This is a genomic window from Brevundimonas sp. NIBR11 (genome assembly GCF_027912535.1).
GTDB lineage: Bacteria > Pseudomonadota > Alphaproteobacteria > Caulobacterales > Caulobacteraceae > Brevundimonas.
In genome coordinates, this window is record NZ_CP115465.1 from 2,380,386 (window position 1) to 2,435,032 (window position 54,647).

Sequence of the window (54,647 nt, forward strand, 5' to 3'; positions counted from 1 at the left end):
GCCGGGGGCGTCGACGGTGATCTCGTAGCGACCGTCCCAGACGACGGGCGCGCCGGGCCGGAGCGGGACATCGGCCGGAGGGCGACGGCGCATCTCTCCGGGCTCGCGGCCGATGATGACGGTGTCGCCGGAGGCCTCGATCCGGGCGCCGGAGAGGGTGGCTGTGAACTCGCCGCCGGAGGCCAGGCGCGCGGCGACGGCGTCGAGCTTGTCGCGGCGCGGTGGCGTGTCGCCGCCGGACGCGCAGAGAAGGACGGCGGCCAGTTCGGTCGTCGAGATCGAACGATCACTCCGAAAACCCTCTCCCAGTGGGAGCGGGCTCGAGGCTCGCGGAGCCCAGCGATGCGCCAAGCCGTGAGGGTTAGGGCCGTGTGTTTGCGGTAAGGATTGTACCCGCACCCTTTCGCGCAAGACCGATCGCGGACGCTCTCGGGCGCTCAAGCCCTCTCCCATCAGGAGAGGGGCCAGTGCCGCTCTGGCCCTGCCCCGGCCAAACCGTGCATTCCCCGGATCCTCGATCCAGTCCCGCCCCATCCCCCGCAACCAGATCCGCAGATCATCCCGCCCCTCGCCGAGCAGGGGCCGCAGCAGCATGAGCCCCCGCCCCTTGGGCCACACCGGGCTCGGCGCCCACTCGCGCAGCCGCCCCAGGGTCGAACCCCGCTCCCGCATCCAGTCGCTCTCGGCGATATCGTCGGCCGTATGGGCGAACAGGATCACCCGCGCCCCCGCCTCTCGCGCAGCCTCCGCAATCAGGAAGTGCCTCGCCCGGCGGGCCGCGGCGGGCAGGCCGGTCTTCGGTTTCTCGCCCTCCCAGCCGCGCTCGATCCAGTCCGCCCCGACCGCCCGCGCGGCGGCCTCGCAGCGACGGCTCCAGTCGGCGCTGTCGGGGTTCAGCCGGTGATCAACGGTGATGGCCAGCAGGCGTCGCCCGGCGCGCTCGGCCCACGCGGCCGCGATCCCCAGCAAAGCCATGGAGTCCCCGCCGCCGGACAGGGCGAGCGCCACGGGACGGTCGATGTCCTTCTGAAGCCGCGCCTCAAGCCGTGCGGCGACCCGGCCTTCCAGCCCGGCCGCGCCGCTCGGGCTCAGCGGCAGGCCGCCCGCGTCCGCGTCTCGGCGGCTATGGCGCGCAGCGCCGGGGTCGAGGTGCGCTCGTAGCGGCGGACGTATTCGGCGAGGGCCGCGCAGGCCTGGGCGTCGCGGTTGGTGGCCTCAAGCCCGCGCGCGAGCTTCAGCGTCACCTCCCCGGCCCAGGGCAGGGTCGGCCAGCCCGACAGGGCGGTGGCGTACTGCTGCACGGCGCCGGCCTGATCGCCGCCGGCGCGGATGATGTCGCCGATGCGCCAGGTCGCTTCCTTGGCCGACGGCGTGTCCGGCCAGTTGTCGATCAGGGCCTCGAGGGCGGCGCGCTGGGCGGCCGGGTCAGTCAGGGCGCGGGCGGCGGCCAGATCGGCCACGGCGTCGCCGGTCGGCGAGCGCGGACCGCGCGCGGCCTCCTCTGCGGCGGCTTCGGCAGCGCGACGGTTTTCCTCGGCGGCGCGTTCGATGCGCTGGATGCGGCCGTCGGCGTCGCCCAAGCGCTGGCGCAGGGCGGCGTTGTCGCGGTCGCTCTCGTCCAGCTGGAAGGTCAGCCGCTCCAGATCGCCGTTCACACGCTGAACGGTGGCCTCCATATCCTGCAGGCGGCGATCCATCTGCTGCACCCGGCCCTGCAGGGCGATCAGCTCGGGATCGGATTCGACCAGCATCGGCTCGCCGACCTGATTGTTCCGCTGCAGGATGGCGCGTTCCAGGCGGCGCACGTTGCGGTCCAGGTTGTCGAGACGACGCACGTCCCACTGGATCGCCGGAAGCGGCTGGGTCTGAGCCACGACGGCCCCGCCGATCAGGGCGAGGCCGACTGCGCTCAGGGTGATGTTGCGAACGGACAGAAGGCTCTTCATGAGGCTACAGCTTTCATCGTTTTGAGGCCGCCGCAAGGCATGCCGTCAACCCGTCAGGCCAAGGACGATGATCGCCAGGATGAACAGACTGAGCACCAGGCTGCAAAGCACCATCAGCACCAGCGTCCGCCAGGCCGCCGAGAAGATCGACAGGTTGTAGGCGCCCTTGAGCTGGGCGAACATATGCGCCGGCACGGCCAGACACAGCAGCGACGTCAGGGCGTTGACGAACCCGTTCTCCAGCCGCGCCAGTCCGGCGATCAGCATCGTCAGCATGGCCATGAACGTCAGGGAGTAAAGGACGAACACCCCGTGGTCGTACCAGGTGAAACCACGCTTCCAGGCGAACAGCAGCCAGACGAAGGGGATCGACAGCGGCACCAGCAGGAAGGCGAATTTGTAGGCGGTCTGCTGGACCTTGTAGAGGGCGAAGTCGGGGTTCGCGAGCTTGTGCAGGATCTTCTCCTGCATCTTCTTGTCGCCGATGCCGATGGTGACGTTCCCGTCGTGGACCGCATCGGCCATGTACGATTGCCAGCTCCCCGGCGTCAGGCCGTCGGTCCTGGGCCCTCGCGTCTTGGCCTCCTGGAGCGCGCGCAGTTGAGCCTCGGCGCCGACCAGGCCGCCCCGCAGCCCGCCCAGCGCGGCGGCCTCGCCCGTGTCTCCCCGTTCGGCCGCGGCCTCGGCGGCCGTGACCGAAGCCCGCAGTTCGTTCACCGCCTGCTGTGACGCGGCGATGCGCTGGTCGATCGTCTCGGCCGCCTCGTCGCCCTGACCGCCGAGGAAGGCCGTCAGGGCGAAGAACATCAGAAAAACGATGAACAGGAAGATCGCCAGCGGCGAGACGTAACGCGTCCGCTTGCCCTGGACCCACTCGCGGGTCAGTCGACCGGGATTGGCGATGAGCAGTGGCAAGGTGCGCCAGATGCGCCCGTCGAAATGCATAACCCCGTGCAACAACTCTTCGCCGAGGTGCAGCAGGCTGCGGTGCACATGGGTCGGCTGGCCGCAGTTGGCGCAGAAGTTTCCGGTCGTGGGTTCTCCACAGTCGCTGCAGGTCCCGGCATGGTCGGCGCCGGCATGCCCCGTCGGCTTTTCGATCGCCCCCGCGATCAGGCCGCCGGTCGCCAGACTGCCCGCCGCATCCACATCCACCATCGGATCCCCCACGCATCCCCTCCCCCTTGTGCAGCGCCGGGCGGGGACCGTCAAAAGGAAAGGGCGTCCGCGAGTACGGACGCCCTGCCAAAATCGCACATCGCGCTCAAGCAGCCAGTCGCCGCGCGGCGAGCGGTAGCGCCCTTGCTTAGTTTGCGCCCGAGACGATGGCCGTGTGGCCGTTGCGGTTGCGGGCCCAGCTGTCCTCATTTGAGCCCTGAGCGATCGGGCGCTCCTTGCCGAAGGAGATGGTGTCGATCCGGCCGGCCGAGACGCCGCGACCGATCAGGTAGTTGCGGATCGATTCGGCGCGGCGAGCGCCGAGGGCGAGGTTGTACTCGCGGGTGCCGCGCTCATCGGCATTGCCCTCGATCCGGACGGTGATGCCGGGATAGCGGGCCAGCCACTGGGCCTGGGCGTCCAGGCGCGGATAGGCTTCCGGGCTGACCTGATAGGAATCGAGGTCGAAATAGATGCGGTCGCCCACGTTGACGACGAAGTCTTGCTCCGAGCCGGGTGCGCCCGCACCCATATTGCCGCCATCGATGCCGCCGGCGCTCGGGCCCGGGTAGGCGGGATTGTCGACGGCGGGACCGCCGATGTTCCCGTCGGCGACGCCCGTCACCGGACGGCGCGGCGCGCAAGCGGCCATCGACAGGGCGACCAGCCCGACCAATGCGAACCGGGTCATGTTGGAGTGGGTCATCATCGGGTCGTCTCCTTCAGTCTTTTGTCGTTGCCGCGAAGCGTCAGCATACGTGGCGAACCGTGGCTTTTGTCTGCGCCGTCACCGGCGATAACGCATAGTTGTTCCCGAGGGTCCCCGGCGTGAGTTTCTAGGACGCGCAGCTGTCAGCGCCCTGGCCGGCGCCGAGGTTCGAGGCTCCGCCGTCCAGCAACGGCGACCAGGCGGGGTCGGAGCCCCGGCCCTGATAGCCCGACTGGGCGATCACCCGGCCAGACAGATCGACCATCCACAGGTTGGTGTTCCCTCCGCGCGTCTGGCGCGAGAACATCAGATAGCGGCCGTTGGGCGCCCAGGACGGCCCTTCCTCGAAATAGGACCGCGACAGCATCCGCTCGCCGGACCCGTCGATGTTCATCACCCCGATGCCGAACTGGCCGCCGCCGGACTTGGTGAAGGCGATCAGGTCGCCGCGCGGGCTCCAGGCCGGGGCCGTATAGCTGCCGCCGCCTCTTGAGATCGGCCGCTGGTTCGAACCGTCGGCGTTCATCACATAGAGGCGCGGCGTGCCCGACCGGTCGGAGTTGAACACGATGCGCGAGGCGTCGGGGCTGAACGACGGCGAGGTGTCGATGCCGGGATCCGAGGTCAGGCGCGACAGCTGGCGCGTCCTGAGGTTCATCACATAGACGTCGGTATTGCCGCCCCGGATGATGGAGAAGGCGACCTTGGTCCCGTCCGGCGAATATCGAGGCGCCAGCGCCTGACCGTCGAACTCGCCCAGGCTTTCGCGACGGCCCGTGGTCAAGTTGTAGAGGTAGATGCGGGAATAGTCCTTGCCCAGCGCCATATAGGTGATCTCGTCCGGGTTGGACGAGAAGCGCGGCGTCAGGATGATCTCGGAGCCGTCGGTCAGGAAGACGGGGTTGTAGCCGTCCTGGTCCACGATCGCGAGGCGGCTGAGGCGATTCAGCTCGGTCCCGCTCTCGGCGACATAGATGATCCGCGTGTCGAAGATTCCCGTCTCGCCGGTCATCCGGGCATAGACGACGTCGGCGATCTTGTGGGCGATCCGGCGCCACTGCTCGCGCGTGGCGGTGAAGTTGTAGCTGACCAGCTGGCACTGGCGGTACGGATCGTACAGCCGGAAGCCGAAGTCGTTGCGGCCGTCAGGGCGCGGGGTGACGGACCCGTACAGCACCGCCTGGGCCCCGATCTGGGTCCACTGGGCGAAATTCGGCGCATTGGCCAGCGACAGGTTGGTCTCGATGAAGCTGGCCGGATTGATCGGCTCGAAGAAGCCCGAGCGACGCAGATCGCCCGACAGCACCTCGGCGATGGAGGTCCCGTTCTCGCCGCTGAAGGGCGCGACGGCGATCTGGAAGGGGCGCAGCACGCCCTGGTCGATCTCGACCTCGATCGGTTCGCCCGTCTGGGCCGGCTGGGCCTGGCTCTGCTGGCGCGAGGGACCGTTCAAGTCGCGTGTGCTTTGAGCCTGCGCAAACGACGTCGCGGCGATGCCGATGGCGGCCACGGTGCTCAGCAACAGGTTCAGACGCATCGATGTCTCCAGTGGCGTAAGGCGAGTGTCCCGGCCTTTATCGCCAGACCGCGCGACAATAACCAGTACAGACGCCAGCTTGCGGCCGAATAGGGCGACTTTCGGGACGGCAACCTTTGCCGGGTCGGGCTTCAGCGGTTCCGACAGGCCCGTTCGGTATTGAAGGTCGGGCGGAATGCGCCGCCGGGGAAGCCCGCGGGCACGTCGAAGGGGGCGCTCTGGCGGATGGCGCGCAGGGCGCCGTCCGCGGCGGCGCGATAGACCGCGTCCGAGCTTGGATTGCGCAGCGTCGGTCCTGCCGTGATCCGGCCGTCCGGCGACAGCGTCACGTCCATTTCGATCCGCAGCTGGTTCGCGCCGGGGATGTCGCAGGGCAGGGTCCAGTTCGGATAGACCTGGTTGAAGATGGCGGTCAGCTGAGGGCCCGTGGCCTGTGCGGCCTGTCCCCGCCCCTGCTGCCCCGTCGCCGGGCGTGGGCCAGGCGTCGGCGCGGGACGGCGCGGACCGGCCAGGGCGTCCAGATCCAGCGAGGGCTGCGGTTGGGCCGGCGCGGGCCTGGGCGGGGTCGGACGCGGCGGCGTGGGCCGGGGCGGCGTGGGCCGCGGCGGTGTCGGGCGTGGCGTGGGGGTCGGCGTGGGGGCCGCCCGCGGAGGCGTGGGTCGCGGCGGACTTGGACGCGGCGTCGGCGTGGGGGTCGGTGCAGGTGGCGTGGGGGTGGGCGGGACCGGCTCCGGCGGCGTTTCCACGGGCGCGGTCGACGCATCCTCGGTTGCGGGTTCCTCGGACGGATTGTCCGCCGGGGCGGCCTCGACCACGGCGTCGGAGACGATCGACACCGGCACCGACTGGACGGTCGGCATGATCTCGACCTCGCTCTCGGGCCATTTGATCAGGAAGGCGGCCGCGACCAGCCCATGCACCAGCAGAGCGCCGAGGATCGCCGGGGAAGGCAACGACCGCGTCACGGAATCAGGCCTCGGGATCTGACGAAGAGGCCGCGTCCGACGCGGTCGCCGGAGCCGCAGCGGCGGGCGCCGCCTCGGCCGTGTCGGTGATCAGGTTCAGCTTGGTGAAGCCGCCCGCCGACAGTCGCGCCATGACCCGCGCCACGGCCTGATAGGGGGCGCGGCCGTCGGCCCGGACGAAGACCGACAGGTCCTCGCGCTTCGTCTCGCCGGCCGCGTCCGAGACCCGTTCGGTCAGGGCGTCATAGGCCGTCTCGTCGCGCTGGACGAAGATGGCGCCGTCCTTGTCGATCGACACGGTCACCGGCGGCTTCTCGGTCTCGACCGCGCTGGCCTCGGTTTTGGGCAACTCCACCGGCACGCCCACGGTCAGCAGCGGCGCCGAGATCATGAAGATGATCAGCAGCACCAGCATCACGTCCACCAGCGGTGTGACGTTGATCTCGCTCAGCGGCCGTTTGCGGGCTCGACGTCGGCCGCGAACGTGGCCTCCGCCTCCGCCTCCACCCATCGCCATGGCTCAGACGCTCCGGCGGAAGTTCAGGTCCGCGGACGGCGGCGGCGGGGGCGGCGGGGTCGCGGCCCCTCCGCCCAGACGGCGGGCCACGGCGGCCTGCAGGTCGTCGGCGAAGCTTTCCAGACGGCCGGTGAACTTGCCCGCGTCGATCGAGAACTTGTTGTAAGCGATATAGGCCGGGATGGCCGCCGCCAGACCCACGGCCGTGGCGAACAGGGCCTCGGCGATGGCCGGCGCCACGGTGGTCAGGTTGGTGTTCCCGGCCGCCGCGATGCGTCCGAAGGCGTTCATGATGCCCCAGACCGTGCCGAACAGACCGATGAAGGGCGAGGCCGTGGCCACCACCGACAGCACGCCCAGACCCTCCTCGATCCGCTGACCCTCCCGGGCGATCAGGGAATCCAGCGCCCTGTCGATGCGAGTGATCAGCAGATTGCCCTCGGTGTCCGACAGCGTCCCCTTGCGTCGCGTCTCGCGCCAGTCGGACAGGGCGATGATCAGCATGCGCGGCAGGGCGTGCGACGGCTCGGGCCCCGCCTGCGCGGCGACCTCCTCCAGCGACCGACCCGAGGCGATGGCCTTTTCGAACGCATCCGCCTGATGGTTCAGGGCGGTGAAGCGGAAGGCCTTGTCGATGATGACGGTCCAGGACCAGATCGAGGCGATCGCCAGACCGACCATCACGCTCTTCACCACCCAGTCGGCGGTCATGAACAGCGTCACCGGGTTCAGCATCGAGACTTCGGCGGCGGTTTCAGCGACGGTCATAGGCGGGTCCTTGGGCAGTCTTGAGGGCTTATCCAGCCACGCGGCATGGCGGTTGTATGGCGCGGAGGCCGGCGGAGCGGCCGTCTAGTCCTGACGGCCGCCGGTGTGCGGCTGAACGGCCACAGACACAGGCGAGCCGACGGAGACGATCACGCCCTCATGGCCTTCCTTGGCGATGGAGTAGGTGGCGGCGTCGCGCAACAGCTGGTCGATACAGGCCCGGTCGCCGGCCAGACCCACGTCGGCGCAGCCCTGTTTCGCCGCATCGGCCCAGCCGCGCACCCGCCGGGTCGCGGCCTCGGCGCGCTTGATCGAAGCCTCGTCCTCGGCCGCCGCCTGGGCGATCAGGGCCTGACGCGCGCCCTGCTGGTACTGCAGCTCGGCCTGACCGGCCATCTTGCGCTCCCAGACCTTGTAGTAGGGACAGCCGACGAGCCCGCCGCCGATCAGAATCAGGAACAGCAAGAGGGTCACGAGCAAGAAGCTCGTCGTCGCCTTCACTTCAGCCGCAGTCGCCATCGATCGATCCCCCCGGAAGCAGGGCGCGAGTCTAGCGGCCCCGGGGGTACCAACAAGTTACGAAAACGTCAGACGCCCGCCAGCCACGGCGTCACTGCCTCGACCAGGGCCTTCGTCGGCCTGCGCGGTCGCCCGTCGAGATGGATGCAGACGGCGGTCACGTCGGCCCGGCACAGCGCCTCCCCGTCCCGCTCGATCATTTGCGAGATCAAGAGCCGCACCCCCTTCACCGCGTCATAGGTGGTCCGCACCACCAGGGCGTCGTCGATCCGCGCCGGCTTGATGAAGTTCAGCTTCATCTCCGCCACCACGAAGGCCAGCGGCGGATCGATCTCCAGCAGCTGCGCATGGCCGATGCCCGCCAGCCGCAGGAAGTCCGACCGCCCGCGCTCGAAATAGCGGACGTAGTTGGCATGATAGACGACCCCGGTGAAGTCGGTGTCCTCGTAATAGACGCGAACCGGCAACAGATGGGCCCGGCCCTCAAAACGGCCGGCGGTGGGGTGATCGGGTTCGCTCATGAGGTCGGCGCCGAGTTCACATAGTTCGGCGCGGAAGGAGCCCGGGCGAAGCCGGGGCAGTAGCGGTCTCTCAGATCACGGAACTCGGTCGGCAGCGGATCGTCGGCGAACATCACCCGACCGATGCGGGAGATGAAGGCGACGGGTTCATGGGTCATTCCGGCGCGGTTGCGCGGCGCCGCGTAGCCGCAGACGACGGGACCGGCGTCGGACTCGATATAGCGCACCTCCCAGTCGGCGCCGCGCTCGGCCCGGATCTGGCGCTGGGCCATGTGATGGGGCGTCTCCGCCGGGGGGCGTGGCGTCCGCGTCGCGGCCAGCCATACGCACAGCCCGCCCAGCACCAAGACGGCGACGCCCAGGATCGGCAACAGGGATCGGACGGTGAAACGGTCGCGCGCCATCGCCGCCACCAAAGTGCGTCGCCCTCGACTTGGCAAGCCGTTCTTCAGGTCGTCGCCGGATCAAGGGTGAAGTCCAGCGGCGTGTCGGCGGCGGGCAGGCAGCTGCGATCCACCGGCGCGGACGGATCGCGCAGGAAGTCCCGCACCATCGCACGGGTGCAGGGGCTGGACCCGGTCTCTCCGTGGGTGGCGTTGGTGACGATCACGACCTGATGGTTGGCATAGCCCCGCGCCGCCGCCTCGGTCAGGGGCGGCGGACAGCCGGGATCGATCTCGGCGGCGACGAACAGGGTCGGGATATTGGTCACGACGGGGGCGTTCTCGATAGCGGCGGCCGGGGTCTCGCCCACCGCATCGCAGACGTCGAACAACCGCGACAGCGACGGAACCAGCACCTCCGCCACCGGATCGCCGGCCGCTCCGCCCGCCAGCCGCGCCCGTGATTCGAACGGCAGCTCCTCCTTGCACAGGTGGGCCATATGCTGGCCTTCGGTGTAGTAGGTCCGGTTCTCGGCGATCTCGGCCACAGCACTCAGATCGCCGGCGATGATCTTGTCCAGATCGGCCGGCAGCCGCCGCACCCCGACCCGGTCATAGGTCGTCTCCATCAGGAAGGCGGACAGGTCGTCGACGTTGAACGTCCCCCCGTCGTTCCCCGTCACGGGCCCCGCCAGCCAGCGCCGCGCCTCGGTTTCGAACCGCGCCTGCATGTCCGGATAGCGGGCGGCGCATTCCGCCTGCGCCTCGCATTTGGCCAGGATGATCTTCACCGCGTCGGAGACCTGTTCCGGCGTGCCGACGGCCCAGTTGCCTTCCGGCGGCCAGGGGCTCTGCATGACCGCCGCACGCACGATCTCCGGATGATGGGTGATGACCGCCGCCTCAATCCGGGGACCGTAGGAGCCGCCACGCAGGTCGATCTTCTCCAGCCCCAGCACCTCGACCATATCGGCCACGTCGTCGGCGATGACGGCGGCGTTGTACTGGTTCAGATCGACGCCTTGCGCCTTCCAGCCCTGCAGACAGGCGATGAGCCCGTCGCGATCCTCGTCCGACGGCGGCCCTGCATCGGTCAGTTCCACGCCCGGACAGTCCAGCGACGGCGACCCGCGCCCGCCGCCCCTCTGGTCGAAGAAGATCACGTCCTGATCCACGGCCAGGGCGTCCGGGTTTTGCTGCGCATACCGCAAAGCCCCGCCGACGCCGGGCGTCGAAGCCCCGCCCGGCCCGCCGTGGAAATTCACCATCGGCGGCAGCAGATGGCCCGACGCATCGCGATAGGGCGTCGACGCCTTGACGATGACCACGGCGATATCGATCCGCCGATCGCTCGCCCCGCCTCGCGCTTCATCGACGGTCAGCATCCCGCACCGGACCTCGCGCACGCCCGTGGGCCAGTCGGCGGGGCAGGCGGTGTCGGTGAATACGGGGTCGGCAGCCGCCGCGGGCGCGGCGGACAGGCCTGCTCCGAACAGCAGGGACAGGGCGGCGAGGACGCGAAGGATCATGGCGGGCTCCGGTTCGTCGCCACCAAAGGCCCCTGCCTGGTTCTTGGCAAGCCCGCTACTCGAACAGACCGCCCTGCGCCGTCGGCGGCTTCGGCGGCTCGGTCAGGCCCAGATGCGCATAGGCCTTGGCGCATGCCATCCGCCCGCGCGGCGTCCGCTGGATGAACCCCTGTTGCAGCAGATAGGGTTCGATCACGTCCTCGACCGCATCACGCGCCTCGGCGATGGCGGCCGCCAGGGTGTCCATCCCGACCGGCCCGCCGCCATAGTTCTCGATCAGGGCCTTCAGGAAGCGCCTGTCGTTCGAATCCAGCCCGACCTCGTCGATCTCCAGCCGCGACAGGGCGCGGGCCGCGACCAGCCGATCGATGACGGCGGCCCCTTCGGCCTCGGCGAAGTCCCGCACCCGGCGCAGCAGCCTCCCGGCCACGCGCGGCGTGCCTCGCGCCCGCGATGCGATCTCCCTCGCGCCCTCGTCGTTGATCGGCGCCCCCATCTTTCGCGCCGCCCCGGTGATGACCCGCACCAGTTCGTCGGGCGTGTAGAACTCCAGCCGCAGCGGGATGCCGAACCGGTCCCTCAACGGCGTCGCCAGCAGCCCCGCGCGCGTCGTCGCCCCGACCAGGGTGAAGGGCGCCAGGTCGATCCGCACCGACCGCGCCGACGGCCCCTCGCCGATGATCAGGTCCAGCACATGGTCCTCCATCGCCGGATAGAGGATCTCCTCCACCTGTGGGGCCAGCCGGTGAATCTCGTCGATGAACAGGACGTCGCGCGGTTCCAGATTGGTCAGGATGGCCGCCAGATCCCCCGCCTTGGCCAGGATCGGCCCCGAGGTCGCGCGAAAGCCGACGCCGAGCTCCTTCGACACGATCTGCGCCAGGGTCGTCTTGCCCAGCCCCGGTGGTCCGAACAGCAGGACGTGATCGAGCGCCTCCTGCCGGTTGCGGGCGGCGTCGATGAAGACCTTGAGGTTCCCCTTGGCCTGCTCCTGTCCCACGAAATCGGCCAGCGACTGGGGCCGTAGGGCGCGGTCGTAAGCCTCGCCCGGCGCGGCCATGGGCGAGATGATGCGGTCGTCGGTCAACGCCCCAACTCCTGCAGCGCCGCCCGGATCACGGCCGACAGATCGGCCTCGTCACCCAGTTTGATCAGGGCCTGATCCACGGCCCGGCGCGCGTTCACCTCGGCGATCCCCAAACCCAGCAAGGCCGACACCGCCTCCCCCGTCACACTCGGAACCGGCGCGGGAGCCTCCGCATGCACCCCCGGCGCCGACGGCGTGAACGAGACCTCGCCCAGCGACTTACCCTTCAGTTCGGTCACGATGCGCAGCGCCAGCTTCGGCCCCACCCCGTTGGCCCGGCCGATCGCGGCCTTATCCTCGCGCGCGACCGCCCCCGCCAGCTCGCCCGGCGGCAGCACGTCCAGCACCGACAGCGCCGCCTTCGGCCCCACGCCCTGAATGCTCAGCAGGGTCGTGAACGCCCGCCGTTCATCCCGCGCCAGAAAGCCGTACAGCCTCGGCCCCGCATCCTCGCTCCATTGCGAATGCACATGCAGGGTCGCCTCGTCCCCCGGCGCCGGCAGTCGCCCCAGGGTCCGCGCCCCGCACGCCACCACATAGCCCACCCCGGCGCAGTCGATCAGGCAGTGCCCCTCCTCGACCTCGGCCAGCACGCCCCGCAACCGTCCGATCATGCCAAGGCCTCCAGCAGCGTCCGCTTCCTCAGCTGCGCATGGGTGATTGCGACGGCCAGGGCATCCGCCGCATCCGCCTTCACGTCGCCGGAGGCCGGCAGCAGCCGCTTCACCATGAAGGCGATCTGGCCCTTGTCGGCATGACCGGCCCCGACCACCGCCTTCTTGATCAGGTTCGGCGAATATTCCGCGACCCTCAGGCCCGCCTGCGCTGGAGCCAGCATGACCGCCGCCCGCGCATGACCCAGCTTCAGAGTGGAGGACGGGTTCACATTGACGAAGACTTCCTCGATCGCCGCCTCGTCGCAGTCATGGGAAGCGCAGACCTCGCCCACCTTCTCCAGCAGCCACAGCAGGCGTTCCGACAGGGGCGCGGTCTCGGGCGGCGTCACCACCCCGTGCGCAACCCAGCGCAGCCGCGACCCCTCGGCCACGACCACGCCCCACCCGGTGCGGCGCAGGCCGGGATCGAGGCCCAAGATACGGGTCGGCCCCATCTGAGTCGTGCTGTTCGTCATTCGTTCCTGTCATGCCGCAATCGAGGTTGACGAGCAATGAAGACCGGCGCGCTTCCTTCGTTGCATATGCAACCTAGCCGATCTATGTATATGCAATGGACATCCCCGATCCCGCCGTGGCCGCCGGCCTCGACCCTTGCGTCTGCGGCCGCCTGCGCCGCACCTCCCGCGCCCTGACCCGTCGCTATGACGAGGCCCTGGCGCCCGTGGGCCTGACCGTGACCCAGTTCTCGATCATGCGGACCCTCTCGCGCATGGACCGGCCCAGCCTGGCCGAGCTCGCCGAGACCACCGCCCACGAGAAGAGCGCCCTGTGGCGCACGGTCCAGCCCCTGATCCGCGCCGGTTGGATCGCCGCCGACACCGAGCAGCGCGCCCAGCGCTTGTCCGTCACCCCGGCCGGGCGGGAGAAACTGTCCGACGCCCTCCCCCTTTGGCGCACCGCCCAAGCCAAGGTGTCGGAAACTCTCGGCGTCAACGAAGCCGCCCTGATCGCCCTTCTGAAAGAGATCGAAATCCATGCCTGACGCCGCCGCCCCGGGCATTTCCCGCCGCGCCTGGATCATGATCGTCACCGGCGCCCTGATCGTAACCCTGTCGATGGGGGTGCGTCAGGCGTTCGGCCTCTTCCTGCGTCCCATCGGCTTCCATCTGGAAATCGACCGCCAGACCTTCGGCCTCGTCATCGCGGCCCAGAACCTGATCTTCGGGCTGGCCATGCCCTTCGTCGGCGCCTGGGCCGACAAGATGGGCGCCGGACGGATCGCCGTCGGCGGCGCCCTCATCTACATCGCCGGGCTCGCCATCGCGGCCTCGGCGGCGGGCGCGCTCGGTCTGATGATCGGTTTCGGAGCCCTGACCGGGATCGCCATGGCGGGCGTCACTTTCGTGGTCGTGCTGGGCGCCGTCGGCCGCGCGGTCCAGCCGCATGAGCGCACCGTCGCCTTCGGCATCGTCACGGCGGGCGGTTCGCTGGGCCAGTTCCTCGTCGTCCCGGCGGCGCAAGGCCTTCTCGACGCCTACGACTGGCGCGCGACCCTGTTCATCCTCGCGGCCCTCGTCGCCCTCATCATCCCGCTGGCCCTCGGCGTCGCCGGCAAGCCGCCCGTGGCCGAAAAAGGCGAAGGTCTTCCCCTCAAAGCCGCCCTGGCCGAGGCCTCCGCCGACCGATCGTTCTGGCTGCTGAACGCCGGCTTCTTCGTCTGTGGTTTCCACATCGCCTTCGTCGGCACCCACCTGCCCGCCTACATTCGCGATCAGGGTCTGAGCGCCGGCGTCGGCGCCGCGTCCCTCGCCCTGATCGGCCTGTTCAACATCGCCGGATCCTGGCTCTGGGGCGTCTGGGGGTCGAAGGGGTCCAAGAAGCACCTGCTGGCCCTGCTCTACGCCCTGCGCGGCGTGGCCATGGTCGTCTTCCTGCTCGTTCCCCTGTCGCCGATCAGCGTCCTGATCTTCGCTGCGACCTTCGGCTTCCTGTGGCTCGGCACCGTGCCCCTGACCAATGGGCTGGTGGCGCAGATCTACGGCGTGCGGCACCTGTCCGCGCTGGGCGGCATCGTCTTCCTCAGCCATCAGGTCGGCGCCTTCCTCGGCGCCTGGTCGGCCGGCTGGGCCTTTGACGTCACCGGCTCCTATCAGATCATCTGGCTGGTCTCGATCGGCCTCGCCGTGACGGCGGCCTTCGCCAACCTGCCCATCCGCGAGGCGGCGCTGGTGCGTCCCCAGGCGGTTCCCGCCGAATGAGGCGCAACCTGATCATCGGCGGGGTGCTCGCCGCCGTCGTCGCGCTCGGCGTCTGGCTGTGGGCGCGCAACGGTCTGGCCGTCTGGGTCGACGCCGCCATCGCCTTCTGCAACTGACCGCTTCCCCTCCCGCCGCCCAGCGCATAGCGTCGCTCTCGCAAGAGGGAGCAGACCATGTCCAACACCACCGGCGCCGTCGTGGCGGCCATGCGGATGAAGGCCGAGCGTCAGATGATCGAGGCCCTGCGCGCCGCCGAGGCCTTTGGGCCGGACAGGGCCATCCCTCTGATGCCGGACCGGAACATGGGCAAGATCGCCCTGCGCGGCCTGGTGCGCCAGAACGCCGTCCGTCAGGCCCAGGCCGGCTTCTACTACCTCGATGAACCCATCTACGCCGAGGTGAGGAAGAACCGCCGGCGCATGGCGATCGGTGTGGCCCTCATCACGATCGTTCTCGGGGTAGCCGTCGCCATCGCGACATCGTCGAGGGCCCAGGCCCAGACGGCGCCGGCCCCGCGTCCCGACCAGCTCGCCTTCCGCGCGCTCTACGAGGAGCTGGTCGAGACCAACACGACCCTGTCCGAAGGCTCCTGCACCCTGGCCGCCGAGCGGATGGGCGCCCGCCTGACCGCCGCCGGCTATCCCGCCGCCGACGTCCGGGTGCTGGCGCCGGAGGATCGACCGAAGGACGGCAACCTCGTCGCCACCCTGCACGGCTCGGACCCGTCCGCGCCCGCCCTTCTGCTGCTCGCCCACATCGACGTGGTCGAGGCCAAGGCCGCCGACTGGACCCGCGATCCCTTCACCCTCGTCGAGGAGGGCGGCTACTTCTACGCCCGTGGCGCCTCCGACGACAAAGCCCAGGCTTCGGTCTGGGTCGATACGCTGGTCCGGCTGAAACAGGAGGGCTTCCAGCCGGTCCGCGACATCAAGATCGCCCTGACCTGCGGCGAAGAGACCGCCGACATCCACAACGGCGTCGAATGGCTTCTGGCTGAGCACCCGGACGCGCTCCAGGCCGGCTTCGCCCTGAACGAAGGCGCCGGCGGCCTTCTGGACGCGGACGGTGATCGTGTCGCCCTGGCCGTCCAGGCGGGCGAGAAGCTGTATCAGGACTTCGCGCTTTCGATCTCCAATCCCGGCGGACACTCGGCCCGCCCGAGGAAGGACAACGCCATCGTCGCCATGGCCAACGGTCTGGCCCGCGTCGGCGCGTACGACTTCCCGCTGCAGCTCAATCCCGTGACCCGGTCCTATTTCACCGCGCTCGCCGACACCCAGCCCCAGCACGCCGCCGACATGCGCGCCCTGACCGCCGGACCGACGCCGGACGCCGAGGCCGCCGCGCGCATCTCGGCCGCCAACCCCAGCTGGAACGCGACGCTCCGCACCACCTGCATACCGACCCTGATCGAGGGCGGTCACGCCCCGAACGCCCAGCCCCAGCACGTCACGGCCAACATCAACTGCCGCATCTTTCCGGGCAATACGATCGCCGAGACTCAAGCACAGCTGGCCCGTCTGATGGACAACCCGGCCGTGACCATCACTACGGTCGGCGCGCCCGATCCCTCGACCCCGCCGCCGCCCCTATCGGACGCCGTCATGGGCCCGATCCGCGAGGTCGCCGGCGCCCTGTGGCCGGGCGTCCCGGTCCTGCCGACCATGTCGACGGGCGCGACCGACGGCCGCTTCACCAATGCAGCAGGCATCCCGACCTATGGCGTCACCGGCATGTTCGGCGACCCCGACGGCGGCGGCGCCCACGGCCTGAACGAGCGAATCCGCGTCCGTTCCCTCTACGAGGGCCGCGACTTCCTGTTCGAGATCGTCAAACGCTACGCCATGCAGGGCGGCTGAGGTGAAGGGCCTCGCCCTTGCCGCCCTGATCGCCACCCCGGCGTTAGCCGGGTCGCAGCGCCTGACCGATACTGTGCGATTGCCGGATTTCGAAGGGGGACGCGCGGTCGTCAGGGTGCATGTTGTGGAGCAGCCACCCTACGAAGGCTCTGACATCACGATATACGCGGCGCCGCCCGGGGCGGTCGGCGCCGATCCGGTCGATCAGCCTCTGTCGGCCATCGCCGTCAATACGCGTACCGGTTCCCATGTCGCACGCTCGGCCACCTGTCCCGGATTGCGAACCGCCTTGCAGACCCTTCGCCTCATTCCGCCCATTGACGTCACGCCGCGCGACTTGCGTCCGCCCCCCGCGATCTTGCTTCCCATCGAACCGACCAAAAAGGACGGCTCGCGCTTCGAAATCAGCATCGACGTCGAGACGCCCAATGGCAGCGGCGCGCTTCTGACGATCGACGACTACAGCGGCGACCACGCGGTCTGGGCGGAAACCTTGATGCGCAGTCTGGCTTCGTGCTGGACGGAGTTGCGCTGAAAGTCAGCCGGTGACCTCGAAGACGGCTTAGGGTCTTTGTTTACGGGCGTGAGGCCCGGGAGGCGGTCCGAATCTCTGCCGAAGGCGACGAGCGGAGCGGCGCGTGCATGGCCAGCGTCAGTCGTCTCGCGGGTCTAGGCGCATCCGCTTCACCCCATCCAACTCCGAGAGGTTCGCCGCCAGGGCCTTCAGATCGGACGCCCCGCGCAGTTGCACCCGCCAACTGCGCACCGCCATCGCACCGTGCTCGGCCACCTCGATCCGGTCCGCGCGCGCGGCCGGATCGACGATCGCCAGCGCGGCCTCGACCGCGTCCTCGGTCGCCGTGTCCCCCCGCGCCCAAGCCGCCTCCACGTCCACCACGGTGCGCGCCGGGAGCCTCAGACTGATCAGCCTTAGCGCCACCAGGATTAGCGCCGTCACAACGGTCGCCAGAGCGCCGAGCCCGTACAGCCCCACCCCGAAGAGAATGCCGATCGCCGAAGTGATCCATAGGGATGCCGCCGTCGTCAGGCCGTGGATCGAAAAACCGGTGCGAAAGATCACGCCGGCGCACAGGAAACCGATCCCGGTCAGGACACCGTGGGCCATCCGCGTCGGGTCGGTGACGATGTTCTCGTCGGGCAGGGCCAGGAACGCCCACCGCTGCTGCGTCATCGCCGCCTGCATCAGAAGCGATGACGCCAGACAGACCAGAATATGAGTTCGCAGACCGGCCGCCCGGCCGCGCCATTCGCGCTCCAGTCCGATAACCCCGCCCGCCAGGACCGCGCCCAGCAGCGGCGCCCAATGGCCCGCCAGCTCGGCCATCATGGTCAGCCGTGTTCTTCGATGTAGGCCTCGGGGTCCTTGTTGACCGGCTTCACGCCCGTGATGTGATCAGCCTCGAAGGCAGCGAACTGGACCGCCAGCTCGTGGCGGGTCTCCAGCGAGGCGTGACGGCGGAAATCAGTCAGGCCCTGACGTTCCTCCTCACCCATATGCTTGGAGTTGACGACGTTGGCCTTCCCCACCGCCTCGATCCAGGCGCCGGTGCCGACGGGATATTTCTCGACCGCCTTCACCGCATCGCGCAGCTTGTTGTGGTCCTCGATGGCGTCCTCGGTCTCGCCCTCGACCGTGCCGTCCTCCGCGTCGTTGGCGCCCTCGCCCAGCTTCAAAAGCTCCGGATAGAAGAACCGCTCCTCGGCCTCGGCATGCACGTCCAGGAACGCCTTCAGCCGCGACCACACCGCCGTCAGCGCCTCGACGTCGGTCGGATCGATCTGCTCGATGATCGAGAACAGCCGCCGCTGCTCGGCGTGGTCGTCGAGGATCAGCTGGGTGATGTCCATGGGGCGGCTCCGGCGTGAATGGTGAAGCCTCGATACGCCCTGCGCTGCATGCGGGTTCCGTGCGAACGACTCGCGCGCGCTCGCGGGCTGGACAACACGGTTCGCCGTGCCATCGTATCGTGCTGCTCCCGGGGGATGAGATCATGCCGTATCGCCGCGCCTGGTGGGCGCTTCTGCTGCTCGCGCCCGTCATCGGTTTGGCGTTCTGGCCGGCCTATTTCGGGGCCCTGCCCAAGGCCAGTTTCGCCTTCCATGCGCATGGCCTGACCGCGACAGCCTGGCTGGCCCTCGTGGGCTTTCAGAGCTGGAGCGCCCACCGGTCCGATCGCGCCGTCCATCGTCTGGCCGGGCGGGCGATGTTCGTCGCCGTGCCCCTGTTCGCCGGCGCGGCGGTTCTCGTTCTCCACAGCATGGCGACCAAGTTCGCGGAGGGTAGCGATCCCTTCTACGCGGCCCTGGGGGCGCGGCTCGGCGCGCACGACATCATCTCAACGATAGCCCTCGTCGCCCTGGTCTGCATGGCCGTGGCCAAGAGGCGAAACATCGCCGTCCATGCCGCCTGCATGCTCTCGACGGCCATCCTCGTTCTGCCACCGGTGATCGCGCGACTGCCGATCCCGCGCTTCTTCCACTCGGGCGAGATCATCGCCATCGTGCTGGCCTTGCTGGCGGCTGCGATCGACCGCCGGGGGCGTTGGCCCTTCCTCGCTGTGGCAGGGGTGCAGGTCGTCCACGTCCTGGTGTTCGAGACGGTCGCCGCCTCGACGCCGTGGGCGGACGCCTTCGCTGCCTTCAGCGCCTGGCCGGTCGCTCCGTTCGCCGTCGCCGCGGCCGTCGTCGCACTGGCGGCCCTGACCCTGGCCTGGAAGCGCGTCCCGCCCCGGGCCGCCGGCCGTTAGAAGGGCGACCCCTCAGGCCGCCTTCAGCGCCTAGCCCGTTCAGCCCGCGAACTTGGCCATGTCCTCGTCGGAGATGGCTTCGTTCGAATAGACCATCGACACGTCGTCCTCGGCGTCCAGGGCGTCCAGCAGCTTCATCAGCGTGCCGACGTGATCGCCGGTGACGGCCACCTCGGTCTGGGGCTTCCAGACGATGGCCGTCGACTTCGGGTCGCCCAGCACCTTGGACATGGCCTCGGCCACCTCGTTCAAGTCCTCGAAGGCGGTCCAGATCGTGTGGCCCGGCGCATCCTCGTAGATGTCCGGCTTGACCAGATCACTCTCGACATCCTGGGCGCCGGCCTCGATGGCGGCTTCCATCACGGCGTCCTCGGTCCCGGCCTCGGCGGCGTAGACGATCTTGCCGACCTTGTCCCACATGAAGGCGACCGAGTTCATCTCGCTCAGCGCCCCGCCGTTCTTCTTGAACGCCGCGCCGATGTTGGAGGCGGCGCGGTTGCGGTTGTCGGTCAGGGCCTCGACGATGATGCCTACGCCGCCGGGACCCCGGCCCTCGTAGCGGACCTCTTCCATCGTATCGACGTCGCCGCCGGCGGCCTTGTTGATGGCGCGCTGGATCACGTCCTTGGGCAGGCTCTCGGCCTTGGCGTTGTTGACCGCCAGACGCAGGCGGGGGTTCAGGGCCGGGTCGGGCATGCCCGACTTAGCCGCCACCGTGATGTCGCGCGACAGCTTGGAGAACAGCTTGGAGCGCTGGGCGTCGGCGCGCCCTTTGCGGTGCATGATGTTCTTGAACTTGGAATGGCCGGCCATTGTTATCTCTTAAGTGCGCTATCGCTCGACGCGCGGCGTCTCGCTGCTTGAGCGCGACGTGCGTGCGGCGCCGTCTAGCCCATGGTCGCGCGCCTGTCACGGAGGCGCGCCATTCGGTCGCCGGAACCCCGCGACGCGCCGGGGATTATGCCAGCCAGCGACCCGGAGCTTGACCATGTCAGACAACCCCCTGCACGACGCCGACGCCTATCTCGAGGACGACCTCGACGAGGCCGACATCGTCGAATGGTACGAAGCCCGCCCTGTCACGGTTTCGACCGCCGTCGCCACGGGCTCCATCGTCGCCGCCTTCGCCCTCGGCGTCCTCACCGCCGTCGGGGCGCTCGCCCTGCTCGGCTATATGGACGAGGACTGACCGGTCAGCCCGCCTTCAGGTTCTCGACCACGCCCCTCAGGATCGCCGGCAGGGGCTTGGGCCGACGCGTCTCGGCGTCGACATAGACGTGCACGAAATGGCCGATGGCCGCAGGTTCGCTCACGCCCCGTCGGAAGACGGCGAAGCCGTATTTCACGCTCGACGTGCCGATGTGATCGACCTTGATCCCGACCTCGATGACGTCCGGAAACGCCAGGGACGAGGTGTAGCGACACCCCGAATCGACGACGAGGCCGATCGATTCCTTCAGCGCCCCGCCGATGATCAGGTGGGCGTTCACCGCCGAGTCGACGAACTCGTAGAATTTGGCGTTGTTGATATGGCCGTATTGGTCGTTGTCCGCCCAGCGCGTCGAGACCGTATGGTAGGCCTTGTAGGTGTTCCGGTCGGCCAGCGGCCCCTCGTCGCGTTTCGGCATCCGTCTTTCGTCCCTCGCTCGCCGGCTTGATCGCCGATCCTGGAAGACGTGACGCTCGGGCTTGGCCTCCCTTGCGTCAAGCGCCTATCGAAGGCGGATCGCGTTTCCGACGAGGCTGTCGATGACCCAGACCACCACCCGCGCCGCCGTCCTGTCCGCCATGGGCGCCGCCCGTCCCTATGCCGACAGCCGCCCCCTCTCCATCGAAAACGTGACGCTGGATGCGCCCGGCCCCGGCGAGGTCCGCGTCGCCATCAAGGCCGCCGGCCTCTGCCACTCGGACCTGAGCGTCATCAACGGCGACCGCCCCCGCCCCCTGCCCATGGCGCTCGGCCACGAAGCCGCCGGCGTCGTTGAGGACCTGGGTCAGGGCGTCACCGACCTCGCCGTCGGCGACCACGTCGTCATGGTCTTCATGCCGTCCTGCGGCCACTGCAATCCGTGTGCGGAAGGTCGCCCGGCCCTGTGCGAGCCCGGCGCCGCCGCCAACGGCAGGGGCGAGCTGCTGAGCGGCGCGAAGCGCCTGCACAGCCATGGCCATCCCCTCAATCATCACCTCGGCTGTTCCGCTTTCGCCGAGCGGGCCGTCGTCTCCCGACGCTCCCTGGTGAAGATCGACCCGGCCTTGTCGTTCGAGGAGGCGGCCCTGTTCGGCTGCGCCGTCCTGACCGGCGTCGGCGCGGTCGTGAACACCGCCCAGATCAAGGCGGGCCAGAGCGCGGTCGTCGTGGGTCTCGGCGGCGTGGGTCTGGCCAGCGTGCTGGGCGCCCTCGCCTCCGGCGCCTCGCCCGTCGTCGCCGTGGACCTTTCCGAGGACAAGCTGGCGCTGGCCCGCACCCTGGGCGCCGTCCAGACCGTCAACGCCTCGGATCCCGACGCCGTCGATCAGGTCCGCGCCCTGACGAACGGCGGGGCCGACTTCGTGTTCGAGATGGCCGGGGCCGTCCGCGCGCTCGAGGCCGCCTGGAAGATGACCCGGCGCGGCGGCACGACCATCACCGCCGGCCTGCCTCCGCCCGAAGCCGCCCTGCCGGTCAACGTCGTGTCGCTGGTCGGGGAGGAGCGAACCCTCAAGGGCTCCTACATCGGGACCTGCGTCCCCAGCCGCGACATCCCCCGCTACGTCGCCCTCTACCGTCAGGGCCGCCTGCCGGTGGATAGGCTGATGAGCGGGACCATCGCGCTGGACGACATCAATGCGGGCTTCGACCGGCTCCACGCTGGCGAGGTCGTCCGGCTGGTGGTGACCTTCTAGGTCGCAGGCGAACCGGTCGCGTCGGCCGCCGGAGCCTCGACCGGCGCCGTCTGGGTTGGAGCCGCCGCCGCGGCCTGGGCCGCGATCTCCGCGGCGTTCGCCTCGTCCTCGGCCGCCGCCGCTTCGGCGGAATAGATGGGGTTCTTGCCCGTGTCGCAATAGTCGAAGAAGGCGGCGATCTCGGACTTGCCCGCGTCCTTGGCGACCAGTCGCATATCGGCCTGGCTCAGCCCTACGTCGATCGCGCCGTTCCCCTTCAGGGCCGTCAGCACCGGGTGGTCGGTGGGCGTGTCGGCCCCGGGACGGAAGGTGCCGGTGGCCATGCCGGAGGTCAGGACGGCCTCTTCGTCGAAGCCCCAGCTCATCTGCACGGTCTTGGATTCCGGCAGGCAGGACAGGGTGAAGACGCTCACGCCCTCGGCCCAGTCGCCATCGCCGAAGTCCAGTTCGCCCGTCCCGCCGTGCGGCGTGAAATGCCAGTCGTAGGTCGTCGGCATCGCGTCGCCCGACGGCAGGCTCGCCTCCCCGGCCGTCTTCGTCGCCTCACCCGAGGGCTGACACGCGACCAGCGACAGGGCGGCCAGCGAGACGACGGCCGACACGGCGAGCGAACGGATCATGAAGCACTTCCTGAACAGCAATCGTCCCCCGACGGCTCATTTACCCTAGGCCGTTCAGGGGTGTTTCGCCAAGGCGTGACAATCGGCTAAGCCGGAGCTAGAGAGACACAAAGTCTTCAAAGGAAACGCACTGCCATGGCGACCGAACTCTACGACCTGACCGTCCCGCCCTTCACCCGTGGCCTGCGCGCGCTAGACGGCCTGCTCGACAAGGCCGTGGCCCATGCCGAGGCCAAGGGCGTCGATCCGAACACCTATCTGTCGCTGCGCATCATCGAAGACATGAACCCCTTGTCGAAACAGGTGCAGACCGCCTGCGACAGCCCCAAGCTCTGCCTTGCCCGGCTGTCCGGCGTCGCCGCCCCGGTCAACGACGATACCGAGACGACCATTGCCGAACTCAAGCAACGCATCGCCTCGACCCTGGCCTATCTGGCCTCAGTCCCGCGCGACAAGGTCGATGGCCAGGAGGCCAAGGACGTCGTTCTGACCTTCCCGGGCGGCCAGATGAAATTCCAGGGCCAGCCGTACGTCACCGGCTTCGCCATGCCGAACTTCTACTTCCACCTGACGACGGCTTACGATCTGCTGCGCGGCGCCGGCGTGCCGATCGGCAAGCGCGACTACATGGGCGGGGTCTGACCTTCCCAGGTACGACAACCGACACAGGAACATTCCCCGCGCTCGGTTCTTTCCGCAGCGTCAGTTGCGTAGAGAGTAGGGGCCCGTGGTCGTCAAACAGTTCAGGGGGCGCGGTCGTCGGGCCGTGACCGCCACACAGTCCAAGCCCGGCGGCTGGCTGTTCCGGCTCTTCATGGCCTGGTTCTCGAACGGCATCGCCAAGCGCTAGTCGGTCCCTCGACTCATTGCTTTACTGCCCCGGTGTCCAGGGTGTTGGATGGGGCCATGAAAGCTCAATGCCAGTGCGGTCAGCTCAGTGTCTCGGTGCCCGGCGAGACCCCCGCCGTCGTGGCTTGCCACTGCATCGCCTGCCAACGTCGAACCGGCTCGCCGTTTGGCGTAGCGGCCTATTATGCCGATGATCAGGTCGTCGCGACCGGCGTTTCGAAGCGGTTCGAGCGGCCGACCGACCTAGGGGCGACGCTGGAGAATTACTTCTGCCCGCAGTGCGGATCGACCGTCTTCTTCCGGGGATCGAAAAACGCGGGCGTCACCGGCGTGCCCATCGGCGCCTACGTCGAGCCCCACACGATGGCGCCGATCCGATCGGTCTGGGAGCAGAGCCGCCATCGCTGGGTCACGATCCCGACGGCCCAACAGACCTTCGAGAAGGGCCGCCCCTAGCTCTGCAGCAACACCTCCACCTCGTCCCGCGTCGGCAGAGACGGCTGAGCCCCCGCCCGCGTCGCCGCCAGGGCCCCTGCCGCACAGGCGAAGTCTAGCGCGTCCTTCGGCTCCATCCCGTCCAGCAAGGCGACGACGATCGCCCCAACGAAGGCGTCCCCCGCCCCGGTCGCATCAATGGCCGTCACCCCGGGGGGCGTGGCCCAGGCCATCTTGACGCCCCGGTGATACATCTCGGCCCCGCGCGCGCCTTGTGTGATCACCACCCGGCCCCCGCCCCGATGCAGGGCGTCGCCGTAGAACTCCGCCTCGATCTCGTTGACGATGATCAGGTCGCAGCGACGCAGGAGCTGCTCCGACACCGGCTGGGCCGGCGCCAGGTTGGCGCAGACGAACCCCACCGCCCGGCCCACGGCCGCCTCCACTGTCTCGATGGGCAGCTCCAGCTGCACGATCAGCGGGCATTCGATCCGCGCCGGCAGCTGTTCGGGCGTCACCAGATGGTTGGCCCCCGCCGCCACCACGATCTGGTTCTCGCCCGAGGGATCCACCGCGATCAGGGCCACCCCCGTCGGCGCGGCGATATCCTCCTCGACGCCGGACAGGTCGACCCCGAAGTCCTCCATCAAGGCCAGGGCCTCGCCGGCCATGGCGTCGTTCCCGACCCGGCCGATGAGATTGACCTCGGCCCCCAGCTTCTCGGCCGCCAGCGCCTGGTTGGCGCCCTTGCCGCCCGGATGCCGCGCCAGGGTCGCCCCCGTCACCGTCTCGCCGGCCGCCGGCAGGCTGGGCGCCGTCGCCACCAGATCCAGATTGATCGACCCGATCACGGTGATGTTCATGCCGCCGCTCCCAGACGGGCGGTGATGAGGTCGAAGATCTCCTGCGAGGCCGCGCCCACCGCCCACCGGTGCCGCGCCGTCTTCGGATCGACGCGGAACTCCACCGCCGTATGCCCGCGCGTCAGCTCGCTCTCGGTCTCGACCTCGATCCGGCAGGGGGTCAGCTCGAACAGGTCGGGCCGCAGCAGCCAGGCCACCGTGCACGGATCATGCAGGGGGGCGCCCCAATCCGGAGTGGGCCAGCCGACGATCTCCCGCTCGACCCGCTGCGAGAACCGCAGCATGGCGGCCGCCATGCCCGCCCGGGGCGTGCCGACCGCCTCGATGTCCTGAATGCGCTGCTCGGTCGCCCGCACCGTGTGCGTCACGTCCAGACCCATGGCCACCATCTCGACGCCGGAAGCGAAGACCTCCGCCGCCGCGTCCGGATCGGCCCAGATGTTGAACTCTGCCGAAGGCGTGATGTTGCCGCCTTCCGACCGCGCCCCGCCCATGACCACGACCGTGCCCAGCCGCTCCACCAGCCGGGGCTCGGCCCTCAGCGCCAGGGCGACATTGGTCATCGGCCCCATGACCGCCAGCGCCACCGACCCCGCCGGCTCGGCCATCACGATCCGCACGATGGCGTCCACCGCCAAACCGTCCGCCGCCGGAGCATCAGGCTCCACCGCCTCCAGGTCGCCCAGACCCTCGGCCCCGTGGAACTCGCCGGCCCCCGCCGGGTCGCGCCGCAGCGGCCGCGCCGCGCCCGCGTAGACAGGGACGTCGTCTCGCCCCGCCACATGTCGGATGATCCGGGCGTTTCGCGTGGTCTTCTCGACCGGAACGTTGCCGCCCACGGTCGTGATCGCTTTCAGTTCCAGCTCGGGAGAGGCGAAGGCCAGCAGCAACCCCACGGCGTCGTCCACGCCGGGGTCGCAGTCGATGATCAAACTCTGTCTCTTCACCCGCCCTGAATGCGACCGCGCGCGTCTCGTCGCAAACGAAAAAGGGGCGCGCCGTCACCGGCGCGCCCCGCGTTCCGTGCGGACGTTGGGTATTACAGACCGACCACGCCGCCATCGTCCTTGGTGATGACGATCGTCGCCGAGCGCGGGCGCGCGCCCGTGCCGCCGCTCTGGCTGGCCGGCCAGAACGACGACGGCGAGGTCGCCGAGCCGTTTTCGCCCGGGTGCTGGATGTTGACGAAGATGGTCTTGCCGTCGGGCGTGGAATCGATGCCGGTCAGTTCGCATTCCTTCGGACCGACCAGGAAGCGACGCAGCTGCATGCCCGGGGCCTTGCCGACGAAGGTCGACTGGGTGCGGGTCGCGCCGGTCGCGTCCGTGTTGGTGATCGTCCGCGCCGCGCCGTCGCCGACGTTGCCCGGCTGGGCCACCAGCATCATGCAGTTGGTCACGTCGGTGTAGGCGCCGTCGTCGGTCTGGATCCACAGCAGCGGATTGACCAGGCCCGAAGCGTTCTGCGGGCGGCCGAACCACAGGCCGTCCGGCGACGAGAAGTCGTTCGTCGCGTCCAGGCCCGAGACGTTGATGTTCGTCGCGTTCAGGTCCGCCCCTGCGCCGAAGGCGTAGATGTCCCAGCGGAACGTCGTGGCTTCCGGGTTATCGCCCGTCTCGCGCAGACGGATGATGTGGCCGTTCGGGTTGCCGAACTGGTTCGTCGAGCCGCGCGGGTCGTTGTAGTGACGCGGGTTGGCGGCGTCCGTGGCGGCCAGCGGGCGGCTGGCGGCGTTGGTGTTGGTCAGGGTCAGATAGACCTCGCCGGTCGCCGGGTTGACGGCGGCCCATTCCGGGCGGTCCATCTTGGTCGCGCCGACTGCGTCGGCGGCCAGACGAGCGTTGATGAGGACATCGGCCTGGTTGGCGAAGGCATAGGCCGGGTTGGCCGAAGTGACCGCGCCCTGACCGAAGACCAGCGGAATCCACACCCCGTTCCCCGTCGCGTCGAAGCGGGCGACGTAAAGCGCGCCGTTGTCGAGGTACTTGTCGCCCATGGCCAGGCGGTCGGCGTTCTGGGCGTCGTTGGCGACCCAGGGCGTGGCCGAGACGAACTTGTAGAAATACTCGCCGCGCGAATCGTCGCCCATGTAGAAGACGGGCTTGCGACCGGCGACGAAGTTGGCCGGCCAGGCGCCCTCGTGCCCCATACGGCCCAGCGCCGTGCGCTTACGCGGGGTGGAGGCGGCGTTGTAGGGATCGATCTCCACGACCCAGCCGTACTGGTTCGGCTCGTTGCGGAAATCGGCCGTGGCGGCCGAGCCAGTCGCCGAGGCGTTCCACTTGGCGAACACGGTCGAACCCGGGACCGACGGAACCACTGTGGCCCAGTTGTTGGCGCCGCCCGCGCCCTGCGACACGCCGTAGCGGCTCAGGGCGACGACCTCCCTGGCCGACCGGGCGGCGTTGTCCGTGCCCGAGCGGCGGAAATAGCCGGCCCAGTTCTCCTCGCAGGTCAGATAGGTGCCCCAGGGCGTATAGCCGTTGGCGCAGTTGTTGATCGTGCCGCGACCGGCCACGCCCGTGGGCGAGTAGACGGTCTGCACCTGCACGTCGCCGCGCACCGGACCGTAGAGGTCCATCGGGGTGTTCGGCGTGATGCGTCGGTTGAAGGTCGAGTTCTGGACGTAGTTCCAGCCGGCCGTGCCCGCGCCCTTCAGGACCTCGATCACGGCAACACCGTGCGCCTCGATCTCCTTTATGGCCTCGGCTTCCGGACGGATGCCGCCGACCGAGGTCGGGCCGTTCGGATGCAGATAGGCGGCGGTGATGTTCTCGTGGTTCATGACCAGCAGTCCGCGCGTCGAGCTGTCGTCATCGCGCTGGCCGCTCGTGGCGCCCAGGCCGAAATAGTGCATGCCGTCGTGGTGATCGCCTCCGCGCGAGACGAAGTTGGCGTCCGTGCCGTTGTTGGCATAGGCCGGGGTGGCGGCGTTGATCGGATCGCCAAGGCGGTAGAGGACGCTGACCGAATAGCCGGCCGGCACGGTCACCACGTCCGCCAGGCTCTTGGCGACGGCGTTGAAGCCGAGCACGGCCGGGCTCACCGTCACGGTCGTCTGGGCCGTGGCCACGATCGTGTTCGAACCCGGAGCGTTGAAGGCGAAGACCAGCGGCGTGGCGGCCGTGACGCTGGGGGCGGTAAAGGTGGCGGTGTTGGTGTTGGCGCCCGTCAGGGCCACCGTCGGGCCCGACATCTGGGTCCACAGCACGCCCGTCGCGCCCGTGGCCGTCCCCGTCAGGGTGACCGTCTTGCCCGAGGTAGTCGCGCCCGAGGCGCCGGCCGAGACCGTGGCGTCCGCGGTCGGCTGGCCGTCGTCGTCACAGCCGGCCAGGCCGAACAGGGCGGCGACCGAGGCCATCCCGCCCATCACCGCGCGCCGCGACTGGCGCTCCTGCAGGAGGTCGCCGAAATGCGGATTCGACGAGGTGTTCAGCTCGATATCGCCATCGTCGTGACGACCGGTCAGGTGAATCTCGGACATTGGATGCTCCCCATGAATGACGGGGCGCAGCGGTAACGGCGGTGCTTGTGAAGTTCGTGTCCGAAATATTGCCGTTTTGTATTGCGAGAAAGTCGCACAATACTGAATGATTACAGTCTTTCCGCGCTCGGATGGACCCTCACATCAGCCCTTGCACATCCTGACGCAGGCTTGCGCCAGAACCTCTGCTGAATCCACCAGTGGAACAGACACATCGGCCGGATCGAGCAGCAGGGGAACCTCCGTACACCCCGCGATCACCGCATCGGCCCCCGCCGCGACCAGGGCCTGGCCCAGCCGCGCCATGGCCGCACGGTTGTCCACACCGACATCGCCGCGCTTGACCCCGTAGACGCAGGCCATGAAGGCGGCCCGATCCTCCCCCTGCAGGACGACCGGCGTCACGCCCGCCGCTGTCAAGGCCGCGACATACAGCGCCTCACCCCCCGGCGTCGCCAGGATGCCGACGCAGCGCCCCCCGCCCGCCCGCGCCACGGCCGTCGTGGCGGCGATCATGTCGATGAACGGCAGGCCCGCCGCCACGATGCCCGGCTTCTGCGCATGGGCGGTATTGCACGGCATGGCCAGCACCTCGGCCCCCGCCGTCTTCAGTCTCAGGGCCATGGCCCCCAGCTCCGCCTCCGCCTCGCCCGGCCGCGTGTTCCGATCAGGAACCTGAGGGTTCAGGTCCATCACGATCCGGATGTGATCGGCGTCGCCTTGCGCCGGCGTCAGCGCCTGCACCCGCGCCAGAAACGCCACCGTCGCCGCCGGCCCCATGCCGCCCAGAACGCCCAGAACCTTGCTCATGATCGCATCTTCCCGCTGCCGTGGCGGCACACCTCGGTCGCACTGCGCTTAGCCGACAGTCCACAGGTCCGCTATGGGTGGATAGCGGACATGCGAAAGGCCCCGCCGTCGCCAGCGGGGCCGTTCACCCGTTAGGTCTAAATCGTTAGGCTACGAACTGACGCCGCTGGATGTAGATTGCAGCACCACCAGCCAAGAGCAGGCCTAACATGATCATCGCCCACTCAGAAAGAGTTGGCACCGGAGCAGGAGCGGCGGCGACTGTGACTACAGTCGGCCCTGTTGAGTTGGCGGTGCTGGCCTGGGCGTTCGGATTGTCGCCGGTACAGCTCCCCGGACCCGATACCGCCGCTACTGGCGAAGGACCGCGAGTAAGACACAACGAGTTCGCAAAGGCTTGGCTAGATGCGTCGTTAAACACAACATAGCTAATGTAGGAGTTAGGGTCTGCCGGGGCGGAGATCGCATAAGGGGGGCCCGGTGTTCTTTCCAGCGTAACGCTTACGCCAGTCGGCTTGCCCGTGCCGTCCGTGGCAAATCGCACCGAGTACGTCGTCGCGAGAGGTCCCGGTCCCGTCGTCGTCCGAACACCATCGCTGAAGGTGTAGGCGGTAATGCCGCCCGTCCGGTCCGCGAAGGGCAAGTTGGCGGCGAAAGGCGCAGCGAAGGTGAACGTGGCGCTTGCCCGCATGGCCGTTGTGTACGTCGCGCACTCCCCCACCGTACAGCCAGCGGAGTTGTTGACGGTGACGTACGGAGCTCCGGTGAACACGTAGTTCGTCGCCTGGGCCGCAGCTTGGCCGGCGATAAGCAGGGTCGCAAACGCCAACGCGGCGCTGAAGGCTCTTCGAAACACAGTATCCCCCAAAGCCGTTGTCCCAAGCAGTCACAACGACTTCGGAAAAACGAAGATTTTTAGTTTGGCAGGCCGGTCTTGATTTGTGGAGTCTGAGGATCGATTTTTTCGCTAGGTATTCATACGAACGGCTCCGCAGGAGATGGCCTACGCGCTGACATGCACCCCCCAACGGCGCAGCACGCTATATGGGCTGGGGTCCACTGCGCGGGCAGCGAAGGTCGGTTAACAGGCGAATGCGGACATAGGCATCTGGCTCAACAGTGGACCTTAACCAGGCGGCCCGAAAGCGGACCTGCCGAACGTCCGCTAGGGGTGGCAAGCGGAAGTGCTCCCCGAGGCCTCCAAATAGACGTCACTGCAGCCGAACTATCGGCGCATCGCAGACATACGAAAGGCCGCGCCGTCGCCAGCGGGGCCGCCAAAGAGAGCGCGGTCAGATCAGCCGATCTGACGACGGCGCTGAAGGTACAGCGCAGCGCCACCCGCCAGCGTCAGGCCGAGCATGATCATCGCCCATTCGGACAGGGTTGGAACGGGCGCGGGCGCGGGGGCGCTAACTAGGATAAGGCTACGGGGCGTGGAGTTGATGCTACCTCCAAACACGTAGTCTGTCGCCGCGCTGAGAGTCTCGTTGTTGAACCCAAAGGCTATGGATGAGCCACGGGCGGCGTTAATGGCTGTGATCGCGTCGGCAGACAATGTTATAGTAAGTGTCTCACTATTCGTCGTCGCCACCGCAGTGCCGAAAACCACGCCCGTGCCCAAGTCGGTGTAGGTGCTCCCCGGCGTCGCCGTTCCGGCAGCGATTGTCGAAGGCGTCGTCGAGACGTCGTACACATTAATCGTGTTCGGTCCGTCTGCGACTAGTGCCGCGCTTAGACTTAACGTAGCCGACGTGATCAGCTGACCTGCCGGAATGCTGTAAATCAAATAACTTCTGCGGCTTTCCCCCGAAGCTGCCCCTGTGAGGAAATTCCCATTCGGCGCACCAGACGCGCCGGTGGCGTTAGCTGCCGTTGGCGAATAGGCACCAGCCGCCGTCGGCGTCAGCGTTTGCGCCGCAACCGGAGCCGCGGCTAAAGCCCAGCTCGCGACACCCGCCAGCGCCAGAATACGAAGTACGTTAGCCATCAAGGCTCTCTCCTAACCAAGCCTGATAATGGCTCAACATCGAAATATTCTTCAGAAAATCAAAAGGATGTCAATTAAGGGACAGGTTTGCGAATGTTCACTTTGGGGGGCCATCTGTCCTTTGGTTCCGAGGTGGAAAGCTGACGGTTGCCAGTCGGGACGAAAACTGAACGGCTTAACGTCCGCAATGGGTGGTAAGCGGACGTGAAAACGGCCCCGCCGTGGCCAGCGGAGCCGTTTCGAAGGTCAGGTGCGTTAAACTACACCGTCAGGCGGCGACGCTGGATGTAAAGCGCCGCGCCGGCAGCGAGGATCGTGCCTAACAGAAGCAGTGCCCACTCCGATAGGGTTGGGACAGGTGCCGGCGGCGGGGCCGCGACGGCGTTAATCCTGAAGTTGTCCAAGTATCCGTTGAAGTAGTTGCCTGAGTTTGCGTCGATCTGAAGTCGAACTGTTTGGCCTGAGTAGGCGCTAATATCGATCGGGGTGACTTCAGCCAGAGTGACGTCCGTGTTTGCGGGTGCCGTGTACACCACTAGGGGCGCGCCAACTGTAGGCACAACCGACACCGACAGCGTTCCTGTCCGGCCTGAGAGCAACGCTCCGACGGCAAAACCGAGCGTTACATTTGAAGCAGCGGGAATCGCTACGTCCTGGTAGAATTGACAGTTAATATTAGTCTGGCCGAAAGCGACGTTTGCAATATATGTCCCTTGGGTAGCGGCCGGATAACCCGCGCCGCCTGTTCTGTTGACGAAACCGCAGTTCGGGCTTGGCGCCCTACTCCAACCGGTCGGCGGAACGGTGATCGTCGCTCCATCGGCCTCAAAGGAGCCGTTTGTCACAAGATTTGTCTGCGCATTGGCAGCAGCCGGAAAGGTCGCGCCAGCACCGAAGGCGAGCAGCAGTGCGACGACGCGCGCCGGAACTCCAAGATGCATAATGTCCCCCCAAGGACCCATAGCCCGCGAACAGCGCAAGCCTTATCAGTCTTTGTAACGACGCTCGGTGACTTCCTGTCAAGCGACAGATCGTGGCCCAACTGCCATTTTTTCCTACATCCAGTCAGGATCATGGCGGAGATGCTGCGAGCAAGCGGACCAGGAATAAGTAGTGGCTATTCGAGCGTTGGGACCTGACCGCGTCCCTCCCGAAAGGCTGTCTGAGATGGGTCGGAAGCGGTCATTGACCTCGCGCCCGTAACCGGCCCACCCACGCCCTGAGATGGAATCGAAACGGCGCCGTCGGACTAGCGACAGGGCCGTTGGGGCGGGTCCGAGCGTCGTCGGTCAGCCGAACTGACGCCGCCGCTGGATATAGAGCGCCGCCCCACCGGCCAGCATCGTGCCGAACAGGATCATCGCCCATTCTGTCATCGTTGGCACCGGTGCTGCAGCCACTGAGGTTATGATCACATTGGTGGCGCTCTGGTCTGTGTTCAAGTTGTCGCACTTGCCCGCCACGGCGTTGATGCACTCCCGGGTAAAAATAACCGGGACGGTGTAGTTTCCTCCTGCAGTAGCGGGAATAGCCGGAAGCCGTATCGCTATGGCTCGCTCATTGGTGACCGCAGCGGCTGACTGCCCGAGATAATAGTCTCCGTTGATGCCCCCGGTGAAGGTGTAGTTGGTTGGGGTCGGACCGGTCTCGGTCACATTGATGCTCACCAACCGCTGCGTGGCGGGAAGCGAGGTGTCGAACACGAAGGTTCCACTAATGGTCCTTCCTCCGGTCACGGATGTCGACGGTATTGTCCATGTCACCGGTGCCGCATGAGCTACGCCAGCAAACAAAATGGCTGCAGCAAAAACTGCGGATCTGAGTATTTTCAATGGCATCCCCCCTATGAACCCGCGTTCTGGCAGACGATTAATACCGAAGCAAGAGGCCGGTGAAGGACACGACAGGCCGCCAGGGTTAACGACAAGCACGCCAGTTCGGACGAACTTTGCGCCGTGATCGAAAGTCGGCAACGGGTCGAAAGCGGTCATTGTCCTGACGCCGAGAAGCAGACTTTCCGACCCTGGCCCGGTAGCGGACCTTGTGAAGGTCCGAGAGGGGTGGAAAGCGGACCCGCGCGCCAGCGCGGCTGCCTCAAGACGGGCACCACCATAGCCAGACTCGCTGGGCTGCTTCCTCGCCACCAATCGGACGATCCACATCGCCGCGCTTCAAGGCGGCAGATACGTCACGAAGGCCGTCGAAGCTGGCAGTCCCCAACTCCCAAAGCACCACGTGGTCGGACTGTATGATCTTCCAGTGATCGGGCGACCAACTCTTGTCGTAGCAGACCACGAGTGTGGAGATCGTTCTACCCGCAGCCGCAGAGAAACTCCCGAGCGGCAGCGTAAACCGGGCTGGGGAGGAGGAAGACATGCCAAGGGCGACCAAATCGCGAAGGTCATCGCAGCCCGGCTCATCTGCGGCGAGGTGCCAACCGTCCCCTTGCCGTTTGTCGTTTTCGAACCAGAAGTAGACCGTGCCTTTAGGCCGCCAGCGACGAACATCCTCTTGCATAGTGCGACTGGACCGGGCTGCGGTTACCGAGTCAACGCCCGCATTGGGTGGGAAGCGGACATCACTTCTTGAGCCACGGCGAGCGTGGTCGATCCAGAAGACGATCAAGTAGCCGTTCAAACAGCCGAGATAGAAGGATCGCGATCCCCAACCAGACAACCAGAGCGGCCACCTCCATCGCGCGGAAGACTGGCAGGCCGATACCGTGAAATAGCTGGCTGAACTGTTCGTCTGGCAGCCTCAATAGCCAGATGAGAGGGATCGAAGGGATGCCCAGCGCAACGGCAAATGCTGCGAAGTTCAGTATCCCTTCAAGGGCGGTCTTCGGCTTCATTGACCTATGGTATCGCGCGAGCCCGGACGTCCGCAACGGGTCGGAAGCCGTCAAAGGCTCGGTGCCGGAAAGCGGACTAATCCTTGATCACCACCAACGATGTTGAGGCGTATCGGAGAACATACGGTTTGACCGACGGTTCGCCTTCGGGGATCGCGTCCCCAAAAAATGCGACGTAGCAGTCGTAGGCACGCAACTCGTCATCGAACCAGCAATGCACAACCACTCCGTCTTCCCAAATCCCATCGCCGATGTTCGTGCGGCGGACGGGGGTGCCGGGTTCGAGAAAGCGATCCATGCCCCATCGTCCCTCAGTGGTCCAAGGTCTGCAACGGGTCGGCAGCGGACACAGACTCAGGGACGCAAGGCCGACGCCCGACCTATGCGATAGGCCCCCGCGCGGGACGACATCGGTCGTCCTTTCCAGCTCAGCCGCACTCTGCCTTCCGCCGTCAATTGATCGACGGCGGCGCGGACCTCGGGCATCCGTGCGCGCCAGTCGCCATCCTCGCCCGCCAGGGCCCGCGCCGCCTCGCTTGGGCAAACGGTCGCGCCCTCCGCCCGGGCGTCCAGCAGAGCCAGCACCTGGGCCTTTGGGCTCACCCCAGCATCGCATCCAGCTCGCCCTGATACCCGGCCAGGCCTTGCGCCCCGCCGGTGTGCAGGAAGACGACCCGTTCGCCCTCGAACCGACCCGCCCTGGCCAAGGCGATCAGCCCCTTCATCGCCTTGCCGGTATAGACCGGGTCCAGCAGAATCCCGTCCGTCCGCGCCGCCAGGGTCAGGGCGTCCACCACCGCCTGGTCGATCAGGCCGTAGCCCTCCCCGACATAGTCGCAATCGGCCACGACCATATGGTCCTTGACCCGATCCGGATGCCCCAACAGGGCCGCCGTCTCCCTGGCCAGCTTCAGGACATTGGCCTCCTGCTTCTCCTTGGGCGCCCGCACCCCGATGCCGAGCACCGGAATGTCGGCGCCCAGCACGGCCAGACCGGCGACCAGACCGGCGTGCGTCCCCGCGCTGCCCGTCGCCGTCACGATCCGGTCGACGGACAGATCCAGCTCGTCGGCCTGGACCACGATCTCGCGCGCGCAGTCGACATAGCCCAGCGCTCCGATCGCGTTCGAGCCGCCGCCGGGGATCACATAGGGCTTGCCCCCGCGCGCCCGAACCCCGTCCGCCGTCTTCTCCAGCTCGGCCGGCATGTCCGATCCTCCGGGCACGGAGCGAATGACCGCGCCGAACAGCCGATCCAGCAGGACGTTGCCGTTGTTGACGTAGTCGACCGCCTTCGACCCGGTCCGCTCCTCCAGGATGACCTCGCACTTCAGCCCCATGACCGCCGCCGCCGCCGCGGTCTGGCGTACATGGTTCGACTGCACCGCGCCTTGGGTCACCAGGGTGTCCGCATCCTGCTCGAAGGCGTCGCCCAGCAGGAACTCCAGCTTGCGCGTCTTGTTGCCCCCTCCGGCCAGCCCCGTGCAGTCGTCCCGCTTGATCCAAAGATCGATGCCCAACGCCTGGGACAGGCCGGGCGCCGGCTCCAGCGGCGTCGGCAGGTGCGCGAGGCGCACGCGGGGGAAACGGGCGAGATGCATGGGGCGGTCCTTATGGGTTCGCCTCACTCCTAGCATCCGCTCAGGCGGCTTGCGACGCCTCGAAAAGCATGTCGACGGCCCCGTTGGGGTCGAGCTGCGGATTATGGACCAGCCGCTCCAGCAGGCCCGCCATCGGCGGCGTGATCCGGGCATTGGCCATCGTCCAGGCCTGGAACCGCCGCTGCGTGATCGACGCCCGGTCGATCAGCCGGATGTCCTTGTGACGCGGATCCGACTCCAGACGTCTCAGCAACCCGTCCAGCACCTCGGGCTGACCTTCCACGACCTGCAGATACTGACCCTCATGCGCCGCCAGGGCGCCGGTCAGACCGTCCCGAGCATTGTTGCGATCCGACTCCGCCAGGATGCTCGCCATGTTCATCAGGCTGTCGGTGCGGCCCGTCGCCGTGCTCGCGTAGAGCAGTCGTTCCAGTTTGATCATCTATGTCGGGCCGTGCGTGTAATGTGACGCCTTGGCTACAACCTGCGCCAACGGTCGGCAATCGAAATAGAAATGTTCGTTTCCGAACAGATTGCTAATGCATTACTCTGGCGAAGCGGCTTCAGCCACCATTTCCATCTCGGCGAAATGCTCCGCCTCGTCCGGCGCGGCCATGGCCGCCTTCGCCCGCGTCACGATGCGCGAACTGCCTTCCAGCGTCCGATGCACCGGGCATTTGTCGGCGATCTCGAACATGCGCGCCCGCTGCTCCTCGGTCAGGAGGCCGTCCAGGGTCAGGGTCCGTTCGAACACGTCCGGCGGCGTCTCTCCGGCCCGCTTCTCGTGCCGCACATCGACCGAAGCCCGCTCCAGCGGCAGCCTCTTCCGCTCGGCATAGAGCCGCAGCGTCATGACCGTGCACGCCCCCAACCCGGCCCCGATCAGCTCGTACGGCGTAGGTCCCGACGCCATCCCGCCGACCGACACCGGTTCGTCGCCGAGGATGACCGCCCCGCCGGCCTCGATCCTGACCTGGAACCGTCCTGCGCCCGTCTCGGCGACCCGCACGACCCCGTCCGCCTCGGCCCCGCCCATCGGCGTCGTCATGTCCTCGATGTAGCGCGACGCCCAGGCCGCGATGACGCTGGCCGCATAGACGGCGTCCTCGGGCCGGGTCAAAAGATGGTCCGCCTTGTCCAGCGAGACGAAGCTCTTCGGATGTTTCGCCGCGACATAGATCCCCGTCGACTCCTCGATATCCACCACCCGGTCCGCCGGCGAATGCAGGATCAGCAACGCCCGCTTTAGTGTGGCCAGCCGCGCCCTCTGATCCTGCTTCCTCAGGTCCTCGGCGAAACCGGGGCCGACCGGAATGCGGACGCCGCCGACCGTCGCCGCATGCATCGACCCCTCGCCCTCCGCGCCCAGCACATGGGTCACGTCGTAGGGCGCGCCGATGGTCGCCACGGCCTTGACCGTCGGCAGCCGCCCCGCCGCAGCGATCGCCGCCGCCCCGCCCAGGCTGTGTCCGATCAGCAGCCCCGGCGCACAGCCCTTCTTCGCCATATGTTCGCCCGCCGCGACGAGGTCCTCCACGTCCGCCGTGAACCCGGCGGGCAGTTCGGCCCCCATCTCGCCCACCCCGGCGAAGTCGACCCGCAGCGTGCCGACGCCCTCGTTCGCCAACGCGCGACTGATCCGCGTCGCCGCGAGGTTGTCCTTCCCGCAGGTGAAGCAGTGGGCGAACAGGGCGAACCCCCGCGCCTGTCCGCTGGGCCGATCCAGCACCGCGTTCACATGCCGCCCGTCCGCCGTGGTGAAGTCGAAGGGTTCGGTCTGCATGGGTCGAGGCTCCAGTCTGCACGGCGACCCTAGCCAATCCGCCGCCATCAGCCTATCGTCGCGGCGTTCTCCCGGGGGTCGCGCTCGAGCGGCTGAGATAGAGGTAGCCCTCTGACCGGCCGAACCTGATCCGGGTCATGCCGGCGAAGGGATGAGTACGCTTCGGGACCCCGCCACAGTCCCCTCTCGCCCGGAGTCGGCGGACCCTCTGCAAGCACAGAGGCCGCCATGAACATTCTCGTCACCCCGCCGTCGCTCCCCGAAGAGCCCAACGTCGACCTGTCGCTGAAAGACGCGCGCGAGGCAGTCATGCGCGAGACGGGAACCATCCCGACCGGCGAACGCGCAGGCTCCCGCAAGGTCTACGTCGCCGGCGAACTCTATCCCGACATCCGCGTCCCCTTCCGCGAGGTCGCCGTCCACCCCAGCGCCAACGAGCCGCCGGTGACCATCTACGACAGCTCCGGCCCCTACACCGACCCGAACGTCACGATCGACATCAAGCGCGGCCTGCCCCTCGTCAAATCCAGCTGGCAGCTCGACCGCGGCGACATCGCCCCCGTCCTCAACCCCCGCGAGGTGAGACCCGAGGACAACGGCCACGCGTCGGGCCGCCACCTCGCCCCCCGCTTCGACGTCTCCAACCACAAGGTCTTCAAGGGCGTCGAGGGCCGCCCCGTCACCCAGTACGAATACGCCCGGGCCGGGATCGTCACGCCCGAGATGGAATACGTCGCCATCCGCGAAAACCTGCGCCGCGAACAGACCGCCCCCTGCATCCGTGACGGCGAGGACTTCGGCGCCTCGATCCCCGACTTCGTCACGCCCGAGTTCGTGCGTCAGGAGATCGCGCGCGGCCGCGCCATCATCCCGCACAACATCAACCACCCCGAAGTCGAGCCGATGATCATCGGCCGCAACTTCCTGGTGAAGATCAACGCCAACATCGGCAACTCGGCCGTCCTCTCCAGCGTCGACGACGAGGTCGACAAGCTGGTCTGGGCCACCCGCTGGGGCGCCGACAACGTCATGGACCTGTCGACGGGCCGGAACATCCACAACATCCGCGACTGGATCATCCGCAACTCGTCCGTCCCGATCGGCACCGTCCCGATCTACCAGGCGCTGGAGAAGGTGAACGGCGTCGCCGAGGACCTGACCTGGGAAGTCTATCGCGACACCCTGATCGAACAGGCCGAACAGGGCGTCGACTATTTCACCATCCACGCGGGCGTCCGCCTGCCCTTCATCCCCATGACGGCCAAACGCGTCACCGGCATCGTGTCGCGCGGCGGCTCCATCATGGCCAAATGGTGCCTCAGCCATCACCGCGAGAGCTTCCTCTACGAGCATTTCGAGGAGATCTGCGACATCATGCGGGCCTACGACGTGTCATTCAGCCTCGGCGACGGCCTGCGTCCCGGCTCCATCGCCGACGCCAATGACGAGGCCCAGTTCGCCGAACTGCGGACCCTGGGCGAACTGACCAAGATCGCCTGGGCCAAGGGCTGCCAGGTCATGATCGAGGGCCCCGGCCACGTGCCGATGCACAAGATCAAGGCCAACATGGATGAGCAGCTGAAGCACTGCCACGAGGCGCCCTTCTATACCTTGGGCCCGCTGACGACCGACATCGCCCCGGGCTACGACCACATCACCTCGGCCATCGGCGCGGCCATGATCGGCTGGTTCGGCACGGCCATGCTCTGCTACGTCACGCCCAAGGAGCATCTGGGCCTGCCCGACCGTCAGGACGTCAAGGACGGCGTCATCACCTACAAGATCGCCGCCCACGCCGCCGACCTGGCCAAGGGCCACCCCGCCGCCCGCCTGCACGACGACGCCCTGTCCCGCGCCCGGTTCGAGTTCCGCTGGGAGGACCAGTTCAACCTCGGCCTCGACCCCGAGACGGCCCGCAAATACCACGACGAGACCCTCCCCAAGGAGGCCCACAAGACCGCCCACTTCTGCTCCATGTGCGGCCCGAAATTCTGCTCCATGAAGATCAGCCAGGACATCCGCAGGGACGCCGCTGCCCAGAACGACGCGGGCGGCTCGCTGGAGGCGGCCGAAGCCGGCATGGCGGAGATGTCGGCGAAGTTCCGGGCCGGGGGCGGGGTGGTGGAGGTGAAGGTGTGATTCAGACGGAGTTAGCTAACTCCGTCCACGACCCGGATAAGTATATCTCCGCTGGCTGCACGTGGAGTGATTGAAAACCTATCCACTTCATCGCTGAAGTTGTCCAGTAACGCCGCTAACATTTGGGAATGGTAGAAAACATAGGTAGACTTTTCCGTGACAAGTCTCGTGTTTCCCAACAAACTTAACACCAGCCTGTCGTCCTGGATTCTCATTCTGAACCAAGCAAGACGCGCCATTTGGACAGATTTGTGCGTTAAATCCCCGTCCTTATCGATCGACCAATCCTTTAGCAAATCTATCCGAGCGAATGAGGCTATTCTTTCGCTTAGTTGCTTCGGTTCTTTACAAAAGACTCGAATAGCCATCACTTTTCCTCAGGCTTATCGCCGTCAACCTGAGCTTCAAGCCCTTCATCAAATCGCCCGCCTTCTTCCTTAGCTCGCTTCATCGCGCTGCCAAGCGTGGAAGAGCCTGCATCTCGCACACTATCTTGAGCAGGCTTGCCGCGGAACATAATTTCGTCCTTCCGCTGACCCTCTAGGCGCTCACTGACTTCGTCGAGCGTTTTTCCATCGATGGGAATTTTGGAGTATTTTTCAGCCGCTCGAAGAAACCCGTCGGACGAGTAAATCCATATTTTCTCGCCCACCTCTGAAAGAAATTCAGCTACTAGCTCAGGCCTGGACGCGATCGTTCTATCTTTTTCTATATACCACCAATCTTCTTTGCTGTCGTCGATCACGAGAATAATTGGCTTTTGCTTGGATTTTGCCAATCCTATCAACTGAGACCAAGCGATGTAGTCCCCAAAAGCCCCAGGAACTCCCTTTTTCTTAAGATCACAATAGCCGGGCGGGATTTCATTATCTATGCGTGATTGGGCAACAACATGTAAAGCGTTCAATTCTTGTTCTGTAGGGGGCGCACCAATCCGCCCGTCGAATATGTCGAGAACTCTGTCAGCAATCTGGTCGTTACCAATGAGGCTTTCCATTTGCTTCTTGGATCGAACCAAGTCATCGCCGATTGCAGCAAATCCCTCCATAGCGGTTTTTGAAAGGTAAGGATGACTGCGTTTCGTTTCGATGTATTTTCGAGCGAAAGCGGACAAATCAGCTTCCGCCGCATTATACTGATTGACTTGCTTAACGATGGTACTAGCTCTGTTTCTTGAATACTCAAGCGCAAACTGAAATGGCAGCACGACTCGGGGTTTGTAGGCGTCCATAACACCGAGAAAGCCGTCCTTTGTGGCTTCTGAATACCCGTAGAGGTTCAGAAGTGCGCTCGCGTCAAAGCTAAACAACGCATCGCGCCAAAGTGCTTCAAACTCCGCCTCAGTAGGTCGGAAAAACTGGTGGAGCGCCGTTCTCAAAGCGAAGATCCATTATGCATGCAGGTCACTCTAGAAGGTCGATTTTCTATTCGCACCGACGTGCACCTCTCAGCGGAATTTCGTGCCCGAAATGCGCCAATGCGATAAGGCAAGTCACTCCACGAACCGCACCGGCAACACCTGCCACCCGTAATAGACCAGCCCCGCCGCCAGCAGCACGACATTGACCCACCGCCGGCGCACCACGATCAGCAGGCCGTAGCCGAGGCTGAACTCCCACGGCACGGCCTGCACCACGCCCCAGACCGTCATCGCCCCCCGGCCCGGCGCGAACCCCATCCCCCATTCCACCATCCTGACGCCCCAGAAGGCCCACAGCCCCAGGATCAGCGCCCCGAACGTCAGGACGCGGGTCCGGTCGTAGTGGGCGTAGAGGTCGACGGGCCCATCCTCCGGGATCGGGTCGGGCAGGACGAAGGTCGCGGCCATGAAGGGCAGGACCAGTTTCACCACCTGCATCACCATCAGGCCGACGGTCGTCTCCGTCCGCGTCCGCGCGTCCCACTGGAACATCCACACCGACACGATGACCAGGACGATCATGGCCGCCAGCAACAGGGGCTCGGGCGCCCAGCGCACCCGCCGCCCGGCCATGGCCAGCTTCGAGACCGTCGACGCCATATGCGCCAGCGCCAGCCCCAGGATCACGGCCGAGAGGCCGAAGGTGAACTCGAACAACGACATGCTGGCCCCCTCGCGCGCGGGTTTCAGCCTACAGCCTCAAGTCCTCCGAACAAGAGTCGGCGAGGGGTTGGCGGCCCAGACCCATCAACGGATCCCCTGAATCCGCCTTTGAAAACAAGGCCCGGCTCTCTTGAGAGGCTTTATATCCATCACTCCTGAAAACGGCCTCACACTGTCCCCGGCACAGGGAGACGAACATGGACGAGGACGCACAGGGGCGACGGCCGGCGCCGGACGAGGTCTGGGCGGCGGTGCGCGAGGACTATCTGGCCGGGCGGTCGGCGCCGGAGTGTGCGCGGCGGCATGGGGTCAGCGTCGGGGCCCTGCGGGCGCGGGCGGCGCGCGACGGCTGGCGGCGTGCGGATCAGCCCTGGACCCCGGCCGATCGGCTGGACCCGTGGGACGAGGGGGTCGATCTGGAGACCCGCGTCGGCGGCGACCTCGACCAGGTCGAGGTCCGCGAACTGGCCTATGTCGCCCACCGGAGGATGCTGCGGGCCGTGATGCGCGGCGATGCGGCCGAGGCCCTGCGCTGGCGGCGCGTGGAACGGACCCTGGTCGAGGTGGAGGCGGAGGAGGCCCGTGACAGCGAACGGCTCGACGCCATCCGCTGGCGCCTCGCCGATGACGCCCAGGACGATCCGGGTGCAGTAGACGCTATAGACGCTGTAGACGCTATGGACGGTGTTTTCGAGTCCGGCCCAGACCACTGAAACCCGAAGTGGCTTGACGGGGGGGTCGTCGATCCGCGATCCGTCGGCATACCCCGGAGCCCCACCATGCCCATCGCCCGCACCCAGGTCCTGACCGCCCTCGAAGCGCAGGGGGTCTTCCCCGTCTTCTACAATCCGGACCCGGAGATCGCGATGAACGTGATCCGCGCCTGTGCGCGCGGCGGGGCCAAGGCGATCGAGTTCACCAACCGGGGCGACTTCGCGGCCGACCTGTTCGGAGAGATCGCGCGGGAACTTGGCCGGACCGATCCGGACATCATCCTGGGCATCGGCTCGGTCATCGATGCGGGGACGGCGTCGCTGTATCTGAACCGCGCGGCGCGGTTCGTGGTCTCGCCGGCGCTGGTGCCGGAGGTGGCCGTGGTCTGCAACAAGCGGATGGTCGCCTATTTCCCCGGCTGCGGCTCGGTGCGCGACATCGTGGAGGCGCAGGCGCTGGGCGTCGATATCGTCAAACTGTTCCCCGGCGCCTCGGTCGGCGGGCCGGACTTCGTCAAGGCGGTCATGGGGCCCATGCCCTGGACCAAGATCATGCCGACCGGCGGCGTCGACCCCGACCCCGCCTCCATCGCGAAATGGTTCGGGGCCGGGATCGTGGCCACCGGCATGGGGTCCAAGCTGGTCACCGACGCGGCGGTGAAGGCGGGGGACTGGGCCGGGATCGAGGCCTCGGTCCGTGCGGCCGTGGACGCCGTCGCCGCCTTCCGCGCGTCGAAGTCCTAGCTCAGGACCACGATGGCCACGCGCCGGTTCTGGGCGCGGCCTTCGGGGGTGGAGTTGTCGGCGACGGGCGCCTCTTCGCCGTAGCTGATGGTGGCCATGCGGTTCAGGGCGATGCCCTGGCGGCTCAGCGAGCGGCGAACGGCCTCGGCCCGGGCGGCGCCCAGGGCGTCGTTGTAAGCCTCGGGACCGGCTGAATCGGTATGGCCCTGGATCTCCAGATAGACGTTGACGTTCTCGGCCTTCAGCCGGTTCGCCAGCTCGGTCAGACGGGCCTCGGCCTCGGGCGACAGGGCGTCGCGGTCCGACGGGAATTTGACGGAGTCATCCGACAGGACGACCTCGTACATGAACTTGCCCTGGGCCAGCTGCTGGGCCGCCGTGGCGCGTTGCAGGGCGTCGTTGGCGGTGCCCTCGACGACGCCGAGGCGGGCGTCGGTGGCGTCCACGCGCTGGTCGACCACGGCGACGTTGTCGCGCACGAAGGCTCGGGTCGCACAGCCCGAGGCCAGCAGGCCGAGCGACAGGACCACGCCGGTCATGAGGACGGGCCGCAGGTTGGGGCGCGGCAGGGCCAGGGCGTTCGAGGCGGATGGGGACTGGATCAAGGGAGCTTCCTGAAGGACCGGAGCGCCACTTCCGAACGTCGCGCAGTCGTGATCAGGGACACGCTGAAAGGCCTCGGAATGACCGGTCTGGGGCATGATTCCGGCAGCTTGGCCGTGTGGACCTTCCCGGGCGGACGCCACGATCCTGACGTCTCGGCATGCTCTCTGGACGCCTGTCCGACGTCGCCGGCGTCGCCCTGTACGGATCCCATTTGCCTTCAAGCGCCGAAAGCCAAACGCGAAATCCGGCCTCGCAAACCGCCGCCACGCGGCGGCCGGGACGGCGCTGGCTGACGGGCGCGGCGGTCAGCCTCGGGGTGCATCTGGCGGGTCTTCTGGCCTTTCTGACCGTCGCCCCCGCGCCTACGATTTTTTCCGCCGAGCCGCCGCCGGAGCCCGTAATCGTCTCCCTCGCCCCGCCGCCTCCGCCGCTTCCGGTCGCCGAACCTGACCCGCCGCCGGGGCCCGCCGAGCCCTCGCAGGCCGCCGAACCGCCCGCCCCGGCCAGCCTCGCGCCGACCCCGCCCAGGCCTCGTCCGCCCGCCGCCCCGCGCCCGCCGCGACCGGCTCCGCCTGAGGTCGAGCCCCTGCCCGTCGCTGCCGCTCCGCCCGGCCCCGCGCCGGCCACGCCGCCCGCCGGTCTGACCCTGGCCCAGCTCGCCGGCGCGGCCACAGCGGGGTCCGGCTCGGGCGGTGGAGGCGCTGGCGCGGCGGGCGGGGGCGGGGGCCCGGGCTCCGGCGCCGGGCGCTGCGACATGATCCGGCGGGTGCAGAATGCGCTGCGCGGGAACGCCGGGGTGGTCGCCTCGGCCGCGCGGGCCCAGAGCGCCCTGCCCGCCTCTCACCGGGCCCTGCTGGTCTGGGACGGCGACTGGGTCATGAACCCCGGCGAGGCGGGACGCGGTCTGGCAGGCCTGCGCCAGGCCATCGCCGTGGCTGTCGCCTTCGCCCCGGCCGAATGCCGTCGCCAGTCCGTACGCGGTCTGGTGCTGCTGACGCTGGAGGACGACGCCGACGGCCCGCGCCTGGCCCTCGGTCAGGGCGCCTGGCGCTGGTCGGACCTCACCGGCGCGGGCTGAGCGGCGCGGTCTCCGGCGCCTTCCAGAAGACGGGCAGGACGACCAGGGCGACCACGGCGATCATCGCTCCGGGCGCCCAGTTGGCGCCCGTCATCGCGATCAACCACTGGGCCAGCCAGGGGGTGAAGCCGCCGAACACCGCCGTCGCCGCCGTGGCCCCCAGCGCGAGGCCCGTCAGTCGTCCTTCGCCGGGGAACTGCTCCGCCGTCGCCACGGCCCCGACCGCGCTGACCCCGCCCGCGACGCACGCCAGGACGACGGCGCCGAGCAGAGCCCCGTTCTCACCCCCGACCGCCATCAGCGAGAACATGGCGGCGGGCGCGGCGGCGCTGAGAAGGGCCAGCAGAATCAGTACGGGCTTCCTCCCCCAGCGATCCGACAACATCCCGGTCAGGGGCGTGATCAGGATCACCACCACCGCCGCGATGGTCGCCAGCCACAGCGACACGGTCTCGCCCAAGCCCCCGATTGAGGTCAGGAAGACCGGCACATAGGTGATGCCGACATAATAGGTGATCGACCCCAGGGCCGAGATGGCGAAGGCACGCGCGATGCCGACGCGGTGATGCCTCAGCGTGTGCAGCAGCGGGCTGACCGGCACGGTCCCGGCGGCCCTCTGCCGCTCGAAGTCGGGCGATTCCTGCATCGTCGATCGAGCCAGCCAGACGCTGCCGGCCAGCACCGCCCCGACCCCGAACGGAATGCGCCAGCCCCAGGCGTCGAGATCGGCCGGGCTCAACAGATGCGTGGTCACGGCGCACACGCCGACGGCCAGAAGCGCCCCGATCTCGCTCGCCGCCGAGGCCGAAGATGCGATCAGGCCGCGCCGATGACGCGGCGCCCCCTCCAGCAGATAGGCCACCACGCCCGTGTACTCGCCCCCGACCGAGAACCCCATGACGCAGCGGACGAGCAGCAGGAGCAGGCCAGCCGCAGGCCCGATCAGCCCATAGGTCGGCAGGATCGCCGTCACGATCATGGCCGCCGTCATCAGGGCGACGGACAGCAGCATCGTGTGCCGCCGCCCGAACCGGTCGCCGATGTGCCCGAACACCACCGCCCCGATCGGCCGCATCAGATAGGCCACCGCGAAACCGCCCAACGTGATCAGCAGGCTCTCCTCCCCGCCGCCGAAGAAGACCCGCGACAGGACGGTGGCGAGATAGAGATAGAGGGTGAAGTCATACCATTCGACCACGGTCGAAAAGGCCGCGATGGCCATGGACCGTCTGGTCATCGGGGTGTGGTCGTTGGACATCCCTCACCGTGCACCCCGACGAAGGCTGGGGTCCAGATGAAACCGCAATCGACGCGCGAACGAAACAGGGCGGCGAGACCCTCGCCGCCCCTCTAATCCAAACCGTTCGGAGCCCTACGCCGCCAGACGCCCCAGAAGAGCCGACAGCGCCGCCATCCGCGCCTTGGTCGCGTCGGTTGCGCCCTCGGGAGCCGTGGCCAGTTCGGTCGACAGGCGCCGCGCCGCTCGCTTGTCGGCCGAACCCGAACGCCAGCCCTCGATCACCGCCCGAACGCGCGTCTCCACCCCATCCGCGATCGCATCGGTGCGCGCCAGCTGATCGACGTATGACGCGGCCACGTCGGGGCTGTCGGTCCACTCGATCTTCATCTGGGTCTGCGGGTTGATCTCCTCGGCCACGACGGCCTCGGCCGCAGCGATCTCGGCCGCCGACAGCTGGTCCGAAGGCAGCAGCTTCAGCACATCGAGGCCGCGTGCGATCTCGCTGGAATAGACGCGGCCGTTGAACCAGTAGGCCGACCACGAACCGCCGACATACATGCGCTCGGCGCTCAGCGGTCCCCGGTCGAAATAGGCGATCTCGACCGGCTTCATCGGGTCGGTGAAGTCCATGACCGACACCCCGCCCTGGTACCAGGACTGGACCATCAGATCGCGGCCCGGGACCGGGATGATGTTGCCGTTGTGGGCGACGCAGTTCTCGGTCGCGCCTTGCGCCGACGGCAGCTTGTGGAAGCTGCGCGCGGTCAGGGTGCGGTCGGCTATCGTAGCGATCATGTTGGCGCCCCAGGTCGCGGGGTCCTCGGCGCGGCAGCGCGGCGAGGTGCCGCCGCCCCACTCGTCGGTGAAGACGACCTTGTCGCCCGCATTGTTGAAGGTCGCCGAGTGCCAGTAGGCCATGTCCGGATCGAAGATGTCCGACGTCCGGCGCGGCTCTTCCGGATTGGTGATGTCCAGGAGGATGCCGTTGCCGCTGCAGGCGCCGCCGGCCAGGCCGATGGCCGGATAGACGGTGATGTCGTGGCACTGGTTGGTCTGGGCCGTGTCCTGGCTGGCCAGGCCGGCGCGGCCGCCGCGCCACAGCCCGGCGACCCGGCCCGTCGTCGCGTCGGCGAAGATGCGCGGACGGTTGACCAGTTCGGCGCGCTCGGGGTGATCCAGCGGCACCTTGATCACGTCGATGGAGAACAGGGCCGTCTCGGGGTTCTCGTCCGGCTCGCCGTCGGTGCAGATGTCCAGTTCGCCGGTCTTGCGCACGCTCGATGTGCCTTGACCGTAGATGTAGAGGACGTTTCGGTCAGACGGGTCCGGCACCTGGGTGTGGGTGTGCGACCCCCGGCAGGTCTGGACGGCGGCGATCTGGCGCGGATTCGACAGGTCGGAGATGTCGAAGATGCGCACGCCGCGGAAGCGCTCGGCGCTGACGTCGCCCTCGTTGCCGCCCGTGCCGCAATCGATGCGGCCACGGTTTTCCTCGACCGACATGAACAGCAGGTTCCCGTGCACCGAGACGTCGCCCTGGCCGCCGGGACAGACCACCGACATCACCAGCCGGGGCGTCTCGCCGGTGATGTCATAGGCGTTGAAGCCGTTGAAGTTGCCGACGAACAGCTTGCCGTCGGACACGGCCATGTCTGAGTTGGCCATGCCCAGGGCGCTGAAGCTGCGGTTGCCCTCGGCCGCGGCGCGCATCGCGGCGCGCTCTTCGTCGGTCTTGGGCGGCGAGAACATGGTCTCGGAGGTGCCGAAGCCGGGCGCATGGGGCGTGTGGCTTTGCAGGGCCATGCCGACGGCCGCCTGTCCGGCGTTGTCGTAACCGGCCGACAGGCCCGAGCGCGCATCGGCGGTGATCACCTGGGTGTCGCCGGGGCCCGAGGACTGCTGCGCCGAAGCCGCAGTCGCGCCAAGCAGCACGCCCAGTACGGCGACGGAGGACAGGAGTGTGTTTCGCACGTTCATGATCGGCTCTCTCAGGTCAGCGGTTCGTGGATGTCGGGGTCAGTGGTCGGACAGAAGAGACCGCATGCGCAGGATTTCCGCCTGCTGATCGGCGACCACCGAGGTGGTGAAGTCCGACAGCATCGTGTCCTCGGCCGCGTCGGGCGTCTCCATCAGGGCCGCGACCATGTCGAGCGCGCCCTGGTGATGCTGGATCATGCCGGTCAGGAACAGGCGGTCGAACTCCGCGCCGCTCGCCGCCGCCAGCGTCCGCATCTGGCGCGGCGTCAGCATCCCGGCCATCACCGGCGTGTCGTCGGGGCGGGTCGCCGGCTCCCCATGTCCCATGGCCGAATGATTCATCGTCGAGTGGTCCATGCCGGCGTGACCCATCGCGGCGTGGTCCATCTGCATCTCGGTCGACTGGCCGCGCTCTTCCAGCCAGGTCCGCATGATCGCCATCTCGGCCTCCTGGCTCAGAGCAATGCGGCGCCCCAGAAGTTTCACCCGCTGGTCGGATCCGCGCGTCTCCAGCAGGCCGACCATCTCCACCGCCTGGGCGTGATGGACGATCATATGCTGCATGAAGCGAACGTCAGCCTGGGTGAAACGGGTGCGGCCGAGTTCCAGAGCCTGGGCCGGCGTAACGATCCGCGACGGCTGGCCCGGCGCGCCGGGCTGAAAAATCGGGGGAGAAGAGGGCGTCTGGGCCGCGGTCTGTCCGGCGATCAGGCCGATCGTCAGGACTAGGGAAATGCCGACCTCGAACCGCACGCCTGATGACTCCCGTCGCGGCGCTATCCAGCCACAGTCCAGACTAGGCCTTCCCGACGCTCTTGGGCAAGGCGTCAGACCATACGTCGATCCCGCCCTTGCAAAAGTGGACACCAGTGTCCACTTAGCGATCCACGATGACCCGCCCCATGCGAAAAGACGCCGCCGATCGACGCTCCGCCCTCCTGCGCGCGGCCGCCGTCGTCTTTGCCGAGGAAGGCATCGACACGCCGCTGGACCGCATCGCCGAGCGCGCCGGCGTGGGTCGGGGGACCCTTTATCGCAACTTCGCCAACCGCACCGAGATCGCTTTGGCTGTCCTCCTGGACGAGGTGTCGATCCTGGGCGAGCGTTTCGCCGACTCCGACAACGACGAGGCTTTTCTCGACTTCCTGGCGGCCCTTTCGGACACACTGACGCGGAACACCGCGCTGGGCGGCGTCGTCCGGGCCGCCCCCTCGTCGGAGCTTCTCGACCCCCTGCGTCGGGCCCTGGTCAAGGCCGCGACCCCGGCGCTGAAGATTTCCCAGGCCGCCGACATCGTCCGCGACGACATCACACCCTCGGATGTCCGCATCCTCTCGGCCATGCTGGGCGCGGCCCTGCATAACGCCGCGCCGGCCGAGCGGAACGCCATCGCTCACCGAACGCTCACGCTTGTGATCGATTCCGTACAGAGCCGACCGTGAGCCGTCGCAACTTCGCCCTTCCCTGGTCCGAGTACGTCCAGACGCTGCAGCCGCATGAGCGGCCCATGCTGCCAGGCTCGCCCGCCACACCCGATCACAGCCTGCCCTATCGCCTTGCCTATGGCGCGGTCGGCATGCTGGTCACCGCGACCGGCGGGATCGGCGTGGCCATGATCACCGCCAACACCCAGCAGTTGGGCGGCGCGCTCGGCGTCTCGATCACCGAGGCGGCCTGGTTGCCGGTCGTCTTCGTGATGACTAACGCCTGCATGAACCTGCTGCTGATCAAGTTCCGCCAGCAGTACGGGCTCAGGCTCTTCGCCCAGATATTCCTGACAGCCTATGTCGTGATCGCGCTCGGGGCCCTGTTCTTCGAGAGTTATTCGTCGTCCCTGATCCTGCGCGCCTTCGCCGGCATGGCCTCGGCGGCCCTGACCTCGCTCGGCTTCCTCTACACGATCCAGGCCTTTCCCGCCGCGCACAGGCTCAAGGGTCTGATACTCGCCATCGGCGCATCCAGCCTCGCCCTTCCGGCCGTGCGGCTGTTCTCCAACCACCTGGTCGAACTGTCGGAGTGGCGCGGTTTCCACGCCATGGAGTTGGGCCTCAGCCTGCTGTCCCTCGCCGCCGTCTTCGCCCTGCGCCTGCCGCCCTCGGAGAAGATGAAGGTCTTCGACCCGCTGGACTTCGTCACCTTCGCCCTGTTCGCGCCCGGGATGGCCCTGCTCTGCGCCGTCCTCGGCCTCGGCCGCATCGTCTGGTGGACAGAGGCGGCCTGGATCGGCTGGGCGTTGATCGGCTCGATCATCCTCCTCAGCGCGGCCTTTCTGGTCGAGTACAATCGCAAGACCCCGCTCATCAATCTGGCCTGGCTCTCCGGCCCCGCCATCATCCGCCTCGCCCTCGCCATCGTCGGCGTCCGCATCGTTCTTTCGGAGCAGACCGCCGGCGCCGTGGGCCTGATGACCCAGCTGGGCGTGGGCCCCGACCAGATGCACGGCCTGTTCGCCCTGATCCTGATCGCCACCGCCGCCGGCTCCGTGATCAGCGCCTTCACCATGAACCCGGCCAAGCTGGACAAGCCGATCGCCATCGCGCTGGGCCTGATCGCCGTCGGCGCCTTCATCGACAGCCACGCGACCGTCCTGACCCGCCCGGCCCAGCTCTATCTCAGCCAGGCGATGCTCGCCTTCGCCGCCGCCTTCTTCATCGGCCCGGCCATGATGCAGGGCATCGTCCAGGTGCTGCAGAAGGGCGCCCAGAACTTGGTCAGCTTCATCGTCGTCTTCGGCATCGGCCAGAACGTCGGCGGCCTGCTGGGATCCGCCATCGTCGGCACGCTCGAAACCGTCCGCGAGAAATACCACTCCAGCCAGCTGTCCGAAGCCGTCACCCTCGGTGATCCGCAGGTCGTGCTGCGCCTGCAACAGCTCTCCGGCGCCTACGGCCGCGTGATCTCCGACCCCGCCCTGCGCACCGCCGAGGGCCAGGTCCTGCTGCAACAGCAGATCACGCAACAGGCCCACGTCCTCGCCTACAACGACGTCTTCCTCATCATGTCCGCCCTCGCCGCCCTCGGCTGCGTCTGGGTGACCTTCAACCATTTCCGCCCCCGCCTTCAGGCGCGGTTCGCCGGAGGCGACGCCGCCTCCGCGGCCGCCGCCGTCGAGTGAAAACCATGTCCGACACCACCGCCCCTGCTTCCGCCGCCCCGACCGCCCCCGCCGCTCCGCCGAAGAAGCGCGTCCTCTTCGCCGTGGTCCTCGTGACCGCCGCCGTGATCGGCGTCGCGCTGATCTTATGGGCCTGGCGCCTGCCGCCCTTCACATCGGGCGTCCAGCACACCGACAACGCCTACGTCCGGGGCCAGGTCACCGTCATCGCGCCCCAGGTCACCGGCTACGTCACCTCCGTCGCCGTGCAGGATTTCCAGACGGTCGAGCAGGGCGACCTGATCGCGACCATCGACGACCGTATCTATCGCCAGCGTCTGGAACAGGCGACCGCCGCCCTGCACGCGGCCGAGGCCCAGCTCGCCAACTCCGCCCAGTCGCAAAATTCGGCGCGCGGCTCGGTCGCCCAGACCGAAGCCGACATCGCCGGGGCCCAGGCCGCCGTCGCCAAGGCCCAGGCGGACTTCAACCGCTCCCAGACCCTGTTCCAGGGCGGCTGGGTCGCCCAGGCCCAGGTCGATGTCGCCCGCACCGCCCTGCGCGCCGCCCAGGCTCAGCTCGCCGCCTCCCGCGCCCAGGAGGGCATCGCCCAGACCGGCGTCACCTCCGCCGTGGTCAGCCGCGGCACGCTTGAGGCCAATGTCGAGGCCGCCCGCGCCGCCGTCCACTTGGCCGAGATCGACCTCGGCAACACCCGCATCACCGCCCCCCGCGACGGCCGCCTCGGCGAGATCAGCGTGCGCCAGGGCCAGCAGGTCGCGGTCGGGACCCAACTGGCCGCCCTCGTCCCCGACGCCCTGTGGGTCAACGCCAACTTCAAGGAGAGCCAGCTGACCGATATCCGTCCCGGCCAGCCGGCCGAGCTGTCGGTCGACGCCCTGGGCGGCCGGACACTGACCGGCCATGTCGAGCGCATCGCCCCGGCCACCGGCTCGGAGTTCAGCGTCATCCGCCCCGACAACGCCACGGGAAACTTCACCAAGGTCGCCCAGCGCGTCCCCGTCCGCATCCGCCTCGACCCGAACCAGCCGGGCCTCGACCGCCTCGCGCCGGGCATGTCCGTGGTGGCGCGTGTGGATACGGCAGCGGCCAGCTAGTCCTCGTCCTCGTACTTGAGCTTCTCCAGCAAATAGGCCACCGCCGCATCCTCCTGAGGCGAAGGCCTGTAAACCTCCTCGATCGTCCGCTCGCTCAGCCGCGCATAGCTCTCCGCCAGCCCCGCCAGGGCCTTCGCCTCGGCCCAGAGCCGCCCCTTCATCGCCCGCCCGGACGCCAGGATCGCCGCCTTGGCCAGCAATGCCGGATCACTGGCCTCGGGGTCGTCCACTGACGCCGGCGCGAACAGGTTCTTCAGCGCCCGCGACCCTACCGGATTCATTGACCGGTGCGCCGCCTCCTCCTCCTCGACCATCCGCGCATGGGCTCGCGCCCGCGCATCACCCATCGATTTCTTGGTGAAGCCGTCGCGGCAGGCGTAGCGATAGACCGACGAGGGCGCGATCTTCCACTTGGCTCCCAGGTCCTTGGCGGTCGCGCCGTTTTTGTACTCTTCGGCGATGATCGCCCAGGTCTCGGGCTTCAGACGGAAATGGGTGGCGGGGGCTTCGACATAGGCTCTGGTCATTCGGCCAGTCTGGGGGCGCCGCGAGGGTATGCGCGGATAAAGCCCTTAAATAATCCCGGACATTGATCCGTAAGGCGAAATGGAACGATCCGTTGATGGCGATAGGCCGGCTATCGGTGGAGGAGTGGTCGCGAGCGCGGACGACCGGCCGTCCACGAAGCCTTGAGGCCTGCTACTCCGCCCTGACCAGCACCCCGTCCACGGGCTGGACCACGCCGTTCGACACCACCTCTTCCGACCGGGTCAGTCGCCCGGTCGCGCCGTCGGCGGCGGTGACGACGATGGCGTCGCCGCTCTTGGTGAAGGTCAGAAGGCCGTCGGCCATGGTGCGCATCTTCACGCCGTCACTGCCGCCGCTGGTCAGGGCGGCCTCGATGTCGGCGCGGGTCAGGGCGCCCGGCACGATGTGGGCGCGCAGCAGGGCGGCGCTCTGGGCCTTGAGGGCGTCGCCCGCCAGCTCGGACCCCGCCGTACCCAGGGCCGCGTTGACCGGGGCGAACACCGTATAGGGTCCCTTGCCTTCCAGCACCTCGGACAGTCCGCTGCTGCGCGCCACGCTAGCCAGGGTGTCCAGGTCGCCCTCGTCGGCGATGGCGGCGGCCAGGGTCTCGTTCGACGGGGCGGCGGCGCTGCCGGCCGCTGCGCCTTCGGTCCGGTTGCAGCCGACCAGGCACAGGGCCATCACGGGCGCGAGCGCCCACAGGCGTTGGTTTCGCATCGTTCCCCTCACGTCAGAAGCTGGATGACGGCCTGCACCAGCTGAGTGGTGGGGTCGACCTGATAAACATAGCCGTCGTTGTAGCGGTACAGGCTCTGGGCGCTGTCCGCGTACTGGCTGCGATAGGCGTAGGGCACGTTGTAGATGTCGTATCCCGCCGGCAGGCGCTGCCCCACCGAGAACTGCTGACCGGTCAACAGGGCGGCGATCTGGCCGATGTTCTGGTTCTGCGGATCGACGCCGTACAGGACGCCGTCGGCGTAGCGGTATTGATAGCGGTCGTTTAGCCCATAGTAGCTGGTGTAGTACTGGGGGGGCTGCTGATAGGTGTACTGGGCCGGCCAGGCGTTGCCGGGCGACAGGATGCCCCCGAGCACGGGCAGATAGCCCAACAGGCCGCCCTGTGGGCTCATCTGGTAAACGTAGCCGTCCTGATAGCGATAGTCGTTGGCGCCGCCGAGCGTGCGCCAGACGTAGTTGTAGCGGTCGTAGTCGGCGCGGGCGCGGTCGATCTGGCGCGCCTGTCCGGGCGGCAGGCAGCCGTTGTCACGCCTGGCCAGACCCGGCGGGCAGCCGATCAGAAGGCCCCGATCGACGGGCCGGGTCAGGACCAGCACGTCATTGCCGGCGCGAACCTGACGCTCGACCTCGCGGCGGACGTCGCGGTCCAAGTCGCGTCGCGCGTCACGCCGGACGTCGCGAACGACCTCCTGAACACGAACCTCGGCGCGGCGCTCGGGCCCGCCCCGATCGGGCCCATGGCCGCGACCCGGACCGTGATCGGCGCGGGGTCCGCCGCGATCGTCGTGGCCCCGACCCGGGCCGGGATCCTGACGACCGTGGGGACCGCCGTCGTTTCCACGGCCGGGGCCGCCGGGTCCATGTCCGTTGCCATGCCCGTTCTGGGCGGAGGCGGCGCCCGCCGCCGCCAACGTCAGGGCCAGGGCGCTCGCCAGGGGGATCAGTCGTTTCATCGTCAGACTCCTCGTCCAGCCGATACAAACGTGATCACACCTTGCTGTGTTCCGAAGCCGACTCTCAGTCTTCGTCCATCTTCAGCGCGGCGATGAACGCCTCCTGCGGGATCTCGACCTTGCCGAACTGGCGCATGCGCTTCTTGCCGGCCTTCTGCTTCTCCAGCAGCTTCTTCTTGCGCGTCGCGTCGCCGCCGTAGCATTTCGACGTCACGTCCTTGCGCAGCGCCCGTACCGTCTCCCGCGCAATGATCTTGCCGCCGATGGCCGCCTGGATCGGTATCACGAACATGTGGGGCGGGATCAGCTCCTTCATCTTCTCGACC

Annotated in this window: 60 protein-coding genes and 1 riboswitch (2 of these 61 cut by a window edge); of the genes, 17 read left to right on the forward strand and 43 right to left on the reverse strand. The window is 67.7% G+C overall.

The features are described 5' to 3' along the window. The 15 genes from tilS to ruvC all read right to left on the reverse strand — a co-directional run. A protein-coding gene (gene tilS / locus O5O43_RS12050; protein WP_271084135.1) for a tRNA lysidine(34) synthetase TilS crosses the window boundary here: on the reverse strand, positions 1-1,008 show its 5' portion. It extends 264 nt beyond the left edge of the window; only the first 1,008 of its 1,272 coding nucleotides appear in the window; it begins with the start codon at positions 1,006-1,008; the stop codon falls past the left edge of the window. 80 nt (positions 1,009-1,088) lie between these two features. Then, a complete protein-coding gene (locus O5O43_RS12055) occupies positions 1,089-1,946 on the reverse strand; it encodes a tetratricopeptide repeat protein (protein ID WP_271084136.1) in 858 nt (285 codons plus the stop codon). 45 nt (positions 1,947-1,991) lie between these two features. Beyond that, positions 1,992-3,116 carry a DUF3667 domain-containing protein gene (locus O5O43_RS12060; protein WP_271084137.1) on the reverse strand — a complete coding sequence of 375 codons (1,125 nt, stop codon included), beginning with the start codon at positions 3,114-3,116 and terminating at the stop codon, positions 1,992-1,994. Positions 3,117-3,252: 136 nt separating this feature from the next. Further along, the gene (gene pal / locus O5O43_RS12065) at positions 3,253-3,810 is read right to left on the reverse strand and encodes a peptidoglycan-associated lipoprotein Pal (protein WP_271086430.1); all 558 of its coding nucleotides are present in this window, start codon (positions 3,808-3,810) and stop codon (positions 3,253-3,255) included. Between the two features lie 130 nt (positions 3,811-3,940). Continuing rightward, complete coding sequence (gene tolB, locus O5O43_RS12070) at positions 3,941-5,350, reverse strand: Tol-Pal system beta propeller repeat protein TolB (RefSeq protein ID WP_271084138.1); 1,410 nt, start codon at positions 5,348-5,350, stop codon at positions 3,941-3,943. 131 nt (positions 5,351-5,481) lie between these two features. After that, positions 5,482-6,303: a TonB C-terminal domain-containing protein gene (locus tag O5O43_RS12075; RefSeq protein WP_271084139.1), complete on the reverse strand. Its 822-nt coding sequence runs from the start codon at positions 6,301-6,303 to the stop codon at positions 5,482-5,484. 16 nt (positions 6,304-6,319) lie between these two features. After that, the gene (locus O5O43_RS12080) at positions 6,320-6,832 is read right to left on the reverse strand and encodes an ExbD/TolR family protein (protein ID WP_271084140.1); all 513 of its coding nucleotides are present in this window, start codon (positions 6,830-6,832) and stop codon (positions 6,320-6,322) included. Positions 6,833-6,835: 3 nt separating this feature from the next. Beyond that, entirely contained in the window at positions 6,836-7,600 is a 765-nt protein-coding gene (gene tolQ, locus O5O43_RS12085) for a protein TolQ (RefSeq protein ID WP_271084141.1), read from the reverse strand. Between the two features lie 84 nt (positions 7,601-7,684). Continuing rightward, entirely contained in the window at positions 7,685-8,119 is a 435-nt protein-coding gene (locus tag O5O43_RS12090) for a hypothetical protein (protein ID WP_271084142.1), read from the reverse strand. A 68-nt stretch (positions 8,120-8,187) separates the two neighbouring features. Next, positions 8,188-8,640, reverse strand: a complete 453-nt coding sequence (ybgC, locus tag O5O43_RS12095; RefSeq protein WP_271084143.1) for a tol-pal system-associated acyl-CoA thioesterase — start codon at positions 8,638-8,640, stop codon at positions 8,188-8,190. Continuing rightward, entirely contained in the window at positions 8,637-9,044 is a 408-nt protein-coding gene (locus tag O5O43_RS12100; protein WP_271084144.1) for a hypothetical protein, read from the reverse strand. The genes ybgC and O5O43_RS12100 overlap by 4 nt, the downstream gene beginning before the upstream one ends. Before the next feature lie 44 nt (positions 9,045-9,088). After that, on the reverse strand, positions 9,089-10,552 hold the full coding sequence (locus O5O43_RS12105) for an alpha/beta hydrolase (protein WP_271084145.1): 1,464 nt from the start codon (positions 10,550-10,552) through the stop codon (positions 9,089-9,091). A gap of 55 nt (positions 10,553-10,607) precedes the next feature. Then, positions 10,608-11,612 (reverse strand): Holliday junction branch migration DNA helicase RuvB, encoded by a 1,005-nt coding sequence (gene ruvB, locus O5O43_RS12110; protein WP_271086431.1) that lies wholly within the window; start codon positions 11,610-11,612, stop codon positions 10,608-10,610. A gap of 23 nt (positions 11,613-11,635) precedes the next feature. Then, positions 11,636-12,253: a Holliday junction branch migration protein RuvA gene (gene ruvA / locus O5O43_RS12115; RefSeq protein WP_271084146.1), complete on the reverse strand. Its 618-nt coding sequence runs from the start codon at positions 12,251-12,253 to the stop codon at positions 11,636-11,638. Further along, a complete protein-coding gene (ruvC, locus tag O5O43_RS12120) occupies positions 12,250-12,771 on the reverse strand; it encodes a crossover junction endodeoxyribonuclease RuvC (RefSeq protein WP_271084147.1) in 522 nt (173 codons plus the stop codon). The genes ruvA and ruvC overlap by 4 nt, the downstream gene beginning before the upstream one ends. 95 nt (positions 12,772-12,866) lie before the next feature. Here ruvC and O5O43_RS12125 point away from each other — a divergent pair, with 95 nt between their 5' ends. From O5O43_RS12125 to O5O43_RS12140, 4 genes are all read left to right on the forward strand, one after another. Beyond that, a complete protein-coding gene (locus O5O43_RS12125; RefSeq protein ID WP_271084148.1) occupies positions 12,867-13,298 on the forward strand; it encodes a MarR family winged helix-turn-helix transcriptional regulator in 432 nt (143 codons plus the stop codon). After that, positions 13,291-14,514 (forward strand): MFS transporter, encoded by a 1,224-nt coding sequence (locus tag O5O43_RS12130; RefSeq protein WP_271084149.1) that lies wholly within the window; start codon positions 13,291-13,293, stop codon positions 14,512-14,514. Before O5O43_RS12125 ends, O5O43_RS12130 begins: the two co-directional genes overlap by 8 nt. Before the next feature lie 173 nt (positions 14,515-14,687). Continuing rightward, positions 14,688-16,373: a M20/M25/M40 family metallo-hydrolase gene (locus O5O43_RS12135; protein WP_271084150.1), complete on the forward strand. Its 1,686-nt coding sequence runs from the start codon at positions 14,688-14,690 to the stop codon at positions 16,371-16,373. 1 nt (position 16,374) lies between these two features. Continuing rightward, positions 16,375-16,908, forward strand: a complete 534-nt coding sequence (locus tag O5O43_RS12140; protein WP_271084151.1) for a hypothetical protein — start codon at positions 16,375-16,377, stop codon at positions 16,906-16,908. A gap of 117 nt (positions 16,909-17,025) precedes the next feature. On the opposite strand, the gene O5O43_RS12145 is transcribed toward O5O43_RS12140, so the two are convergent. Together O5O43_RS12145 and O5O43_RS12150 are read right to left on the reverse strand one after the other, a co-directional pair. Next, positions 17,026-17,721 carry an MgtC/SapB family protein gene (locus O5O43_RS12145; RefSeq protein WP_271084152.1) on the reverse strand — a complete coding sequence of 232 codons (696 nt, stop codon included), beginning with the start codon at positions 17,719-17,721 and terminating at the stop codon, positions 17,026-17,028. Positions 17,722-17,723: 2 nt separating this feature from the next. Continuing rightward, positions 17,724-18,242, reverse strand: coding sequence for a hemerythrin domain-containing protein (locus O5O43_RS12150; protein ID WP_271084153.1), 519 nt, complete (start codon positions 18,240-18,242; stop codon positions 17,724-17,726). 143 nt (positions 18,243-18,385) lie between these two features. Between O5O43_RS12150 and O5O43_RS12155 the strand changes: the two genes are divergently transcribed. Then, entirely contained in the window at positions 18,386-19,141 is a 756-nt protein-coding gene (locus O5O43_RS12155; RefSeq protein ID WP_271084154.1) for a hypothetical protein, read from the forward strand. Between the two features lie 39 nt (positions 19,142-19,180). Here the strand turns inward: O5O43_RS12155 and O5O43_RS12160 are convergent, their stop codons facing one another. Further along, positions 19,181-19,954 (reverse strand): YebC/PmpR family DNA-binding transcriptional regulator, encoded by a 774-nt coding sequence (locus tag O5O43_RS12160; RefSeq protein WP_271084155.1) that lies wholly within the window; start codon positions 19,952-19,954, stop codon positions 19,181-19,183. A 175-nt stretch (positions 19,955-20,129) separates the two neighbouring features. On the opposite strand from O5O43_RS12160, the gene O5O43_RS12165 reads away from it, so the two are divergent. After that, positions 20,130-20,330: a hypothetical protein gene (locus O5O43_RS12165; protein WP_271084156.1), complete on the forward strand. Its 201-nt coding sequence runs from the start codon at positions 20,130-20,132 to the stop codon at positions 20,328-20,330. Positions 20,331-20,334: 4 nt separating this feature from the next. Here the strand turns inward: O5O43_RS12165 and O5O43_RS12170 are convergent, their stop codons facing one another. After that, the gene (locus O5O43_RS12170) at positions 20,335-20,769 is read right to left on the reverse strand and encodes a thioesterase family protein (RefSeq protein WP_348637140.1); all 435 of its coding nucleotides are present in this window, start codon (positions 20,767-20,769) and stop codon (positions 20,335-20,337) included. A 121-nt stretch (positions 20,770-20,890) separates the two neighbouring features. Here O5O43_RS12170 and O5O43_RS12175 point away from each other — a divergent pair, with 121 nt between their 5' ends. Further along, the gene (locus O5O43_RS12175; RefSeq protein WP_271084157.1) at positions 20,891-22,024 is read left to right on the forward strand and encodes a zinc-dependent alcohol dehydrogenase family protein; all 1,134 of its coding nucleotides are present in this window, start codon (positions 20,891-20,893) and stop codon (positions 22,022-22,024) included. Here O5O43_RS12175 and O5O43_RS12180 read toward each other — a convergent pair. Next, the gene (locus O5O43_RS12180; protein ID WP_271084158.1) at positions 22,021-22,644 is read right to left on the reverse strand and encodes a hypothetical protein; all 624 of its coding nucleotides are present in this window, start codon (positions 22,642-22,644) and stop codon (positions 22,021-22,023) included. The genes O5O43_RS12175 and O5O43_RS12180 overlap by 4 nt on opposite strands. Positions 22,645-22,779: 135 nt before the next feature. On the opposite strand from O5O43_RS12180, the gene O5O43_RS12185 reads away from it, so the two are divergent. From O5O43_RS12185 to O5O43_RS12195, 3 genes are all read left to right on the forward strand, one after another. After that, entirely contained in the window at positions 22,780-23,286 is a 507-nt protein-coding gene (locus O5O43_RS12185) for a DUF1993 domain-containing protein (protein ID WP_271084159.1), read from the forward strand. Positions 23,287-23,371: 85 nt separating this feature from the next. Next, on the forward strand, positions 23,372-23,494 hold the full coding sequence (locus O5O43_RS12190; RefSeq protein ID WP_271084160.1) for a hypothetical protein: 123 nt from the start codon (positions 23,372-23,374) through the stop codon (positions 23,492-23,494). Between the two features lie 56 nt (positions 23,495-23,550). Beyond that, positions 23,551-23,949 (forward strand): GFA family protein, encoded by a 399-nt coding sequence (locus tag O5O43_RS12195; protein WP_271084161.1) that lies wholly within the window; start codon positions 23,551-23,553, stop codon positions 23,947-23,949. On the opposite strand, the gene O5O43_RS12200 is transcribed toward O5O43_RS12195, so the two are convergent. From O5O43_RS12200 to O5O43_RS12260, 13 genes are all read right to left on the reverse strand, one after another. Beyond that, on the reverse strand, positions 23,946-24,791 hold the full coding sequence (locus O5O43_RS12200; RefSeq protein ID WP_271084162.1) for a ribokinase: 846 nt from the start codon (positions 24,789-24,791) through the stop codon (positions 23,946-23,948). The two genes, O5O43_RS12195 and O5O43_RS12200, sit on opposite strands and share 4 nt — an antisense overlap. Beyond that, a complete protein-coding gene (locus O5O43_RS12205; protein WP_271084163.1) occupies positions 24,788-25,723 on the reverse strand; it encodes a nucleoside hydrolase in 936 nt (311 codons plus the stop codon). The genes O5O43_RS12200 and O5O43_RS12205 overlap by 4 nt, the downstream gene beginning before the upstream one ends. Positions 25,724-25,830: 107 nt before the next feature. Beyond that, positions 25,831-28,275, reverse strand: a complete 2,445-nt coding sequence (locus O5O43_RS12210) for an alkaline phosphatase PhoX (RefSeq protein WP_271084164.1) — start codon at positions 28,273-28,275, stop codon at positions 25,831-25,833. Positions 28,276-28,419: 144 nt separating this feature from the next. Beyond that, positions 28,420-29,085 carry an amino acid racemase gene (locus O5O43_RS12215; RefSeq protein ID WP_271084165.1) on the reverse strand — a complete coding sequence of 222 codons (666 nt, stop codon included), beginning with the start codon at positions 29,083-29,085 and terminating at the stop codon, positions 28,420-28,422. A gap of 1,297 nt (positions 29,086-30,382) precedes the next feature. Further along, on the reverse strand, positions 30,383-31,075 hold the full coding sequence (locus O5O43_RS12220; RefSeq protein WP_271084166.1) for an IPTL-CTERM sorting domain-containing protein: 693 nt from the start codon (positions 31,073-31,075) through the stop codon (positions 30,383-30,385). Positions 31,076-31,335: 260 nt separating this feature from the next. After that, positions 31,336-32,016, reverse strand: a complete 681-nt coding sequence (locus O5O43_RS12225; protein ID WP_271084167.1) for an IPTL-CTERM sorting domain-containing protein — start codon at positions 32,014-32,016, stop codon at positions 31,336-31,338. A 348-nt stretch (positions 32,017-32,364) separates the two neighbouring features. Beyond that, on the reverse strand, positions 32,365-33,066 hold the full coding sequence (locus O5O43_RS12230; protein ID WP_271084168.1) for an IPTL-CTERM sorting domain-containing protein: 702 nt from the start codon (positions 33,064-33,066) through the stop codon (positions 32,365-32,367). 587 nt (positions 33,067-33,653) lie between these two features. Beyond that, complete coding sequence (locus O5O43_RS12235) at positions 33,654-33,926, reverse strand: hypothetical protein (protein ID WP_271084169.1); 273 nt, start codon at positions 33,924-33,926, stop codon at positions 33,654-33,656. Between the two features lie 76 nt (positions 33,927-34,002). Continuing rightward, positions 34,003-34,224, reverse strand: a complete 222-nt coding sequence (locus O5O43_RS12240; RefSeq protein ID WP_271084170.1) for a hypothetical protein — start codon at positions 34,222-34,224, stop codon at positions 34,003-34,005. A 56-nt stretch (positions 34,225-34,280) separates the two neighbouring features. Beyond that, complete coding sequence (locus tag O5O43_RS12245) at positions 34,281-34,529, reverse strand: DUF3253 domain-containing protein (RefSeq protein WP_271084171.1); 249 nt, start codon at positions 34,527-34,529, stop codon at positions 34,281-34,283. Next, on the reverse strand, positions 34,526-35,527 hold the full coding sequence (locus tag O5O43_RS12250; protein ID WP_271084172.1) for a D-cysteine desulfhydrase: 1,002 nt from the start codon (positions 35,525-35,527) through the stop codon (positions 34,526-34,528). Before O5O43_RS12250 ends, O5O43_RS12245 begins: the two co-directional genes overlap by 4 nt. 40 nt (positions 35,528-35,567) lie before the next feature. Continuing rightward, the gene (locus O5O43_RS12255; RefSeq protein ID WP_271084173.1) at positions 35,568-35,969 is read right to left on the reverse strand and encodes a BLUF domain-containing protein; all 402 of its coding nucleotides are present in this window, start codon (positions 35,967-35,969) and stop codon (positions 35,568-35,570) included. 102 nt (positions 35,970-36,071) lie between these two features. Then, positions 36,072-37,310, reverse strand: a complete 1,239-nt coding sequence (locus O5O43_RS12260) for a bifunctional alpha/beta hydrolase/OsmC family protein (protein ID WP_271084174.1) — start codon at positions 37,308-37,310, stop codon at positions 36,072-36,074. 61 nt (positions 37,311-37,371) lie between these two features. Further along, a riboswitch (TPP riboswitch) is annotated at positions 37,372-37,480 on the forward strand. A gap of 139 nt (positions 37,481-37,619) precedes the next feature. On the opposite strand from O5O43_RS12260, the gene thiC reads away from it, so the two are divergent. Continuing rightward, positions 37,620-39,449, forward strand: a complete 1,830-nt coding sequence (gene thiC / locus O5O43_RS12265) for a phosphomethylpyrimidine synthase ThiC (protein ID WP_271086432.1) — start codon at positions 37,620-37,622, stop codon at positions 39,447-39,449. 367 nt (positions 39,450-39,816) lie between these two features. Here the strand turns inward: thiC and O5O43_RS12270 are convergent, their stop codons facing one another. Together O5O43_RS12270 and O5O43_RS12275 are read right to left on the reverse strand one after the other, a co-directional pair. After that, positions 39,817-40,827 carry a PIN-like domain-containing protein gene (locus O5O43_RS12270; RefSeq protein ID WP_271084175.1) on the reverse strand — a complete coding sequence of 337 codons (1,011 nt, stop codon included), beginning with the start codon at positions 40,825-40,827 and terminating at the stop codon, positions 39,817-39,819. Positions 40,828-40,941: 114 nt separating this feature from the next. Further along, positions 40,942-41,532 (reverse strand): hypothetical protein, encoded by a 591-nt coding sequence (locus O5O43_RS12275; protein ID WP_271084176.1) that lies wholly within the window; start codon positions 41,530-41,532, stop codon positions 40,942-40,944. A gap of 197 nt (positions 41,533-41,729) precedes the next feature. On the opposite strand from O5O43_RS12275, the gene O5O43_RS12280 reads away from it, so the two are divergent. Beyond that, on the forward strand, positions 41,730-42,245 hold the full coding sequence (locus O5O43_RS12280; protein ID WP_271084177.1) for a hypothetical protein: 516 nt from the start codon (positions 41,730-41,732) through the stop codon (positions 42,243-42,245). Positions 42,246-42,311: 66 nt separating this feature from the next. Then, positions 42,312-42,989 carry a bifunctional 4-hydroxy-2-oxoglutarate aldolase/2-dehydro-3-deoxy-phosphogluconate aldolase gene (locus O5O43_RS12285; protein ID WP_271084178.1) on the forward strand — a complete coding sequence of 226 codons (678 nt, stop codon included), beginning with the start codon at positions 42,312-42,314 and terminating at the stop codon, positions 42,987-42,989. Here the strand turns inward: O5O43_RS12285 and O5O43_RS12290 are convergent. Next, on the reverse strand, positions 42,986-43,528 hold the full coding sequence (locus tag O5O43_RS12290) for an OmpA family protein (protein ID WP_271086433.1): 543 nt from the start codon (positions 43,526-43,528) through the stop codon (positions 42,986-42,988). The genes O5O43_RS12285 and O5O43_RS12290 overlap by 4 nt on opposite strands. 224 nt (positions 43,529-43,752) lie before the next feature. On the opposite strand from O5O43_RS12290, the gene O5O43_RS12295 reads away from it, so the two are divergent. Then, positions 43,753-44,673 carry a hypothetical protein gene (locus tag O5O43_RS12295; protein ID WP_271084179.1) on the forward strand — a complete coding sequence of 307 codons (921 nt, stop codon included), beginning with the start codon at positions 43,753-43,755 and terminating at the stop codon, positions 44,671-44,673. Here the strand turns inward: O5O43_RS12295 and O5O43_RS12300 are convergent. The 3 genes from O5O43_RS12300 to O5O43_RS12310 form a co-directional block, all read right to left on the reverse strand. Continuing rightward, complete coding sequence (locus tag O5O43_RS12300; protein WP_271084180.1) at positions 44,657-45,910, reverse strand: MFS transporter; 1,254 nt, start codon at positions 45,908-45,910, stop codon at positions 44,657-44,659. The genes O5O43_RS12295 and O5O43_RS12300 overlap by 17 nt on opposite strands. A 135-nt stretch (positions 45,911-46,045) precedes the next feature. Beyond that, the gene (locus O5O43_RS12305) at positions 46,046-47,890 is read right to left on the reverse strand and encodes a hypothetical protein (protein ID WP_271084181.1); all 1,845 of its coding nucleotides are present in this window, start codon (positions 47,888-47,890) and stop codon (positions 46,046-46,048) included. A gap of 39 nt (positions 47,891-47,929) precedes the next feature. Then, entirely contained in the window at positions 47,930-48,643 is a 714-nt protein-coding gene (locus O5O43_RS12310; RefSeq protein WP_271084182.1) for a DUF305 domain-containing protein, read from the reverse strand. Positions 48,644-48,792: 149 nt separating this feature from the next. On the opposite strand from O5O43_RS12310, the gene O5O43_RS12315 reads away from it, so the two are divergent. Genes O5O43_RS12315 through O5O43_RS12325 form a run of 3 tightly spaced genes read left to right on the forward strand, consistent with a single transcriptional unit; the run spans position 48,793 to position 52,102 of the window. Then, positions 48,793-49,332 (forward strand): TetR/AcrR family transcriptional regulator, encoded by a 540-nt coding sequence (locus tag O5O43_RS12315; protein WP_271084183.1) that lies wholly within the window; start codon positions 48,793-48,795, stop codon positions 49,330-49,332. Then, entirely contained in the window at positions 49,329-51,005 is a 1,677-nt protein-coding gene (locus O5O43_RS12320; RefSeq protein ID WP_271084184.1) for an MFS transporter, read from the forward strand. The genes O5O43_RS12315 and O5O43_RS12320 overlap by 4 nt, the downstream gene beginning before the upstream one ends. 5 nt (positions 51,006-51,010) lie before the next feature. After that, positions 51,011-52,102, forward strand: a complete 1,092-nt coding sequence (locus tag O5O43_RS12325; RefSeq protein ID WP_271084185.1) for an HlyD family secretion protein — start codon at positions 51,011-51,013, stop codon at positions 52,100-52,102. On the opposite strand, the gene O5O43_RS12330 is transcribed toward O5O43_RS12325, so the two are convergent. The 4 genes from O5O43_RS12330 to lepA all read right to left on the reverse strand — a co-directional run. Beyond that, positions 52,099-52,629: a hypothetical protein gene (locus O5O43_RS12330; RefSeq protein WP_271084186.1), complete on the reverse strand. Its 531-nt coding sequence runs from the start codon at positions 52,627-52,629 to the stop codon at positions 52,099-52,101. The genes O5O43_RS12325 and O5O43_RS12330 overlap by 4 nt on opposite strands. Before the next feature lie 172 nt (positions 52,630-52,801). Further along, the gene (locus O5O43_RS12335) at positions 52,802-53,347 is read right to left on the reverse strand and encodes a fasciclin domain-containing protein (RefSeq protein ID WP_271084187.1); all 546 of its coding nucleotides are present in this window, start codon (positions 53,345-53,347) and stop codon (positions 52,802-52,804) included. Between the two features lie 8 nt (positions 53,348-53,355). Next, positions 53,356-54,321, reverse strand: coding sequence for a hypothetical protein (locus tag O5O43_RS12340; protein ID WP_271084188.1), 966 nt, complete (start codon positions 54,319-54,321; stop codon positions 53,356-53,358). A gap of 64 nt (positions 54,322-54,385) precedes the next feature. Continuing rightward, a protein-coding gene (gene lepA, locus O5O43_RS12345) for a translation elongation factor 4 (RefSeq protein ID WP_271084189.1) crosses the window boundary here: on the reverse strand, positions 54,386-54,647 show its 3' end. Its footprint extends 1,547 nt past the window's final position; 262 of the gene's 1,809 nt are visible here — the last part of the coding sequence; its start codon lies beyond the right edge, outside the window — the gene reads right to left on this strand; the stop codon is at positions 54,386-54,388.

Excerpts from the sequence above, each read along its gene's own strand:
- O5O43_RS12125 (WP_271084148.1), top strand. The coding sequence starts at position 12,867 with ATGGACATCCCCGATCCCGCCGTGGCCGCCGGCCTCGACCCTTGCGTC.
- O5O43_RS12290 (WP_271086433.1), bottom strand. The coding sequence starts at position 43,528 with ATGACCGGCGTGGTCCTGTCGCTCGGCCTGCTGGCCTCGGGCTGTGCG.
- O5O43_RS12195 (WP_271084161.1), top strand. The coding sequence starts at position 23,551 with ATGAAAGCTCAATGCCAGTGCGGTCAGCTCAGTGTCTCGGTGCCCGGC.
- O5O43_RS12235 (WP_271084169.1), bottom strand. The coding sequence starts at position 33,926 with ATGAAGCCGAAGACCGCCCTTGAAGGGATACTGAACTTCGCAGCATTT.
- O5O43_RS12305 (WP_271084181.1), bottom strand. The coding sequence starts at position 47,890 with ATGAACGTGCGAAACACACTCCTGTCCTCCGTCGCCGTACTGGGCGTG.
- O5O43_RS12100 (WP_271084144.1), bottom strand. The coding sequence starts at position 9,044 with ATGGCGCGCGACCGTTTCACCGTCCGATCCCTGTTGCCGATCCTGGGC.
- O5O43_RS12215 (WP_271084165.1), bottom strand. The coding sequence starts at position 29,085 with ATGAGCAAGGTTCTGGGCGTTCTGGGCGGCATGGGGCCGGCGGCGACG.
- O5O43_RS12280 (WP_271084177.1), top strand. The coding sequence starts at position 41,730 with ATGGACGAGGACGCACAGGGGCGACGGCCGGCGCCGGACGAGGTCTGG.
- tolB (WP_271084138.1), bottom strand. The coding sequence starts at position 5,350 with ATGCGTCTGAACCTGTTGCTGAGCACCGTGGCCGCCATCGGCATCGCC.
- O5O43_RS12155 (WP_271084154.1), top strand. The coding sequence starts at position 18,386 with ATGCCGTATCGCCGCGCCTGGTGGGCGCTTCTGCTGCTCGCGCCCGTC.
- ybgC (WP_271084143.1), bottom strand. The coding sequence starts at position 8,640 with ATGAGCGAACCCGATCACCCCACCGCCGGCCGTTTTGAGGGCCGGGCC.
- O5O43_RS12105 (WP_271084145.1), bottom strand. The coding sequence starts at position 10,552 with ATGATCCTTCGCGTCCTCGCCGCCCTGTCCCTGCTGTTCGGAGCAGGC.
- O5O43_RS12315 (WP_271084183.1), top strand. The coding sequence starts at position 48,793 with ATGCGAAAAGACGCCGCCGATCGACGCTCCGCCCTCCTGCGCGCGGCC.
- O5O43_RS12255 (WP_271084173.1), bottom strand. The coding sequence starts at position 35,969 with ATGATCAAACTGGAACGACTGCTCTACGCGAGCACGGCGACGGGCCGC.
- O5O43_RS12335 (WP_271084187.1), bottom strand. The coding sequence starts at position 53,347 with ATGCGAAACCAACGCCTGTGGGCGCTCGCGCCCGTGATGGCCCTGTGC.
- O5O43_RS12090 (WP_271084142.1), bottom strand. The coding sequence starts at position 8,119 with ATGGCGACTGCGGCTGAAGTGAAGGCGACGACGAGCTTCTTGCTCGTG.
- O5O43_RS12275 (WP_271084176.1), bottom strand. The coding sequence starts at position 41,532 with ATGTCGTTGTTCGAGTTCACCTTCGGCCTCTCGGCCGTGATCCTGGGG.
- O5O43_RS12210 (WP_271084164.1), bottom strand. The coding sequence starts at position 28,275 with ATGTCCGAGATTCACCTGACCGGTCGTCACGACGATGGCGATATCGAG.
- O5O43_RS12200 (WP_271084162.1), bottom strand. The coding sequence starts at position 24,791 with ATGAACATCACCGTGATCGGGTCGATCAATCTGGATCTGGTGGCGACG.
- O5O43_RS12300 (WP_271084180.1), bottom strand. The coding sequence starts at position 45,910 with ATGACCAGACGGTCCATGGCCATCGCGGCCTTTTCGACCGTGGTCGAA.
- ruvB (WP_271086431.1), bottom strand. The coding sequence starts at position 11,612 with ATGGCCGCGCCGGGCGAGGCTTACGACCGCGCCCTACGGCCCCAGTCG.
- pal (WP_271086430.1), bottom strand. The coding sequence starts at position 3,810 with ATGACCCACTCCAACATGACCCGGTTCGCATTGGTCGGGCTGGTCGCC.
- O5O43_RS12135 (WP_271084150.1), top strand. The coding sequence starts at position 14,688 with ATGTCCAACACCACCGGCGCCGTCGTGGCGGCCATGCGGATGAAGGCC.
- O5O43_RS12295 (WP_271084179.1), top strand. The coding sequence starts at position 43,753 with ATGCTCTCTGGACGCCTGTCCGACGTCGCCGGCGTCGCCCTGTACGGA.
- O5O43_RS12250 (WP_271084172.1), bottom strand. The coding sequence starts at position 35,527 with ATGCATCTCGCCCGTTTCCCCCGCGTGCGCCTCGCGCACCTGCCGACG.
- ruvC (WP_271084147.1), bottom strand. The coding sequence starts at position 12,771 with ATGACGAACAGCACGACTCAGATGGGGCCGACCCGTATCTTGGGCCTC.
- O5O43_RS12240 (WP_271084170.1), bottom strand. The coding sequence starts at position 34,224 with ATGGATCGCTTTCTCGAACCCGGCACCCCCGTCCGCCGCACGAACATC.
- O5O43_RS12230 (WP_271084168.1), bottom strand. The coding sequence starts at position 33,066 with ATGACCGCTTTCGACCCGTTGCCGACTTTCGATCACGGCGCAAAGTTC.
- O5O43_RS12260 (WP_271084174.1), bottom strand. The coding sequence starts at position 37,310 with ATGCAGACCGAACCCTTCGACTTCACCACGGCGGACGGGCGGCATGTG.
- tolQ (WP_271084141.1), bottom strand. The coding sequence starts at position 7,600 with ATGACCGTCGCTGAAACCGCCGCCGAAGTCTCGATGCTGAACCCGGTG.
- O5O43_RS12325 (WP_271084185.1), top strand. The coding sequence starts at position 51,011 with ATGTCCGACACCACCGCCCCTGCTTCCGCCGCCCCGACCGCCCCCGCC.
- O5O43_RS12175 (WP_271084157.1), top strand. The coding sequence starts at position 20,891 with ATGACCCAGACCACCACCCGCGCCGCCGTCCTGTCCGCCATGGGCGCC.
- thiC (WP_271086432.1), top strand. The coding sequence starts at position 37,620 with ATGCGCGAGACGGGAACCATCCCGACCGGCGAACGCGCAGGCTCCCGC.
- O5O43_RS12170 (WP_348637140.1), bottom strand. The coding sequence starts at position 20,769 with ATGCCGAAACGCGACGAGGGGCCGCTGGCCGACCGGAACACCTACAAG.
- O5O43_RS12080 (WP_271084140.1), bottom strand. The coding sequence starts at position 6,832 with ATGGCGATGGGTGGAGGCGGAGGCGGAGGCCACGTTCGCGGCCGACGT.
- O5O43_RS12130 (WP_271084149.1), top strand. The coding sequence starts at position 13,291 with ATGCCTGACGCCGCCGCCCCGGGCATTTCCCGCCGCGCCTGGATCATG.
- O5O43_RS12330 (WP_271084186.1), bottom strand. The coding sequence starts at position 52,629 with ATGACCAGAGCCTATGTCGAAGCCCCCGCCACCCATTTCCGTCTGAAG.
- O5O43_RS12285 (WP_271084178.1), top strand. The coding sequence starts at position 42,312 with ATGCCCATCGCCCGCACCCAGGTCCTGACCGCCCTCGAAGCGCAGGGG.
- O5O43_RS12145 (WP_271084152.1), bottom strand. The coding sequence starts at position 17,721 with ATGATGGCCGAGCTGGCGGGCCATTGGGCGCCGCTGCTGGGCGCGGTC.
- ruvA (WP_271084146.1), bottom strand. The coding sequence starts at position 12,253 with ATGATCGGACGGTTGCGGGGCGTGCTGGCCGAGGTCGAGGAGGGGCAC.
- O5O43_RS12055 (WP_271084136.1), bottom strand. The coding sequence starts at position 1,946 with ATGAAGAGCCTTCTGTCCGTTCGCAACATCACCCTGAGCGCAGTCGGC.
- O5O43_RS12165 (WP_271084156.1), top strand. The coding sequence starts at position 20,130 with ATGTCAGACAACCCCCTGCACGACGCCGACGCCTATCTCGAGGACGAC.
- O5O43_RS12220 (WP_271084166.1), bottom strand. The coding sequence starts at position 31,075 with ATGGCTAACGTACTTCGTATTCTGGCGCTGGCGGGTGTCGCGAGCTGG.
- O5O43_RS12340 (WP_271084188.1), bottom strand. The coding sequence starts at position 54,321 with ATGAAACGACTGATCCCCCTGGCGAGCGCCCTGGCCCTGACGTTGGCG.
- O5O43_RS12150 (WP_271084153.1), bottom strand. The coding sequence starts at position 18,242 with ATGGACATCACCCAGCTGATCCTCGACGACCACGCCGAGCAGCGGCGG.
- O5O43_RS12160 (WP_271084155.1), bottom strand. The coding sequence starts at position 19,954 with ATGGCCGGCCATTCCAAGTTCAAGAACATCATGCACCGCAAAGGGCGC.
- O5O43_RS12180 (WP_271084158.1), bottom strand. The coding sequence starts at position 22,644 with ATGATCCGTTCGCTCGCCGTGTCGGCCGTCGTCTCGCTGGCCGCCCTG.
- O5O43_RS12185 (WP_271084159.1), top strand. The coding sequence starts at position 22,780 with ATGGCGACCGAACTCTACGACCTGACCGTCCCGCCCTTCACCCGTGGC.
- O5O43_RS12225 (WP_271084167.1), bottom strand. The coding sequence starts at position 32,016 with ATGCATCTTGGAGTTCCGGCGCGCGTCGTCGCACTGCTGCTCGCCTTC.